The 40,598-nt window shown below is 52.3% G+C and carries 38 protein-coding genes, 1 tRNA gene and 1 rRNA gene (1 of these 40 only partly in view); 16 read left to right on the top strand and 24 right to left on the bottom strand.

Annotated features, from left to right (window positions below; all coding sequences use genetic code 11):
• The 11 genes from ACTUHY_RS05485 to maeA form a co-directional block, all read right to left on the bottom strand.
• Positions 1–109 (bottom strand): 16S ribosomal RNA (locus ACTUHY_RS05485); the annotation flags it as partial.
• 319 nt (positions 110–428) lie between these two features.
• Entirely contained in the window at positions 429–1,085 is a 657-nt protein-coding gene (locus ACTUHY_RS05480; RefSeq protein WP_442826900.1) for a DUF805 domain-containing protein, read from the bottom strand.
• An 11-nt stretch (positions 1,086–1,096) separates the two neighbouring features.
• Entirely contained in the window at positions 1,097–1,822 is a 726-nt protein-coding gene (locus tag ACTUHY_RS05475) for a surface-adhesin E family protein (protein WP_278675330.1), read from the bottom strand.
• Positions 1,823–1,954: 132 nt separating this feature from the next.
• Positions 1,955–2,155, bottom strand: a complete 201-nt coding sequence (locus tag ACTUHY_RS05470; protein WP_278675328.1) for a DUF951 domain-containing protein — start codon at positions 2,153–2,155, stop codon at positions 1,955–1,957.
• Positions 2,145–2,813 carry a CBS and ACT domain-containing protein gene (locus ACTUHY_RS05465; RefSeq protein ID WP_442826899.1) on the bottom strand — a complete coding sequence of 223 codons (669 nt, stop codon included), beginning with the start codon at positions 2,811–2,813 and terminating at the stop codon, positions 2,145–2,147. Before ACTUHY_RS05465 ends, ACTUHY_RS05470 begins: the two co-directional genes overlap by 11 nt.
• A gap of 15 nt (positions 2,814–2,828) precedes the next feature.
• Positions 2,829–3,533, bottom strand: coding sequence for an ABC transporter ATP-binding protein (locus tag ACTUHY_RS05460; protein ID WP_442826898.1), 705 nt, complete (start codon positions 3,531–3,533; stop codon positions 2,829–2,831).
• Entirely contained in the window at positions 3,533–4,270 is a 738-nt protein-coding gene (locus tag ACTUHY_RS05455) for an ABC transporter ATP-binding protein (protein ID WP_442826901.1), read from the bottom strand. The genes ACTUHY_RS05460 and ACTUHY_RS05455 overlap by 1 nt, the downstream gene beginning before the upstream one ends.
• A 7-nt stretch (positions 4,271–4,277) precedes the next feature.
• Positions 4,278–5,258, bottom strand: coding sequence for a branched-chain amino acid ABC transporter permease (locus ACTUHY_RS05450; RefSeq protein ID WP_442826897.1), 981 nt, complete (start codon positions 5,256–5,258; stop codon positions 4,278–4,280).
• Positions 5,259–5,267: 9 nt separating this feature from the next.
• Positions 5,268–6,164, bottom strand: a complete 897-nt coding sequence (locus tag ACTUHY_RS05445; protein ID WP_442826896.1) for a branched-chain amino acid ABC transporter permease — start codon at positions 6,162–6,164, stop codon at positions 5,268–5,270.
• Between the two features lie 71 nt (positions 6,165–6,235).
• Positions 6,236–7,414, bottom strand: coding sequence for an ABC transporter substrate-binding protein (locus ACTUHY_RS05440; RefSeq protein ID WP_442826895.1), 1,179 nt, complete (start codon positions 7,412–7,414; stop codon positions 6,236–6,238).
• Positions 7,415–7,772: 358 nt separating this feature from the next.
• On the bottom strand, positions 7,773–9,416 hold the full coding sequence (gene maeA / locus ACTUHY_RS05435; protein WP_442826894.1) for an oxaloacetate-decarboxylating malate dehydrogenase: 1,644 nt from the start codon (positions 9,414–9,416) through the stop codon (positions 7,773–7,775).
• Positions 9,417–9,627: 211 nt separating this feature from the next.
• On the opposite strand from maeA, the gene ACTUHY_RS05430 reads away from it, so the two are divergent.
• Positions 9,628–10,500, top strand: coding sequence for a LysR family transcriptional regulator (locus ACTUHY_RS05430; protein ID WP_442826893.1), 873 nt, complete (start codon positions 9,628–9,630; stop codon positions 10,498–10,500).
• A gap of 21 nt (positions 10,501–10,521) precedes the next feature.
• Here the strand turns inward: ACTUHY_RS05430 and ACTUHY_RS05425 are convergent, their stop codons facing one another.
• From ACTUHY_RS05425 to dnaA (ACTUHY_RS05370), 12 genes are all read right to left on the bottom strand, one after another.
• Positions 10,522–10,962 carry a type III secretion system chaperone family protein gene (locus ACTUHY_RS05425; RefSeq protein WP_442826892.1) on the bottom strand — a complete coding sequence of 147 codons (441 nt, stop codon included), beginning with the start codon at positions 10,960–10,962 and terminating at the stop codon, positions 10,522–10,524.
• A gap of 528 nt (positions 10,963–11,490) precedes the next feature.
• Positions 11,491–13,986, bottom strand: coding sequence for a DNA gyrase subunit A (gyrA, locus tag ACTUHY_RS05420; protein ID WP_442826891.1), 2,496 nt, complete (start codon positions 13,984–13,986; stop codon positions 11,491–11,493).
• A 35-nt stretch (positions 13,987–14,021) separates the two neighbouring features.
• Positions 14,022–14,786: a sulfite exporter TauE/SafE family protein gene (locus ACTUHY_RS05415; RefSeq protein ID WP_442826890.1), complete on the bottom strand. Its 765-nt coding sequence runs from the start codon at positions 14,784–14,786 to the stop codon at positions 14,022–14,024.
• 4 nt (positions 14,787–14,790) lie between these two features.
• On the bottom strand, positions 14,791–15,486 hold the full coding sequence (locus ACTUHY_RS05410; protein WP_442826889.1) for a thiamine diphosphokinase: 696 nt from the start codon (positions 15,484–15,486) through the stop codon (positions 14,791–14,793).
• Positions 15,487–15,497: 11 nt separating this feature from the next.
• Positions 15,498–17,438 carry a DNA topoisomerase (ATP-hydrolyzing) subunit B gene (gyrB, locus tag ACTUHY_RS05405; protein ID WP_442826888.1) on the bottom strand — a complete coding sequence of 647 codons (1,941 nt, stop codon included), beginning with the start codon at positions 17,436–17,438 and terminating at the stop codon, positions 15,498–15,500.
• Between the two features lie 15 nt (positions 17,439–17,453).
• Positions 17,454–17,681: an extracellular matrix regulator RemB gene (gene remB, locus ACTUHY_RS05400; RefSeq protein ID WP_278673666.1), complete on the bottom strand. Its 228-nt coding sequence runs from the start codon at positions 17,679–17,681 to the stop codon at positions 17,454–17,456.
• The gene (locus tag ACTUHY_RS05395) at positions 17,659–18,390 is read right to left on the bottom strand and encodes a DciA family protein (RefSeq protein ID WP_442826887.1); all 732 of its coding nucleotides are present in this window, start codon (positions 18,388–18,390) and stop codon (positions 17,659–17,661) included. The genes remB and ACTUHY_RS05395 overlap by 23 nt, the downstream gene beginning before the upstream one ends.
• Positions 18,387–19,523 (bottom strand): DNA replication/repair protein RecF, encoded by a 1,137-nt coding sequence (gene recF, locus ACTUHY_RS05390; RefSeq protein ID WP_442826886.1) that lies wholly within the window; start codon positions 19,521–19,523, stop codon positions 18,387–18,389. The genes ACTUHY_RS05395 and recF overlap by 4 nt, the downstream gene beginning before the upstream one ends.
• Complete coding sequence (dnaN, locus tag ACTUHY_RS05385; protein ID WP_442826885.1) at positions 19,523–20,650, bottom strand: DNA polymerase III subunit beta; 1,128 nt, start codon at positions 20,648–20,650, stop codon at positions 19,523–19,525. Before dnaN ends, recF begins: the two co-directional genes overlap by 1 nt.
• 264 nt (positions 20,651–20,914) lie before the next feature.
• A complete protein-coding gene (gene dnaA / locus ACTUHY_RS05380; RefSeq protein WP_442826884.1) occupies positions 20,915–22,303 on the bottom strand; it encodes a chromosomal replication initiator protein DnaA in 1,389 nt (462 codons plus the stop codon).
• A gap of 198 nt (positions 22,304–22,501) precedes the next feature.
• Positions 22,502–23,125, bottom strand: a complete 624-nt coding sequence (locus tag ACTUHY_RS05375) for a hypothetical protein (RefSeq protein WP_442826883.1) — start codon at positions 23,123–23,125, stop codon at positions 22,502–22,504.
• Between the two features lie 726 nt (positions 23,126–23,851).
• Positions 23,852–25,126 (bottom strand): chromosomal replication initiator protein DnaA, encoded by a 1,275-nt coding sequence (gene dnaA / locus ACTUHY_RS05370; RefSeq protein ID WP_442826882.1) that lies wholly within the window; start codon positions 25,124–25,126, stop codon positions 23,852–23,854.
• 196 nt (positions 25,127–25,322) lie between these two features.
• On the opposite strand from dnaA (ACTUHY_RS05370), the gene ACTUHY_RS05365 reads away from it, so the two are divergent.
• From ACTUHY_RS05365 to ACTUHY_RS05335, 7 genes are all read left to right on the top strand, one after another.
• Entirely contained in the window at positions 25,323–26,066 is a 744-nt protein-coding gene (locus ACTUHY_RS05365) for a gamma-glutamyl-gamma-aminobutyrate hydrolase family protein (protein ID WP_442826881.1), read from the top strand.
• 52 nt (positions 26,067–26,118) lie between these two features.
• Positions 26,119–26,192, top strand: a tRNA-Gly gene (locus ACTUHY_RS05360).
• A 121-nt stretch (positions 26,193–26,313) separates the two neighbouring features.
• Complete coding sequence (locus tag ACTUHY_RS05355) at positions 26,314–26,898, top strand: xanthine phosphoribosyltransferase (protein WP_442826880.1); 585 nt, start codon at positions 26,314–26,316, stop codon at positions 26,896–26,898.
• Between the two features lie 9 nt (positions 26,899–26,907).
• A complete protein-coding gene (locus ACTUHY_RS05350; RefSeq protein ID WP_442826879.1) occupies positions 26,908–28,236 on the top strand; it encodes a uracil-xanthine permease family protein in 1,329 nt (442 codons plus the stop codon).
• A gap of 51 nt (positions 28,237–28,287) precedes the next feature.
• A complete protein-coding gene (locus ACTUHY_RS05345; RefSeq protein WP_442826878.1) occupies positions 28,288–29,961 on the top strand; it encodes a sigma-54 interaction domain-containing protein in 1,674 nt (557 codons plus the stop codon).
• Positions 29,962–30,150: 189 nt separating this feature from the next.
• On the top strand, positions 30,151–31,713 hold the full coding sequence (locus ACTUHY_RS05340) for an HAL/PAL/TAL family ammonia-lyase (protein ID WP_442826877.1): 1,563 nt from the start codon (positions 30,151–30,153) through the stop codon (positions 31,711–31,713).
• A 54-nt stretch (positions 31,714–31,767) separates the two neighbouring features.
• The gene (locus tag ACTUHY_RS05335; protein ID WP_442826876.1) at positions 31,768–33,171 is read left to right on the top strand and encodes a sodium:solute symporter family protein; all 1,404 of its coding nucleotides are present in this window, start codon (positions 31,768–31,770) and stop codon (positions 33,169–33,171) included.
• 132 nt (positions 33,172–33,303) lie between these two features.
• On the opposite strand, the gene ACTUHY_RS05330 is transcribed toward ACTUHY_RS05335, so the two are convergent.
• Positions 33,304–34,512 (bottom strand): M48 family metallopeptidase, encoded by a 1,209-nt coding sequence (locus tag ACTUHY_RS05330; protein WP_442826875.1) that lies wholly within the window; start codon positions 34,510–34,512, stop codon positions 33,304–33,306.
• A 185-nt stretch (positions 34,513–34,697) separates the two neighbouring features.
• Between ACTUHY_RS05330 and ACTUHY_RS05325 the strand changes: the two genes are divergently transcribed.
• The 8 genes from ACTUHY_RS05325 to yidD form a co-directional block, all read left to right on the top strand.
• Entirely contained in the window at positions 34,698–35,636 is a 939-nt protein-coding gene (locus tag ACTUHY_RS05325) for an asparaginase (protein ID WP_442826874.1), read from the top strand.
• A complete protein-coding gene (locus ACTUHY_RS05320) occupies positions 35,620–36,708 on the top strand; it encodes a GTPase (protein WP_442826873.1) in 1,089 nt (362 codons plus the stop codon). Before ACTUHY_RS05325 ends, ACTUHY_RS05320 begins: the two co-directional genes overlap by 17 nt.
• The gene (locus ACTUHY_RS05315; RefSeq protein ID WP_442826872.1) at positions 36,705–37,751 is read left to right on the top strand and encodes a GTPase; all 1,047 of its coding nucleotides are present in this window, start codon (positions 36,705–36,707) and stop codon (positions 37,749–37,751) included. Before ACTUHY_RS05320 ends, ACTUHY_RS05315 begins: the two co-directional genes overlap by 4 nt.
• Positions 37,752–37,808: 57 nt before the next feature.
• Entirely contained in the window at positions 37,809–39,233 is a 1,425-nt protein-coding gene (locus ACTUHY_RS05310) for an amidohydrolase (protein ID WP_442826871.1), read from the top strand.
• 4 nt (positions 39,234–39,237) lie between these two features.
• Positions 39,238–39,714 (top strand): pyridoxamine 5'-phosphate oxidase family protein, encoded by a 477-nt coding sequence (locus tag ACTUHY_RS05305; protein ID WP_442826870.1) that lies wholly within the window; start codon positions 39,238–39,240, stop codon positions 39,712–39,714.
• Positions 39,715–39,854: 140 nt separating this feature from the next.
• Positions 39,855–39,989 carry a 50S ribosomal protein L34 gene (rpmH, locus tag ACTUHY_RS05300; protein ID WP_075579283.1) on the top strand — a complete coding sequence of 45 codons (135 nt, stop codon included), beginning with the start codon at positions 39,855–39,857 and terminating at the stop codon, positions 39,987–39,989.
• Positions 39,990–40,066: 77 nt separating this feature from the next.
• Positions 40,067–40,405 (top strand): ribonuclease P protein component, encoded by a 339-nt coding sequence (gene rnpA / locus ACTUHY_RS05295; RefSeq protein WP_442826869.1) that lies wholly within the window; start codon positions 40,067–40,069, stop codon positions 40,403–40,405.
• A 19-nt stretch (positions 40,406–40,424) separates the two neighbouring features.
• Positions 40,425–40,598: the 5' portion of a membrane protein insertion efficiency factor YidD gene (gene yidD, locus ACTUHY_RS05290; RefSeq protein WP_278673649.1), read on the top strand. Its footprint extends 36 nt past the window's final position; the window shows 174 of its 210 coding nt (coding positions 1–174); its start codon is at positions 40,425–40,427; its stop codon lies beyond the right edge, outside the window.

Here is a 40,598-nt window from a genome sequence, read left to right as displayed (position 1 = left end):
CTCACCCGTTCGCCACTAAGAACATTCCGAAGAAAGTTCTCCGTTCGACTTGCATGTGTTAAGCACGCCGCCAGCGTTCGTCCTGAGCCAGGATCAAACTCTCCAAAATAGAGTATTTTGAAGAGCCGCTTGGCTCTCGAAAAACTAGCTTTGATTTTTTAACCTGGTTATCATCCAGGTGACTCGATCTCATCACCGTAAAGGTGACTTGACCCGCACATCTGTCAACAATATTCAGTTCTCAAAGTTCGTCTCGCTGCCTCAGCGACAGCTATTACATATTAGCAGATTTCCATATCTTTGTCAATAACTTTTTTCTTTCTCTGTTTCAGTTGAAACAGTCCGTCATTGAAAAGAGAATTGTCTGCTGCTTCCTCAAAGAGAAAGCTTATATATATTACCAAATATAAGTATTCTTGTCAACTGTTTCATTCTTCCATGCCGTATTCATTCTGTCCAGGCTGTCCCTGGGCAAACAGAAGATAAATGAACATCAGTAAGTTCAAGGCCGGCACCACACAGACCAGGAGCCACAGGCCGGAATGTCCCCGATCATGGAGTCGACGGACAGCCAGAGAGATCTGTGAAACGGCCAAGGCAATCAGAGCCACCATCCCCAGCGGAGCCAGGAAGGAAATGATTCCGCTGATCAGGCCAATTACCACGGCGCTCAACAGCAGGATCAGCCAGCGGTAGACATAAGTTCCCCGGCTCAGTCTTCCCTCGAAAGAGAAATACATGGGCTTCCAGGTATTGGCATCTGGGATATTGGCCTGGAAGCGGGCACCAAAGCTGGCATTGTTCCCAGGTCCGTAGGGATTCTGCTGGGTCTGCTGGGATTGATACGGCTGTTGCTGCTGATACTGCTGCCAGTTGTTTCCTTGCTGACCGTTCCCCAGTTCCTGGGTGCCTTTTCCCCCGTTGTTTTCCTGAGTCGGAGCTGCCGTCTCTTCTGGCTTTTCTCCATCGTTTCCGTTCCCCCGCAGGGCCTGGCTGACCGGGGTCAGGACCAGCTGGGTCCCACATTCAGAACAGAAGTTCTGGGAATCTTCATAGATTTTATGACATTTTGGACAGGTTTTCATAGCTTTCTCCTTTATTTTTTCCGGGGATGTTTGGCATAGTAGGCTGCCAGCTGGTCCCCGATGAATTCTCCATAGGTGTCATTTTTCTTATTCCACACATCATTGACTGCGTAGTGGTCCGTCATATTGTTCTGCTCATCAAAGGTACACAGATACAGGGTCCTGGCTTTCTCCCCCTTCACATCATACCGGGTCTGGGAAAGGAGGATCTTGGTCCCATTCACCGGTTTTTTCATCACGGTCTTCTCCCATACCTGGTAGGAGTTGGGCCCTTTCTTTTCCAGAGAGTCCGGATTGAACCATTTCCGTCCCAAGCCAGGAAGTGTCTTGATGAACACCCAGGGTCCCCGCCACCGGGAATAATCCCATTCGTACCGGGCCCGGGTAAAGAGGCTGGTCATAGGCTGGAAATCCTGCCACTCTTGGACTTTCCGGCTGCCGGCCATCTTGTGTCCCCTGGCATCCAGAGGATAACTGCTCAACTGCCGCCATTTCTTGTTTTTCATATCATATTCCCGATGCCGCAGCTCGCCGGTCCTGTTGTGGCTATCCGGCTTGTTCCAGAAGACCTTTTCCCATACCGTCAAAGAGGTGTCTACCGGCCGTTTCAGGCTATCCCGGTCTACATAGATCTTTCCCTCTTCGCTTTCCCCTAAGGGCATCCAGTGCACTGCCAAGGCAGGCAGGGGAAGGACTAGCAGCAGCCCTGCCACACAGGCTCCAAGCCATTTTTTCATAACCGACACCTCCGGAATCTTTTTGCTTTGCCCCCCATTATAACATGAAAGAAAGAGGGTGTGAAAAAATGTTTCACACCCCCCAGCCGAGACTCGCGGCCCGCAGCAGGAACTGTTTTCCAGTCCCTGTCTTTACTCCTCTTTATGGACCAAGACTTCCCGCACCGCTTTTTCAAATTTGGCCCGGGGAAGCAGCACATAATGGCCGCAGCCCCGGCATTTGATTCCGAAGTCCATGCCTACTCGGAGTACATCCCATTCGTAGGATCCGCAGGGATGGGCTTTCTTCATCCGTACAATATCCCCTACTTTGTAATCCGTATCATTCTTCATGGGAATCATCTACTTTCAGAGTAGAGATATCGGTGATCAAGAACCCTGCATCCCGGATGGTCTGGATAATGTCCATGGCATTGGTCAAATCGGCCCGTACAGTAATGGCAGCCCGTTTCGGACCGATTTTCCGAGTCAAGACGGAAATGATATTGACACCCCGGTCTTTGAAGATCTGTGCCAGATCAGCCAGGACCCCCACCTTATCCTGGGTGTCCACTGTAATCTTGGTGGATGTCTTCGCATATCCCAGAAGATCTACAAAGGCTTTGAATACATCGGTATCGGAAATGATCCCTACGACCTTATTGGCGGTATCCACCACCGGCAGAGCACCGATCTTGAATTTATACATGAGATAAGCAGCCGTTTCTACCCCGTCTTCTGCCTTCACCGTGATCACGGCTTTGGTCATCAGATCCTTGGCTTTCAATTTGCCCAGGATGTAGTTGACTTCGTACCGGTCCAAAGTGCTGGCATCGGAAGGAGTGGCCCGGGAGACATCTCCATCGGTGACGATGCCCTTCAGATAGCCATCCCCATCCACTACCGGGATCCTCCGCAGATTATTATTCAGCATCAGTTCTCGGATTTCCAGCAGGGATTGGTTGGTCGTAACCACTTTCACGACTTTGGTCATCAAATCTTTGACTTGCATGGTTCTGCCTCCTTGTCAGCCGCCCAGATAGGCTTTCTGCACGGCTTCGCTGGCTGCCAGTTCTGCCGCTGTACCGGACAGGACCACCCGTCCGGTTTCCAGTACATACGCACGGTCGGCGATGGAAAGAGCCATATTGGCATTCTGTTCCACCAGCAGGACCGTGGTGCCTTCACTATTGATTTCTTTGATGATGGAGAAGATTTCCCGTACCAGGAGCGGTGCCAGCCCCATGGACGGTTCATCCAGGAGCAGCAGCTGGGGCCGGCTCATCAGCGCCCGTCCCATGGCTAGCATCTGCTGTTCCCCACCGGACAGGGTTCCGGCTGTCTGACTGATCCGTTCCTTCAGACGAGGGAATTTTTCAAAGACTTTTTCCTTATCCCGGGCGATCCCATCCTTATCCGTCCGGAGATAAGCACCCATATCCAAGTTCTCCATAACGGTCATTTCCGCAAAGACGTGACGGCCTTCCGGGACCTGGACCAGCCCCTGTCCCACCAATTTATGGGCTGGGATCCCTATCACATCCTTCCCCTTGTAAAGGATGCTGCCGGTCTTTGGTTTGATCAGCCCGGAAATGGTGTGGAGAGTCGTGGATTTACCGGCCCCGTTGGAACCGATCAAGGTCACGATTTCCCCATCTCCCACTTCCATGTTCAGGTCCTTCACGGCGTGGATGGCTCCATAATAGATATTCAGATTTTTAATGGTGAGCATCAGGATACCTCCTCGCCCAGATAGGCTTTGATGACCCGTTTGTTGTGCTTGATTTCATCAGGGGTCCCGTTGGCGATGCAGATGCCATATTCCAAGACGTAGATCCGCTGGCAGACATTCATGACCAGCCCCATATCGTGTTCGATCAAGAGGATGCTCAGGTTGAATTCCTTCTTGATCCAACGGATCATTTCCATCAATTCTTTGGTTTCCTGGGGATTCATCCCGGCTGCCGGTTCGTCCAGCAGCAACAATTTGGGAGAAGTAGCCAGGGCCCGGGCGATTTCCAACCTCCGCTGTTCCCCATAGGGCAGGTTCTTGGCCGTTTCGTCCCGGAGCTTCTCCAGGTGGAAGATCTTCAGCAAGGCCAAAGCTTTTTCTTCAATGGTTTCTTCTTCTTTGAAGTAGCGGCCGAAACGGCCGATGGCTTCCACCAATCCATACCGGACCTGGCTGTTGAAAGCGATTTTTACATTGTCCAATACGGACAGTTCAGAAAATAGCCGGATATTCTGGAAGGTCCGGGCGACCCCCATCTGGGTCACCTGATACGGTTTCTTCCCATTGATCCGCTGGCCGTTGAAAGTGATTTCTCCCTCAGAAGGTTCATATACCCCTGTGAGCATGTTGAAGGCCGTGGTCTTACCAGCACCGTTGGGGCCGATGAGGCCGATCAGTTCTCCTTCATCGATCTGCATGGTCAGGTTGGATACAGCCCGCAGACCCCCAAAGATCATAGAAGCATTATTCACTTTGAGCAGTTCCGCCACGAGACCCACCTCCCAGTTTGATAGATTGGAACATCTTCAGGCTCAGTTCCTTATTGCCAAAGATCCCCTGGGGCCGGTTCAGCATCAGGACGATCAGAACGATGGAATAGATCACCATCCGCCATTCCGGATAATCAGCCAGAGCCGCAGAAATGGCGGTCAGCAGCACGGCTCCGGAAATGGACCCGCTGATGGAACCCAGTCCGCCCAGCACCACCATGGTCAGCACGTCGAAAGACCGCATGAAAGTGAAGGAAGCCGGATGGGCAATGTAATAGTAGTGGGAGAACAGAGCACCGGCGGTACCGGCAAACCCTGCCCCGATGGTAAAGGCCATGACCTTGTACTTAGTGGTGTTGATGCCCATGGTTTCGGCGGCGATTTCATTTTCCCGGATGGCCAGACAGGCCCGTCCGTCTGCGGAATTCTTGAAATTCTTGATGAAATAGACCACAAATACCATAATCCAGAAAGCAATGGGGAAGGTGGTCAGACGGGGGATCCCCATGAAGCCGGAAGCCCCTCCCACATAATCGATGTTCAGGATGGCAATCCGGATGATTTCCCCCAGGCCCAAGGTAGCAATGGCCAGATAGTCCCCGTTCAGCCGCAGAGTGGGCATACCGATCAAAAAGCCCAGGAAGGCGGCAGACACAGTGGCCACGATCAGGGCAATGGGGAAATCCATCCCCAGCTTCACCGTAATGATGGCGGAAGTATAAGCCCCTACGGCCATGAATCCCGCATGGCCGATGGAGAACTGGCCGGTGAGACCGTTGATCAGATTCAGGCTCACGGCCATGATGATGTTGATCAGGATCAGGATCACGTTGGTTTCCCAGTAGTCATCCAGGATCTCTTCGTCAAAGAGGAAGTAGAACACAGCGAAGAGGATCATCATGAGGCCCAGGCCCAATAAGTCCTGTTTGTGGAGCGATTGACGTAAACTCTTCATGGCAGTCACCTACACTTTCTCTTTCACGTTCTTGCCCAGAAGGCCCGTCGGCTTATAGAGCAAGATCAGGATCAGGATGGCAAAAGCCGCTGCATCCCGGTAAGTGGAAGAAAAGAAACCGGATACCATGGCTTCCACCAGTCCCATGATGATCCCTCCCAGCATGGCGCCGGGCAGGATCCCGATACCGCCTACTACAGCAGCGATAAAGGCTTTGATCCCAGGCATCATCCCCATAAGCGGATCGATGGAGTTGTAATAGATTCCTACCAGGACCCCGGCAGCGGCTGCCAAGGCAGATCCCAGAGCAAAGGTGGTGGAAATCACCCGGTCGGTATCGATGCCCATGAGCTTGGCCGCATCTGCATCATAGCTGACGGCCCGCATAGCTTTCCCGGCCTTGGTCCGGTTGACGATATAGGTCAGGGCCAGCATCAGCAGAAGGGCACTGATCAGGATCAGGATCTGTTGGTTGTTCACCACGATGCCCCCGATGTTATAGACGGTCGGAGAAAATACCGGTGGAAACGTCCGTGGCTGGGGAGATACCAGCAGGATCATACCGTTTTCCAGGAAGAAAGAGACACCGATGGCCGTAATCAAGGCCGCGATCCGGGGCGCATTCCGCATCGGTCTGTAAGCGATCCGCTCGATGATGATCCCTGCCAGGGCAGCGCCGATCATGGAAACGATCAGAGCCGGCAGGAAAGGCAGTCCGGCTTTGGTAATGGCCACAAAACCGATATATGCTCCCAGCATGTAGATATCGCCGTGAGCAAAGTTGATGAGTTTGATGATCCCGTAAATCATGGTATACCCTAGAGCAATCAGCGCATAGATGCTGCCCAGGGATACACCATTGACAATTTGCTGGGCAAATTGATGGGCAAAGGATCCTGTATCCATAAGCACCCCTCCTTGTGAAAAAGTTTGGCGTCAGACCGGAGACCCGATCCGACGCCGCATTATGAATGAACTCACAGCGTAATCTTTTGTTTGAAGGTCTGTACGCCGTCTTTCATTTCGATGATGATACCGCCGGACACAGGGTTGTGATCCTTATCCAGGGTATATTTGCCGGTAGCTACCTGCAGGTCCTTGATCTTGCTCAGAGCATCTGCGATCTTGGCGCCGTCAGTGGTGCCAGCCTGTTTGATGGCTTCGGCCACCGCCAGGGTACCGTCATAGGCATGGATGGCGAAGGTATCCGGTTCTTCGTTGAATTTGGCTTTATAGTCTTTGATGAACTGTTGAACATGGGGATCCTTATCCTGTGCGGAATAAGCGCTGGTGAAGTAGGTACCATTCAGGGCTTCCCCACCAGCAATCTGGGCCAATTTCGGAGAATCCCAGCCGTCGCTGCCCAGGATCGGGCAGGTCAGACCAACTTCACGGGCCTGTTTGATGATCTTGGAGACTTCTTCATAGTAGCCGGGAACATACAGTGCTTCCGGATTGGAGGCTTTCAATTTAGTCAGAGCGGACTTGAAGTCCTGGTCCTTGGCCAGGAAGGCTTCCTTGCCCACCACTTTGCCGCCTTTTTCTTCCAAAGTCTTACCGAATACATCCATCAGCCCTTTGGAATAGTCACTGGAAGAATCATAGAAAATCGCAATATTCTTCAATTTCAGGGTCTCTACGGCGAATTTGGCCATCAATTTGCCCTGGAAAGGATCCGTGAAGCAGGCCCGGAAAATAAACGGACGGACCTTGCCTTTTTCGTCCACCGTAATGCCAGGAGCCGTAGCCACAGGAGCCATCAGAGGCACTTTGCTGTTGGTCACCACCGGCGTAGCTGCCGATACGCAGCCGCTGGTAGCCGGCCCGATGATGACAGAGACTTTATCTTTCGTAATCAGTTTGGTAGCTGCATTCCCAGATTCAGAAGGCTCAGACTTGTTGTCTGCTTCCACCAATTTGATTTTCTTGCCATTGATGCCGCCTTTGGCATTGATCTGTTCCACCGCCAATTGTACCCCTTTGTAGGTGGATTTGCCGTAGTTGGCAACATTCCCCGTCAGTTCAAACAAAGCACCGATCTTGATTTCATTGCCACTGTCTTTCTTTGCTGCATCTTTCTTGCCGCAGCCGGTAAACATAGACGCTACGAGCGTTGTCATCGCCAGCGCGCCGACCGCTTTTTTCCATGCTTTCATCAACAACACCTTTGCTTTCTTGAGATTTCTTGCCGGGGACCCGTGTAGCGACAGCAACCGGTCGGCCTTGCAAGCTACAGATATTATACGCACTTGTTCACATTTTTGCAACATTCTTTTTTACAAAATACATTACGATTTTTAAAAATATACAGTTGTTTTATGTATATTTTTAAGTTTGTATGTTTCTAATGGATTTTTGTCTGCATGTAAAAAACGTTTTCTGAAAACAATGGGATTCAGGGGCCTTTCATCCTCAGACTCTGATTTTTTATGGAACAAAGGCTGAATGCAAAAAAGGGCAGGTGGGTGCTGCACGTTCCATGCAGTACCCACCTGCCCTTCAGCTGATGACTGCTTATAATTCCTTGTACTCAGCCTTCCACTGAATGGCTTCGATGGCTTTTTTCGGATCCTCCACCGGGAGACCATTCAGCCCTTCCTTCACCGCCTGGCACACCACTTTTTCCGCCAGGATCCTGGTGAAATTCCCCATTTCCCGTACGGGAGGCAGGACAGAAGCTCCAGGTTTCTTCATGTCCACCAGATCGGTAAGAGCATGGGCAGCAGCTGCCAGCATCCCTGGAGAGACTTTCTTGGCCCGGCAAGCGGCCACCGCCAGCCCCATACCCGGGAACACCAGGGAATTATTCGCCTGGCCGATTTCATAGACCGTTCCATGATACGCCACTTTCTTGGAAGCCGTACCGGTAGCCACCAGGGCTTTCCCGTCCGTCCAACGGAGCAGCGCCTCTGCACTGGCTTCTGCCAGGTCCGCCGGATTGCTCAAAGGAAAGATGATGGGCCGAGGCGTATGGGCGGCCATTTCTTGGACCACTTCTTTCGTAAAGGCTCCCGCAGCCGTAGACGCCCCTACCAGGATAGTGGGATGGATAGCTTTGACTGCCTCTTCCAGGGTATCCAGTTTGGCGCCGGCGAGGAACTCACTCCGCTTCCGGGCATAAGGCTTCTGCTGGGGTGTCATCCCTTCCGTATCCTCAAACAGCAGACCCTGCTGATCCACCAGGTAGAACCGGTTCCTGGCTTCTGCTTCACTGAGTCCCTGGAGCTGCATCTCGGCAAAGACCTGCCGGACGATTCCCATACCGGAGGTCCCAGCCCCAAAACACAGGAAAGTCTGGTCTGTGAGCTTTTCCCCAGACGCCTTCAGCCCGCCCAGGATGGCCGCCAGAGTCACAGCCCCCGTGCCTTCGATATCATCGTTGTACACCGCATACCGGTCTTCATACCGTTCCAAGAGACGGGCGGCATTTTCCCGGCCAAAATCCTCGAAATGGATATAGAGATGGGGGAAAAGGCTTTCTGCAGTCTGGAGGAAGGCATCCACAAAAGCATCATACCGCTCATCGCTGATCCGTCTGTGATGGAGCCCCAGATACAGAGGGTCATCGATCAGGCTCTGACGGTTGGTGCCTGCATCCAGCACCACCGGCAGGACTTTGGCCGGATCGATGCCGGCTGCTGCCGTATAGACCAGGATTTTCCCTGTGGAAATGCTCACCCCGTTGGTTCCCCAATCCCCGATGCCCAGGATGCTTTCTCCATCGGTCACCACGATCAGCTGGATATCTCGTCCAGAAGCCCCGTTCTTCAAGGATTCTTCGATATCCTCCATATGATCGATGGACAGGTATACCGCATTCTGGGGCGTGGTAAAATATTCGCTGTACTGCTTGACGCTTTCCGCCACCCCCGGAGCATAGAGCACCGGCATGAGTTTTTCCAGATGGTGGGAAAACAAATGGAAAAACAGGGTCCGGTTCCGGCTGAACAACTTCATCAGATAATGGCGCTGGACCGCTTTATTGGGCCGTTCGCAGAAATTTTCAAAGGCCTGCTGATCCTGGAGCTCCAGGGTCTCTACCTGGGGAGGCAGGATACCGATCAAGCCATACTTTTTTCGTTCCTCCCAGGTAAAAGCCGTTCCTTTATTTAAAAATGGATCATTCAGCAAATCGTATCCGCGTTTGTTGGTCTTCATGATGGTTCCTCTCTTTCTCCCTGTACAGACTGGCCGATCTCGTCATTTCGTATGCTTATTGTATCCATGGGAAGAGTAAAAGTACAATATTTTATTTTCTCTGACCCAAACTTTAAATTATAATATGACTGTTGCATAAGCAACAGCTCGTCATAGGTCATACGTCATACGCCGATGGAAGCCAGCTTTGCTGGCTCTGAAAAGGAGAAAAATGAAACTCACCCAGATCGAATACTTCATCACCGTCTGCGAGTGCGGGAGCTTTTCCCGGGCAGCGGAAAAATGCCATATTTCCCAGCCGGGGATTTCCAAAGCCATCCGGGAGCTGGAGGAAGAATGCGGCGTTGCTTTATTCCAGCGGAACCGGAACAACATCCAGATCACCCGCCGGGGACGGATCCTGTTGGAACACGCCCGTCAGTTCGAAAACCACTACCGGAATCTATGCCAAGTGGTGCGCTCCTTGAGTACGGGCAAAGCCCTGATCCGGATCGGCATCGCTACCATGCGGGGCAATACCATTTTCCCTCAGCTCCACGGTTCTTTCCTGAAGACCCATCCCCAGATCACCATTGAAACAGTGGAAGAAACCACCAACGTGCTCTACGAGCTGCTGGACCGGCAGGAAATCGATTTTGCGCTCTGTGTCACCAATCGGCTGCCGGAAGAGCCCAACCACTGTCTGCTGCTCCGGAAAAGCTATCTGAAACTATTCGTCCGCCAGGACCACCCCCTGGCCCAGAAGGAAGCGGTGGATCTGACAGAACTGAAGGATACGCCTCTGGTCCTTTTTTCTGATCATTTCGACCAGACAGCCTATATCCGGCACATGTTCGCCCACAGCGGAGTCCATCCCTGGATCGTCCACCAGACAACCCAGGTATTCACCATCCTGGAATACATCCGTTCCGAGGGAGCGGCCGGCTTCCTGACAGAAGAAATCGCCCAGCAGGAACCGGACCTCCACGCTATCTCCATCCGTCAGTTCCGTCCGGCCTTCATTACCCTGGATTGGAACAAAGATCTCCATTTCAACCCGGCCATGGAGGAATTTGTGCTGTTCGTAAAAAAAATGGGGGCGTGAAGAAATCCACACCCCCTTTTTTCATTCCCAAATCGTTTTCATGATTTCCTTGTATTTTGCGTCCAGTTCCTTGCTGATCATCTGGAATAAGCCATACATCATATTTCCGTCCACCTGAGGTTCCCGGAAGATCACACAGGTATCCATGATCAGGGACTCTTCCTTGTCCAAATAGAATTTAAAGGCCTTATAGGTACGGTTATACTCATTCAGCAGGGAAAGCAGCGCTTCCTGATTCCCTTCTTTCAAGGCTTTAGGAGCCAGCAGCACCCGGATCACCCCAAAGGCGCTGTCGTCCAGGACTACGATCAGCTGGAGTGGTGTCCCGTCCACATCCATATGGGACCGGAATACCACAGTATGGAAAGGATCGTCTTTGATGGGATCTACGATAAAAGCCTTGGGATCTTTCTTTTCTACAAAATGCTTGAAGCTATCGGCTTTTTGATTCAATTCTGCCATTTGTATCCTCCTTCAGCGGGATGCTTTCCCCGTTCTTTTCTTACAGGATAGAACATCTCCTCATCCCCGTCAAGTTTCCCACTTATACACAGGCTTATCCACAAAAATCCAGAAGTTATACACAATTCCTGTGGATAACTCTGTGGGTAAGTCCTAGATATTGTGTAAAATCTTGTTCACCCCACTATATCCAGGAAGACTTATCCACTTGTGCACAGGTTATCCACAGAAGAAAAAGGGTGTGTTGCACGTTACATGCAACACACCCGGTCTCATAAGCCGCATAGCGGCTCGGTCTCGGGTCTCGGCTCTCGAGTCTCGAGACGAATGAGAAATTTGCAAGCAAATTTTTTGAATGTACAAAGCCTAATCTGCTAACGATAAGATATTCGTTTCTATATCCAGCACGATACTGGTTCTATACCTTCAAAAGAACCTGGCCATGGGGACAGGTTCTATCCAACGGCTCGAGACTCACGACTCGAGACCTCAAAAAGGGGCTGTTGCGCACGCAACGGCCCCTTTTTCTTACTCTTCCTCACTCACCGTATTCACTACAGCCAATGCAGCTACCTTGTCTCCTTCGTCCAGATCCATGAGCTTGACGCCCTGGGCATTCCGTCCGTAAGTAGAGATATCAGCCGCATTCATCCGGATGATGATGCCCGCTGCAGAAATCAGCATGATTTCCTGAGACTCATTGATGAATTTGGAACCGACGATCAATCCCGTCTTATTGGTCACCTTCAGGTTGATGATGCCTTTGCCGCCCCGGCTCTGGACCCGGTATTCGGAAATATCCGTGCGCTTGCCCTGTCCCTTATCCGTGACAGTCAGCACTTCTCCCGTATCATCCACACAGCTATCCATGGAAACCACACTGTCATGAGGCCGCAGGCTGATGCCCCGCACCCCATGGCTGGTCCTTCCCATAGGCCGTACATCCTCTTCCAGGAAGTGGATGGCATACCCATCCCGGGTGGCCAGCAGGATATCATTATGGCCGCTGGTCAGCTTCACATCGATGAGTTCTTCCCCTTCGTCCAGGTTGATGGCGATCAAGCCGCCCTTCCGGGCGGATTTGAACTCGCTGACGCTGGTCCGTTTCACCACCCCCAGATTGGTAGCCATGAACAGGAATTTCTTCTCATCTTCGCTGATGCCGCTCTTCACTGCGATCACTGCGTTGATTTTCTCATTCTCTTCCAGAGGCAGCAGATTGCGGATGAAAGTCCCCTTCGCCGTCCGGCTGGCTTCCGGGATCTCGAATCCCTTCTGCCGGTAGACACGGCCCCGGTTTGTGAAGAACAGGATATTGTCATGGGTGCTGGCCATGAGCAGGTGTTCCGAGAAATCTCCCTTGACCTTGTTGTCTTCCTTGACGATCTTGCCGCTGCCGGCTTTGATGCCCCGGCCGCCCCGGTTCTGGTTCCGGAAATTGGTCAAAGCCTGGCGCTTGATGTAACTCTGGTGGCTGATGGTGATCACCACGTCTTCTTCGGCGATCAGATCTTCTGTTTCCAGGTCCCCTGTATCCGGCACAATGGAAGTCCGGCGGGCATCCCCGAACCGTTTCTTCACATCCAGCAGGTCTTCCCGGGCGATCCCCATGATCTTGTGTTCATCACTGAGCACATCTTCCAGATAGGCGATGGTAGCCATGACTTCTTTGTATTCATCCTCGATTTTCTGCCGTTCCAGACCGGTGAGGCGTTGGAGGCGCATATCCAAGATGGCCTGGGCCTGGCGTTCGCTGAGGCCGAATTTCTCTATCAAAGCAGCTTTGGCTACATCTCCGTTGGCACTGGCCCGGATGGTGGCGATCACTTCATCCAGATGATCCAAGGCGATTTTCAGCCCTTCCAAGATATGGGCCCGTTCCCGAGCTTTATTCAATTCATACCGGCATTTCCGGGTGATGACGTTCTTCTGGTGCTCCAGATAATATTCCAGGATCTGCTTCAGATTCAGGATCCGAGGATGGCCGTTGACCAAGGCCAGCATGATGATACCGAAAGAATCCTGGAGCTGGGTATGCTTGTACAGCTTATTCAGCATGATTTCCGGGACCACATCGCTGCGCAGTTCGATGACGATGCGCATGCCCTTCCGATCCGATTCATCCCGCAGGTCAGTGATCCCTTCCAGGGTCTTGTCCTGGACCAGATGAGCGATGTTTTCGATGAGTTTCGCCTTGTTCACCTGGTAAGGGATCTCTGTGACCACGATCCGGTTCTTGTTCTTGGGCATAGGTTCCACATGGGCTTTGGCCCGGACCTTTACCACGCCTCGGCCGGTAGTGTAAGCCTGACGGATCCCGGAAAGTCCCAGGATCTTGGCCCCCGTAGGGAAATCAGGTCCCTTGACCGCCGTCATCAGCTGTTCGACGGTGGCTTCCGGATGGTCGATGAGCATCACACAGGCATCTACCACTTCCCCCAGATTATGAGGAGGGATATTGGTGGCCATCCCTACTGCGATCCCAGCGGATCCATTGATCAGGAGGGCCGGTACCTTAGCGGGCAGCACCGTAGGTTCCTTCAGGGATTCATCGTAGTTAGGGATGAAATCCACTGTATCTTTTTCGATATCCCGGAGCATCTCCACCGCGATTTTCCCCATGCGGACTTCCGTATACCGCATGGCAGCTGCCGGGTCGCCGTCCACAGAACCGAAGTTCCCGTGGCCGTCCACCATCAGATACCGGGTAGAGAAATCCTGGGCCAGACGCACGATGGCATCATATACCGAATAATCTCCATGGGGATGGTATTTCCCCAAAACATCACCCACGATACGGGCACTTTTTTTATACGCCTTGTTGGGCAGCGTCCCTGCCTCATTCATGGCATAAAGGATGCGGCGGTGGACCGGTTTCAAGCCGTCCCGCACATCCGGCAGAGCCCGCTGGACAATGACGCTCATGGCGTAGTCGATATAGCATTTCTGCATCTCGTCTTCGACATAAACGGGGATCACTTTGCCTGCAGTGATGGTCTGCTTGTCATTCTGCTGATCATCCACGTTCTCACGCTTCCTTCCTGCGTCTTATGACGCGGTCATTTCCAAAGGAGATCATAGACCTGTTTGCCGATCAGCACCACAGTCATGATCAGATAGAGGGTGCGGATATACCCCACCCCTTTTTTTATAGCAAACTTCGCGCCCAGCCGGGCTCCGGCGATTTCCACCAGTCCCATAGGCAGGGCATAGGCCAGATAGACCCGCCCCAGCAGCAGGAAAGCCACCATGCCTCCGATGTTGCTGGCCAGGTTCAGGGCTTTGGTATTCCCTGCTGCCGTCACGAAGTCATACCCGAAATACAAAAATCCGAAAATCAGGAACGAACCGGTACCCGGTCCGAAAAAGCCGTCATACATCCCCAGGAACCAGGCCATAGCAGACATCCCCAGAGCCATGGAACGGGTCACCGTCCCCATTTGGCCCACGCCGTCCCAGTTCTTGCGGCGGTAGGTATAAAAAGCCGTACCCACCAGGGCCAGGACCACGATGATCCGCAGCAGCTGTTCCGGGAGCAGATAAGCAATGCAGGCTCCGGCTCCGCTGCCCAGGAAAGACAGGGGCATCAGCTTCAGGATCTTCGGATCCACCTTGCCGGAACGGGCAAAGGTGAAAAAACTGGTGACCGCTCCGATGGAAGCGGCAAATTTGTTGGAGCCCAGGGCATAGGGCGTGGGGACGCTGGTGGCCATGAAAGCCGGCAGGGTGATCAGTCCGCCACCTCCTACTGCCGCATCGATGAAAGATCCCACAAAACCGGCTGCCATCAGGAAAAGCAGGTCCTGCCAATGGAATTCCAGCATGGATTTACTCCTTCCAAGTGAAATAGACGCCGACAATCCCCTTTTGGCAGGAAGCCTGCAGGACTGGCTCCGTCATCTTATTGCTCACCGCATAGGGATTGTCCAGTCGGAGTTCCGCCTGAACAAGGGGCCAGCGGACGCCGTCGATGCTGACCTGGCACACAGGAGACAAGGGCAGCAGGCTGACGGCCCGGGGCCGGGTCTTCCCTGCCGTAAAGGAAAGCCTCTCCCCAGGCAGCAGATAACAGAGAACTTCCTGTTCATCGGCCAGCAGCGCAGAACCTCCCCGCTGCACATAGGCCAAAAGGGTATAGAGATTGCCGAAAAGATGATCGGCTCGGCCACCCCAGATACCGGTGGCCAGGACGGTCCGGTCCTGGGGCAGATCCTGGAGGACCAGGGACAGATCTGTATCATCTTTGTTCACTGGATACGTTTTGGCCCGGGCTCCCTGCCGGACAAACCCATCCCAAACCCCTGGAGCCACACTGTCCCGATCCCCATAGAGAAAACCAGGCACCACACCAGCGGCTTTGCAATGATCGGCTCCCCGGTCTGCCACTGCCACTGGATAAGCCGCAGCCGTTTTCCGCAGCCATTGGGGATCTGGCCGGCGGCCGCCGGCCACCACTACAATCCTCTCTCCACCCGGACGGCTCAGCTGGATTCGTCCCTGGGGCAGCTGGATACCCTGATTCATACCTGCTCTCCTTAAAAGTCCAGATTGGTCACTTTTCCTGCATTTTCTTCGATGAACTGTCTACGAGGCTCTACTTTATCCCCCATGAGGACGGAAAAGACGGAATCCGCCGTAGCCGCATCTTCCAGCTGGACCTGGAGCACCGTACGCTTGCTGGGATCCATGGTGGTCTCCCACAGCTGTTCCGGGTTCATTTCCCCCAGCCCTTTATACCGCTGGACATAGGGATTGTTCTGCCGCCCTACTTCATCCAGTTTCTTCTGGAGTTCCTCATCGCTGTAGGCATAAGTATGCTTCTTGCCCGTCCGGACCAGATAGAGAGGCGGCTGGGCGATGAATACATTCCCATGGATGATCAAAGGTTTCATATACCGGTAGAAAAAGGTCAGCAGTAAAGTCCGGATATGGGCTCCGTCCACATCCGCATCGGTCATGATGATGATTTTTCCATAGCGTGCCTTGCTGATATCGAATTCATCACCGATGCCGCAGCCGAAAGCCGTGATCATGGCACGGATCTCCTGGCTGTTGAGCATCTTGTCCAACCGGGCCTTTTCCACATTCAGGATCTTCCCCCGGAGCGGCAGGATGGCCTGAAAGTTCCGGTCACGGCCCTGTTTGGCACTGCCCCCTGCAGAATCCCCTTCTACCAGATAGATCTCGGTTTCAGCTGCATTCTTGCTGGAACAGTCAGCCAGTTTTCCAGGCAGGCTGCTCACTTCCAAAGCAGACTTTCGCCGTGTTAAGTCCCTTGCTTTTCGGGCAGCAGACCGAGCACGGTTGGCCATGATGGCTTTTTCGATGATTTTTTTCGCAACGGGAGCATTTTCCTCGAAGTACTCCGTCAGGGCTTCGGTCACCATATTGTCCACGATGCCCCGGACTTCGCTGTTCCCCAGCTTGGTCTTGGTCTGTCCTTCGAACTGAGGTTCCCGGACCTTCAAGCTCATGACGCAGGTGAGCCCTTCCCGTACATCGTCCCCGGACAGATTTTCCTCATTATCCTTGAGCATCCCGTTCTTCCGGGCATAATCGTTGATGCAGCGGGTCATGGCCTGCTTCAGGCCAGCCAGATGGGTGCCCCCTTCTTCCGTATTGATATTGTTCACAAAGGTGTAGATATTCTCCGTGTAGGCGTCCGTATACTGCATGGCCACTTCCACGATGGTATCCTGGCGTTCCCCTTCCACATAGATGGGCTTGTCATGGAGAGGTTCCTTGCCCTTGTTGATGAATTCCACGAAGGAAACGATGCCTCCCTCGTAATGGAAGGTCTCGTCCTGTCCGCTCCGTTCATCGGTGAGCTGGATCTTGACGCCCTTGTTCAGGAAGGCCAGTTCCCGGATCCGGTGCTTCAGGGTATCATAGCTGTAGACCGTTTCGGTGAAGATGGTATCATCCGGCCAGAAGGTGACGCTGGTGCCGGTCTCCTTTTCCGGGCACTCCCCTTTCACATACAAAGGACGGGTGGTCTTTCCCTTGGCAAACTCGATGCCATAGACCTTCCCGTTCTTCTTGACTTCCACCACCATTTTTTTGCTCAAGGCATTGACGCAGGAAACCCCCACCCCGTGGAGCCCGCCGGAGACCTTGTACCCTCCATCTCCGAACTTGCCTCCCGCATGGAGGACGGTCATGACCACTTCAATGGCCGGTTTCCCCACTTTGTGCATTTCCACAGGGATGCCCCGCCCATTGTCCGTGACCGTGATGCTGTTGTCCGGATGGATCGTCACGTGGATATGGTCACAGTATCCGGCCAGGGCTTCATCGATGCTGTTGTCGATGACTTCATACACCAGATGGTGCAGTCCCCGTCCGCTGATGCTGCCGATATACATACTGGGACGTTTCCGCACGGCTTCCAGGCCTTCCAGGACCTGGATCTGTTCCGCCCCATAATCACCGTGGACGGCAATCTCTTCTTCAATCGTCTGTTTCTTTTTCGCCATACAAACCTCCCGATGTCAGCGTTTTTGCAGGGTCCTGCTGGAAATCCCTGAGAGGATGATCTTATCCCGGGTCACCACGCAGCTGGAAGGCGGAAAATCTTCTGTCAAGTCGATGACATTTGCTTTCCCCAGTTTGGGTCTCAGGAAAAACCGGTAGATATTCGTCCGTTTATTCCGGATATCGAAGATCCCGATGATTTCATCGCAGCGGACCACATAATTATTTCCTACGTGCAGGTACATAATAACGGCTCCTTTTGGCTTTGTCCAACGTGCGCTGGATGGTCTCCTCCTGGAGTTCTTCCGGATGGAGACCGGTTTCCAAGAGCACGGCAAAAGCCTTCTCCTGGGCAGTCGCCTGGGGAGCCAAGGCCTGGTTCAGCGCCCATTCTCCCAGTACTGCCTTCACGTCAGTAAATGTTATTCTATCACATTTCACCAGTTCCCGGCAATCTTCATAGCGGAGCCAAGGCCGGAGCACCAGCTGCTTCCGGATTTCCCGGCGCAGGGCCTGGGTCTGTTCCCGGCGGCAGGCTGAACAGATCTCTTCTTCCCCGATCAGAGGGACTCCACAGATCGGGCAGCGGCGGGAAGGATCCACCTTGGGCATGAAAGGTCCCGTTTCCTCCCTGGGCTGGGATTCCTCCTGGATGATGCCATGGTAAAATTTCAGTTCCCGCAGGATCCGCTTCCGGCCCTGCAGGGCCGGGAGCAGCTGCCGGTTCAATTGCCCCAGCAGTCTGCCCTGCATCATATGGAGCTGATTGGACCACATGGGATTGTCCGTATGGATATACAGCGTCCCCTGATCCAGCTTGTAGGGCTGAGAATGATTGGCTGCCGTATGACCGATGATTTCCGCCCAATGGCTCCGCAGCCAGTGGAGCAGGAACTGCTGCCGGGCCCAAGGGGTCCTCAGCACTTTCAGGACCAGGAGTTCTGAATCTTTCATCCTTCTGCCTCCAGTCTCCCTTCCCGTACCCGGTACGCCGCAACATCACCCTGGACAGGAGCCAGGGAACGGTCATTCACCGTAAGGAAGGTCTGCACCGTCCCATTGATGAAACCCAGCAGTTTTTCCCGGCGGTGTTCATCCAGTTCGCTGAGCACATCATCCAAGAGCAGGACCGGATATTCCTCCCGGACGGAACGGATGAATTCCAATTCGGACAATTTCAAGGCCAAGGCCGCCGTCCTTTGCTGTCCCTGGGACCCATAGATCCGCAGGGGACGCCCTGCATGGAAGATTTCCAGATCATCCCGATGAGGTCCCAGACTGGTATAGCCCCGGAGATAGTCCAGCTGATGCCTCTGCGCCAGCTGTTCCCGATAGAAGGCCTCCCAGGCTCCCGGCCCGGGATTTTCCTCCAGGGCGGCTTCTCCCCGGCCTTGTTTCTGGACATAAGAAAGCGCCAGTGCTCCCTGGGTGCCGGTAATACCGTCATAGACCTGCTGGGCCGCCGTCCGGATCCCTTCCAGCGCCCGGAGACGGAAATCCAGGATCCCTCCTGCCGGCCGGGCCAGAGCCTCATCCCAGACAGCCAACTGGGCTTCCTCCAATTTCTCCCGTTCCCGGCACTGTTTCAGGAAACGGTTCCTCTGCTGGAGTACCCGATTGTACTGGGTCAGGAGATCATAATAGAGGGGACTGATCTGGGCGATTTCCATATCCAGGAATTTCCGGCGCAGAGCCGGATCTCCTTTGACCAGCTGCAGATCGTCCGGGGTAAAGAGGACCAGGTTCACCCGGCCATACTGTTCCCGCGGGCTCACCGGATTCCCATTCAGGAGATTCTCTTTTTTCAGCCTTCCCCGTTCCTTGTACCGTTTCACCAAGAGACAGCTGGATCCATATCGGTCTCCATACTGCAGTTCTGCGGCCCATTCTTCCTCTCCGAAGCTGGGGATTTCTTCTTCATGCCGGGTCCGGAAGGAAAAGCCCCGGGCCGCCAGATAGATGCCTTCCAGCAGGTTGGTTTTCCCCTGGGCATTATCTCCATAAAAAATAGTTATATTATGTCCCAATGGGATGGACACTTGCTGGTAATTCCGGAAATGGAGGAGCCGGAGGTGTTCCAGGCGCATCAGAAAATGACCCGGACCGGCGTCAGGATATACGTATAACTGGCATCGCCTTCCGGCATCAGCCGAGCCGGAGACAGGGATGTATTGGTCTCCAGGCTGATCTGCTCACTGCCGCAGTTCTTGAAGAAGTCCATCATATAGCGAGAATTGAAGGCAATGTTCAGAGGCAGGGATTCCCCGATGGTCTGGCAGGCAATGATTTCCTTGCCCTGGCCCATATCACTGACGGCAGAAGAAAGGATGATCCCATCCGTATCGATGGCCAGCCGTACGATATTGTAATCGGACTGAGAGAACAAGGCCACCCGCTGGATGGCTTTTTCCATATCGACCCGGTTGAATACCGTACGATTACTGAAAGAAGGAGGAATTGGTCGTTTGTAATCAGGGAATTTTCCTTCAATCAGACTAGAAATAATGGTCAGATTTCCGACTTTGGCCATGATCTGCCGTCCCTGGAGGCTCAAGGTCACAGGTTCAGGCAGTTCTCCATTCAGATTGCTGCGGATTTCCTTTAGGAGACGGGCGGGGATCAGCATGGAAAATTCGCTGTCATCGGCCTCTTCCAGTTCGGATTCTTTGATGGCCAGACGATGGGTATTGGTCCCCACTGCCGTCAAGCTTTTCCCGGCTTTTTCCAGGTAAACCCCTGTATACAAAGGACGGCTGGCATCGGTGGAACAAGCATAGACCGTGGTATCGATCAGTTTTCCGATGACGTCTTCTGACAGCTGAAGGGTCCGTTCTCCCTGGAAATGAGGCATAGCAGGATATTCTTCCGGATCCATCAGAGGGATGTGATACTGCCCTCTGGCCTTAGCTGCTTTCAAGGTCATTTCCTTTTCACCGGGAAGCTGCTGGAGCGTCAAGACTTCATCCGGATCGAACCGTGCCAGGAGATCGCCGATTGCCTTCGCAGGAATCAGGATATCTCCGGGTTCCTCTCCATTTACCTCTAATTCTTTATTCATCATGTAGGTGTTATCCATCGCGATCAACTGCAGCTTATTTCCCTGGAGGATCACATGGATTCCAGAGAAAATCGGGGCATTGTTGCTGGATGAAATGGCTCTTTTGACGATATTGACGCTTTGCGCCAGTTCTTTGCTTTCACATGAAAACTGCATGACAGTACCTCCTTGTTTCTAAGTCGATAAAATATTAAAAATCCGTAGTCTTCGTAGTAGGGCCTGTGGGTATGTGGAAAAGTCTTCAAAACCTTGAAGCAAGCCCGGAAAACAACGAGGATAACTATGTGGATAACCTTTGTCTAATTATCCACATATCCACTTTTGCAAGGACTTTGACAGTTATCCACAATTTTACGAACAAGTTATACACAGTATTATCCACAAGTTGTGGATAACTGGGAAGGCAATCTGCTTCCTGGCTCATTTTTTCAGGTCTTCTATGAGTTTGGCCAGCTGCCGTTCCAGATTGGGATGATCTTTTTTATCATCGGCGATCTTGTCACAGGCATGGAGTACGGTGGTATGATCCCGTCCGCCAAAATATTCGCCGATCCGAGGCAAAGAAAGATCCGTCAGTTCCCGGGTCAGATACATAGCGATCTGTCGGGGATAGGCGATGGAACGGGTCCGTTTCTTAGCCTTCAGATCTTCTACCCGGATCTTGTACTGGGCTGCCACCAGTTCCTGGATGGCTTCTACGGTGATGACTTTTTCTGTGGTACTGCCCATATCCAGGTCTTTGAGAGCCTTCCGGGCCAGTTCCATAGTAACGGGCTGTTGGTTCAGGCTGGCAAAGGCACGGACTTTCGTATAGGCGCCTTCCAATTCACGGATATTGGTCTTTACATTGGTGGCAATGAGCTGGATGACTTCTAGAGGAAACTCCAAGTGGTCTTTTTCCGCCATGTTCCGTAAGATGGCACTGCGGGTCTCAAAATCAGGATGGTTGATCTCGATGATTAAACCCTGCATGAAGCGGCTGGTCAGCCGTTCTTCCAAGGTATCCAGTTCTTTGGGCGGACGGTCGCTGGAGATGATGATCTGTTTGTCTGCCTGTTTCAGCGCTTCAAAGGTATGGAAAAATTCTTCCTGGGTGGATTCTTTTTTCCGCAGGAACTGGATATCGTCGATGAGCAGCACGTCGATGTTCCGATATTTGTTCCGGAAGGCTTCGTTGGTGTTGTGCTGGATGGCTCCGATCAGTTCGTTGGTGAAGGTTTCGCTGGAAGTATATAGGATCTTCATCTGGGGAAATTTTTGATGGATGTAGTTGCCGATGGCATTCATCAGATGGGTCTTTCCCAGACCGGGATCACTGTACAGGAACAGGGGATTGTAGCTTTTGGCTGGTGCATTGGCCACTCCCATGGAGAAATTGAAGGCTTCTTCATTGGATTTGCCCCGGATGAAGTTGTCGAAAGTATATTTGGGAGAAAGATGGGAGTCGAATTCCTGGGAGGCTGGTCGGGGCTGGGAAGGCGCTTCCGGCGGAGCGGCTGGAACAGGAGCCGGAGCAGGGGAAGGATCCGGAAAAAGCGTCTGCTGGACCTTGGGAGTTTCTACGATGGCCATGGAGATCTTCATGGGCCGTCCGCAGATCTGGGAAAGGCTTTCTTCCAAGATGGGAAGGTAGCGTTCCTGAATCGTGAGCATGGTAAAGTTATTGGGGACATCCAGCAAAAGGCTGTCTTCTGTCAGGCTGCGTGGATGCGCCGGATCCAGCCAGATTTTCCAGTTGCCGGCTTCACCGCTGGCGGCTACGGCAGCAAGCATTTCGGCCCAGATCTGGGCCAGGTTTTTCGTCATCATATCCGATCCATCCTTTGTGATTTGATAGAGATTCCATTATACCATGAACCTGTGGAAAAATCTGTGGACAGTGTGGATAACTTCTCTTCAGGAAGAGCAGAAAACGCGCTGGGGAGCTTCTCTCCCTGTTATCCACAAAATCCAGGTTATACACAGGAAGTTATCCACAGCTGTGGATAACTGATTTCTACCTTGCTTTCAGCGATTGAAAAGCCGTTCCCAGAAACTGCGTTTCTTCAGCCGTTCGGCTTCTTCTTCTGCCGCTTTGGCACGGGCTTCCGCTTCGGCAATCCGGCTATGGGCTTCCTGCAGATTGACGGCTGCCGTTTCTTTGGCTGCGGTCAGAGCACCGATCTGCTGTTCCTTGAGACGCAGGACGGCTTCCTGCTGATCGGCTCTGGCTTGGGCCGCATCTCTGGCTTTGGCCAGGTCTTGGAGCTGGAGTTCTTTTTGTTCTGACTGGGCTTTGTATTCCAGATACTGGACTTTTTCCTGGGTCAGGAGTTTGGTAGTGCTCATTTCAGCAATGAGCTTCTGCTGGACTTTTCCCAATTGATCCTGGACGGTATTCATCTGGATCAAGAGCATCTTGTTTTCCTGGCGCAGCTGTTCCAGTTCTTCATCCTTATTCTGTTCATAGACGATGACGGGATTTTCCGAACGTTTTCCATCTAGGAATTGGACGGCATCATCGTCCAACATAAGGAACCGGTTCTGTTTGACCAAATGGCCTTCTAATTCTTCTTCATACCGTTTGATCTGTTTCCGGATGGCTTCATAGGAAACTCCTTTTTGTTTGGCATAGTCTTTGATGGTGATCATGACAGGCATCCCTCAGTATGGTGTAGATTTCTGGAACAGAAAAGAACTGCCGAATGGGCAGCAGTTCCTCAAACAACTGGCTTCCGGCAAACTTCATACAACGTTGTATTTCGAAGGAGCCAGGATGTTCCAAAGGTTGTATGGATATAGTATAGCATATTTGTCCGGGCTGTGGATAAAAGATTCCTGATAAAGGAGAGGGGAGGCATGGACAGGGGGTCTAGAGGTTTTCCACAGGAAGAAGAGTTTTCCACTGAAAGTTATCCACAGGTGTGGATAACTTTGGGGATAAGACCATTTCATGGGGGTGGAGAGGGTGAATGGGGGTGTGGATATCTTTTAAAGGCTCGCGACCCGTGACCCGTAGCCCGCGACCGTGGGTATGAACTTTTCACATCCCCAATTGCCCTGTCTCCAGTGGACATGTGGATAAGTTTGGGGATAAAAGCTGGAAACCGGCTTGAGTTGGGGAGTTATAGGTTTTCCACAGGGAAATAGCTTTTCCACTGGAAGTTATCCACAGATGTGGATAACTTTGTGGATAAGACCATTTCATGGGGATTTCAGCCTTTTTAAGGGCTTCAGGTCTTGTGGAAAACTGAATTGGGACAAAAAAAGAAATCCCTGTTCTTGTACAAAGAGCAGGGACAATGCTTACAGAGAAAGTGTCACAAAGAGAGATTTTAACGAAAACTGTAGGGAGTGTCATCCATCTGGCAGATCTTGCTATTTTTTCAGTTCCCGGATCAGTTCTTCGATTTCCCGGTTCAGTTCCGGATCTTGCTGCCGGTCTTTCTGGATCTTTTCACAGGCATGGATGATGGTACTGTGATCCCGTCCGCCGAAACATTCGCCTATTTTTTTCAGGGACAGTCCGGCCATCTCTTTGGTCAGATAGATAGCGATCATCCGGGGGACGGCGATCCGCTTCGTCCGTTTCTTTTCGATCAGTTCCGAACGATGGAGACGGAAATGGTCCGCCACCTGCTGCTGGATGGTATCCACTGTGACGAATTGCGGGGGAGTGAGGAGATTCAGTTCTTTCAAGGCGGCTCGGCTGAGTTCCAGGGTGATAGGTTGTCTAGTCATACTGGCATAGGCGCAGATCCGATTGTAAGCGCCTTCCAACTCCCGGACATTGCTGGTGACACTGCTGGCAATGAGCAGGATCACGTCGTTGGGGAAAAGGACACCTTCCTTATGGGCCAGGTTCTGGAGGATGGCCATACGGGTTTCCAGATCTGGATGTTGGATATCTGCTGTCAGGCCGGAATTGAAGCGGCTGATCATCCGCTCTTCCAGGGTATCCAGTTCGGCTGGCGGGCGGTCACTGGAAATGATGATCTGCTTGTTGGCTTTTTCCAAGGTGTTGAAGGTGTGGAAAAATTCCTCCTGGGTGGATTCCTTGTTCCGCAGGAACTGGATATCGTCGATGAGCAGCACGTCGATATTCCGATATTTCTCCCGAAAGGCTTCCAACCGATTATGTTCTACGCTTTCGATCAGTTCATTGGTGAAAGTTTCGCTGGAAATATACAGCACTTTCATTTCCGGATGGTTCTGCAGGATCTGGTTGCCGATGGCATTCATCAGATGGGTCTTGCCCAAGCCGGAATCGCTGAATAAGAAAAAAGGATTGTAGGCAAAGGCGGGATTGTTGGCCACGGCCATAGAGGCTGCCTTGGCAAAACGATTGGAATTGCCTACGACAAAATTATCGAAGGTATAGCGGGGAGAAAGGTTGGTGATAAAAGGGCGGGAAAGAGCCGTTTTTCTTTTCTTTTCTGGAATTTTGGAAGGAAGGGGAGGGTCTTGCTCCTGTTCTGCAAAGAGATCCAGCTCTATGGGCTTTTTTTTCGACATGGCAAACCTCCTTTCTCCTTTGAGGATTTTTTCCATTATAGCATATTCCTGCCATGTGGATAAGTAGGCAGCTGAAAGGGGAAAAGGAACGGGCCTGCCTTGTTTCAAAGGTTTTCCACAGGAAAAGGAGTTTTCCACAGTAAGTTATCCACAGGTGTGGATAACTTTGGGGACAAGTCAGGAAATAACGGGCTGGACAGGACTTTCCGAACGGATGTTCTGTGGAAAACTCCTTTCCTTGCATATTTTCAGGAAATTCCCTATAATGGAACAAATAAAAACGGAAACTGGGCTGGGCTCCAGCTGGGCCGGCCTGTAAAAAGGAGAAAACACAATGTCTGGGAAACTGCGCATTGCCATTACCGCTGATACCTATCCCTACGCCTCTGAAGTGACCAATTTGGTGGAAGCCCCTTTTGCTCCCCGTGGGCTGGTGGAAGTCCTCGCCAAATTAGGGGCTGTCCCCGTGATCCTTCCGGATGTGCCCGGTATCAAAGGAGAAGAGTATGTCGGTCTGTTTGACGGGTTGATCATTCCCGGGGGGCCGGATGTGGATCCCACTCTGTTCGGAGAGGAACCCAAATGGAAGATCGGACGGACCAATTATAAGCGGGATCGGTTCGAACTGGAAATATTCCAGGCTTTCTATCAGGCCGGCAAGCCGATTTTCGGCATTTGCCGGGGCTGTCAGCTGATCAATATCGCTTTGGGAGGCGATGTGTACCAGGATCTGCCCAGTGAAGATCCCCAGTGCACCATCCGCCATTCCCAGGGAGCACCGGGAGGATATCCTACCCATCATGTAGTCCTGCAGCCCGGCAGTAGCCTGTACGGGACCTTAGGGGAAAAGGCCTATGTGAATTCCAGGCACCATCAAGCTGTCCATCGGATCACGGAAGCCCTGGAAGTCACGGCAGTGGCTCCGGACGGGGTCCAGGAAAGTGTAGAATCCCATGATCACCGGCAGGTGGTAGCTGTCCAGTGGCATCCGGAAAACATGTGGCAGGACCATCCAGAGCAGCTGCAGCTGTTTGCGGATTTCCTGGAACGGGCAGCAGCGATGAAAAAAGAGGGATGAAAATCCCTCTTTACAAATGGGAAAAAATTTGCTAATATATATCTTATCTGATGCGGGCATAGTTCATTGGTAGAATGAAAGCTTCCCAAGCTTTAGAGGTGGGTTCGATTCCCATTGCCCGCTCCAAATGAAAACAAACCTGTCGCTGAGGCGGCAGGCTTTTTTATTTTCTGGAAGGGCTGGGTATGATATAATACTTTTTTATAGAAAATCTATTTATCTTGTCTGGAACAAATGGGAGGAAAACATGGCAGACTACAATTTACTGCAGAAAAAGATCCTGGCCGATGGGACCATTAAAAGCGGCGATGTGCTGAAGGTGGACAGTTTCCTGAACCATCAGATTGACGTCCCTTTCATCAGTAAGCTGGGGAAGGAATTCTACGAATTGTTCAAAGACCGGCCCATCAACAAGATCCTGACCATCGAAGCTTCCGGCATCGGGATTGCCTGTCTCACCGCCGTCCATTTCCGGGTCCCCGTGCTGTTTGCCAAAAAAAGTGCCGGCAGCAATATGGATAAGGAAGTCTACAGTACGGAAATCAAATCTTTCACCCATAATAAAGTCAACCATGTGGTCGTTTCCAAAAAGTATCTCAATGCGGGAGACCATGTACTGATCATCGATGATTTCCTGGCTAACGGCTGCGCCGTAGAAGGGCTTATCGATCTGGTCCATCAAGCCGGGGCAGAAGTAGAAGGCGTGGGCATTGCCATTGAAAAAGGGTTCCAGGGTGGGGGCGATGCCCTGCGGAAACAAGGGTACGATGTGAAGAGCCTGGCCATCATCGAAAAGATGGATGCTGCCACCGGGTCCATCCTGTTCCGGTAAGGAGGGCCTATGGAAAAAGAAAAACAGCAAGGCCGATCCCTGGATCTGTCCGACCCTATTTACCAGTTTGACGGAGCAATCAGCCTGCAGAAAGCCATTCCCTTTGGGCTCCAGCATGTGCTGGCCATGTTCGTGGCCAATATCGCACCCATCCTGATCGTCACAGGAGCGGTGAAGATGCCTACGGAGCAGGCAGCTGCCTTGATCCAGGCAGCTATGATCATGGCCGGGGTAGGTTCCCTGTTCCAGATGTTCCCAGTGGGGCCCCTGGGGAGCCGGCTGCCCATCATCATGGGGATTAGCTTCACGTTTGTGTCTACCTTCTGTGTCATCGGGGCCAAATACGGCTATGGAGCTATCTTAGGGGCAGCGTTGATAGGTGGCTGCCTGGAAGGCTGTCTGGGGCTCATTGCCCGCTGGTGGCGTCGGTTCATCCCACCTATCGTTTCTGCCAGTGTGGTGACGTCCATCGGGTTCTCCCTGCTGGGCATCGGTGCCAATTCTTTCGGAGGCGGTTTCGGCAATCCTCATTTTGGGGAAGCCCCTTATATGATCGTAGGGACCGTGACCCTGCTGTCCTGTCTGATTTTCAACATTAAGGCCAAGTCTTTCTACAAACAGCTTTCCGTGCTGTTCGGTCTCGTGGTGGGTTATGTGACGGCCTTTTTCTACGGCATGGTGGATCTGTCTAAGTTAGGTACAGCCGGACTGTTCTCTTTGCCCCAGCCCCTTCCCTATACTTTGGAATTCCATCCGGATGCCATCTTTTCCGTATTCTTGATTTTCCTGGTGTCCGCCACAGAAACTCTGGGAGATACTTCTGCTCTGACGGTGATGGGGTTTGGCCGGAACGCCACGGATAAGGAAATCGAAGGGTCCATCGGAGTGGATGGCTTCATCAGTGCGCTTTCCTCTCTGTTCGGCTGTCTGCCCATCACTTCTTTCAGCCAAAATGTTGGACTGATCGCTATGACCCATGTAGTGAACCGGAAAGCGGTAGCCAGCGGGGCGGCTATCATGATCCTGGCCGGACTGTTCCCGGTACTGGGTGTGATCCTGGCTTCCCTGCCGGAAGCGGTGCTGGGGGGCTGTACCTTGATGATGTTCGGTTCCATCGTAGTCAGCGGGGTCCGTATGCTGGGCAGCTGCGGCTACAGCCAGCGGAATATGATCATTGCCGCCCTGAGCCTGTCCATCGGCATCGGATTTACCCAGAACCCTGCTATTTTCAAGATCTTCCCAGATCTGATGAAAAGCGTCTTCGCCGAAAATTGTGTGGCTGTGGTATTTGTGGTGGCCGTAGTACTGAATTTCATCCTGCCGGAGGAGATGAAATAAAAGAGCTGCCTCTTGGCAGCGTGCTCTCTGTGAATCTGGAGGTGTGTGCAGATGCCTTTCTATGGGATGATGATCCGGCTGAATGGGAAAAATAAAGTGCAAAAGGTCCTTTTTTCTTCTGGTTTTGCAGAGGGGATGTTGAGAAAAACAGCAGGATCTCTGGTGGGAGTCCCCGTGGGGAAAATCCCTCATTTTCAATTGGATCTGGAAAAAGGGACCCTGGTGTGGGAAGGATGTCATTTTTCCTGCTGTCGGATAGAGGATCCCCCGGGAAGCCTGCTGCTGATCCAAGAAGAAAATGTCTGTGAACAGCTATTGGCTGAAATCGTGAATCGTATGACGGATGCACTGCAGCTGTATGACGCTGGGGGAAATATCCAGTTTTTCAATCGAGCTGCCCGGCGGATGATGGGCATTTCTTTGAAAGATGAAATCCGAGGACAGCGTCTTTTGGATGTTTTTGCTGTGGATCCCCAGTACAGCACTACGTTGACGGCCCTGGCTACCAGGAAGCCGGTTGCCCAGCGGTATGATCATTATAAATCCACTACGGGAAAGGACTTGATGACGGTCAATGACGGGTGGCCGGTATTCCGGCCGGACGGCTCTCTGTTGGGAGCTGTTGTACGGGAGCAGGATGTGGGTATGATCAAAAAAGAACTGGCACGGCTCCAAGAGAACCAACAGATCCTGACCCGGCATCTGACCCGGCAGTTATCCAATGCTTCTCAGACGCGGTACACTTTTGACGACATCATCGGCTCCAGCGCCCTCCTCCAGGCAGCGGTGCAGCTGGCCAAGCAAATGGCCTTGAAAGAAATGAATATCCTGATCCAGGGAGAAACAGGAAGCGGGAAAGAACTGTTTGCCCAGGGAATCCATGCATTCAGTTCTCGGAAAAAGGAGAAATTCCTGGCTGTGAATTGTGCGGCTTTCCCAGAATCTTTGATTGAATCCATGCTTTTTGGTACCAGTAAAGGGGCTTTTACGGGAAGCACGGAACAGACAGGACTCCTGGAAGCTGCCAACCATGGAACCCTGTTCCTGGATGAAATGAATTCCATGAGCCTGGGAATGCAGGCCAAACTCCTCCGGGTGCTGGAAGAAAAGAAGGTGCAGAGAATCGGCAGTACTCGGGAAATTCCTATAGATGTAAGAGTGATTTCTTCCTGCAATGAAGACCCTTTTCAGTTGATGGAACAAGGAAAGATCCGCAGAGATCTGTTCTATCGGCTGGCGTCTGTGATCATCGAGGTTCCTCCTTTACGGGAACGGATGGGGGATTTGGATGAGCTGGTCAGTTGGTATCTGCAAAAACACAAGGATGGGGGTAGCCAGCCCATCCATACCATCACTCCCCGGTTTTGGCAGCTGCTCCGGAACCATGACTGGTCGGGCAATGTCCGGGAATTGTTCCATATCCTCAATTATGCCGTGAGCATGTCCCAAAATGGAATCTTGGATACAGAGGATTTCCCCACTTATTTTTTGAGGCATCAGCAGCAGCGTCCTAAGGAGATCCTTCCTACGGCTTCAGAAAGGACAGTGGATTATGGGCAGGGTCTGAACAGCTTGGTCCAGGAGTATGAAAAGCAGCTCCTGGCAGATGCTTATCTGCACTGCGGCTGCAATGCCACAAAAACGGCGGAACTATTGAAGATCAGCAGACAGAATTTCCAATATTATGCCAGGAAATATCATCTCCAAATGAAAAAAGAAAAATAATTTGGCGCTAAATTATTTTTCAGACAAAAAATTGCTCTCCTGATGGAGGGCAATTTTTTTTGAAGGATGGCTTTGGGACAGGCTGGGTAGAGCTGCGGCGGCTGACGAAGTGTAGAATTGGCATTGGCACGGAATTTGCATGGAAAAAGGCAGGTGAGAAAATCCATAAATGGAAAAGGAGAGGATTCCATGATGATTTCAGTAAGAAATGCAAGAAAAATCCAAAAGGTTGTACTGACGGACTGCAAACCTTCTTTGGAAGAATTCATTGCTGTTGCCAAATTTGGTGCAATACTCGAATTTTCTCAGGAAATGAAGGACAAGGTCAATGAGAATCGGAAACTCCTGGAACGGTTCCTGCAGGAGGGAAGGATCATCTATGGCGTAACCACTGGATTTGGCGAAAATGTCCGCTACACCATTTCACCCAAGGATGCAGAAACCCTTCAGGAGAATATCGTCCGGACCCATTCTGTGGCTGTAGGAGAGCCCCTCAACCGGGAACAGGTACGGGCCATCATGCTGATGACCATCCTGAATGCAGGGAAAGGCCATTCTGGGATCCGGCTGGAAACACTGGAACTGATCCGCCAGATGCTGAACCAGGATTTGATCCCCTTTGCTCCGGGGGAAGGGTCCGTCGGTTATTTGGGCGTGGAGGGGCATCTGGCCATGGCGTATATTGGAGAAGGGAAGATTTATGAAAATGGAAGGACTTTTCCTGCCGGGATAATTTTGCAAAAATACGGGCTGAAGCCTGTCAAACTGTCTTACAAAGAAGGTCTTTCCATGCTCAATGGGACCATTACGGTAACGGCCCTGGGGCTTTTGGCATTGTATGAATCCATCCTCAGCGTGCAGACTGCAGAAATTGCCGGGGCACTCTGCTATGAGGCGCTGCGTGGGACGACCAAAGCCCTGGATCCGAGGATCTATGCCATGAAGCTCCATGAAGAAGAGCAGAATGCGGCGGCCAATCTCCGCAAGATCCTGGCAGGCAGCGCCATTATGGAAAAATACAGAGATCATAAAGTACAGGACTGTTATGTGCTTCGTTCCATGGCCCATATCCAGGGCGCTGCCAATAAGCTGATCAAAGAAGCGTATGAAGTCATCCTGGATGAAATGCATTCCATCAGCGACAATCCGGAAATCTTTGCTACAGGGGAACAGGACGGTGTTGCTCTCATGTGCGGCAATTTCGACGGGACCTATGTGGGAGAACATGCGGACATGATTGCTATGGCCTGTGCTATTCTGGGGAATCTGGTGGAAAGAGCCACCGACCGGATGCTCAACCGGAACCTGAATGACGGTCTGCCTGCTTTTTTGGTGAAAAATCCCGGATTGAACAGTGGTCTTATGATCACCCAGTATACTTCTGCCGGGCTGCAGAATGAACTGAAACATCTGGCCATCCCAGTGACCATTGACAGCATCTCTACCTGTGCCAATCAGGAAGATCCAGTTTCCATGGCCTACTATGCATCCAAAAAGGCCATGAAGGCCGTGGAAAAATTCCAGTATATGGTGGCCATTGAAATCTATGTGGCACTGCAGGCCCTGGATTTCCTCAAGCCACTGGAACCATCTCCTGTAGTCCAGACAGTCCGGGACTATGTGCGTCGGGAAGTACCTTTTGTAGAAAACGATCGTTTCTTGTATCCTGATATTGTTTGGATCCTTGCTGAGGTCCGGAATGGGTCCCTGATTGCTTTGGTTGAAAAGCAGATCGGAAAACTGCTGTTTTGATCCCTTTGGGAAATTCCCGGAGGAGTATGGAGTTTGACAGGGAGGTGTCTGTATATGGAACTGGCAATCATCATTTTTTATCTTATAGCTATTTTTGGAGTTGGAATTTATTGCAATAAATTCAATAACACAATTGATGACTACTTATTGGCAGGACGTCGATTGGGCCTTGGCCTGGCTACAGGGACCCTGGTGGCAACTTATTTTGGAGGAGGTTATGTCATCGGGGTGGGAAGCGAAGCCTACCAAATGGGGGCCAGTTCCTATTGGAGTCCTATTGCAGGGGCTGTGGGGATTTTGGCTGTCTGCCTCGTTTTGAAAAAAATGGAAGGGATGAGAGTCTATACGGTAACAGAAATCATGGAGAACCGCTATCAAAGTCCCCTGCTCCGGCTTCTGACTACGATTTTATCCCTATTGGCTTTGTTGGGGATTTTGGCAGGACAGATCAATTCCGCAGGAAGTATCCTGGCCTCTTTGGGAATTGGTAATACAACCGTTTGTGCAATCATTGTATCTGCATTTTTTGTTGGATTCACGGCTTTCGGCGGTTTGTGGGCAGTGACGGTTACGGATTTCATCCAAATCATTGTTGCAGCCCTGGGTCTGATTTCCGCGGTGTGTTTCATCATTTATAAGGGAGGAGGGTGGAGTTCTGTCATTGCCCAAATAGAAGCGGTGAACGTGCCTTCCAATTATTTCCATCTTTTGCAGGGGACCCAGCCTTCCTATGTCCTTTGGTTGATCCTTCCCATGTTTATCTACACTTTGATCGGACAGGATGTGTATCAGCGGCTTTTCGCGGCCAAAGATACCCGTACAGCCTATCGTTCTGCTGTACTTTCCTGTATCTGCCTGCTGATTATCTGTGCTTTTCCTGTGATTTTGGGCATGGCAGCCAGAGGTCTCTTTCCTCAGCTTTCCAATCCTTCTCTTGCGATTCCAACCATCATCAGGGCCATGCTGCCTCCTGTTTTTTCCGGATTTACATTGGCGGCTATCATTGCAGCAGTGGTTTCAACAGCGGATTCCATCCTTACAGCGGCAACTTCTCATGTTGTGAATGACATTTATGTGCGGTATCTTTGCAAAGATGATCTGAAAGACCAGCAAACCCAGCAGAAACTGCTGCGACTGTCCAAAATCATGACGGTTGCGGTGGGAATCGTTTCTACCGTCATCGCTTTAGCCATTCCTTCCGTCCTAGCTGTGCTGAATTCTTCTTATACCTTGTTCACTGCCGGAGTCTTTGCACCGGTAGTCTGTGGGCTGCTTTGGAAAAAAGCAACCCGGCAAGGTGCCTTTGCCGGGCTGCTGGGGGGATTGTTCTTTGTTGCATTGGGCTGGCATGGTGTCTCTTTTCTGGGTATTCCCGTAGATATCGCAAGTTCATTGCTCTCAGTTGTTCTTTTGATCATTGTTTCGCTTTTCACTTATCATGAAACAGCAGAAATTTAATCGATTCAATACCATAAAATCTGCGGAATAAGTTCGTAGGAATCGATTTTCTGCAACAGACTTCCAACTTCTGATTTTATGACTGAGGGGGTGTGATCAAACCTTTTTCACCCCCCTGTCATTGGTCAAACGTCAATGACCGATTGAGGAAGGAAGCAAATCGACAGCCCCTTTTCCCTTCGAAACAACTGGTTGTTCAGCCAGTTGTTTTTCTTTTTTCTTTCCAACTGCTGCGTTCAGCTTTTCCGCCCATTCTGCTCCGTTGTCCCCATATTGAAGGCTCATGATCCGCTGGCCGCCGAAGTAGAGATTGTTTCCGTCCTGTTCAGCAGAAGGTTGTATAGAAGGTTGGTCATGGTAAACTTTGGCTAAGCTGCCGGCTACCAGATAGGTCCGTTCCCGGCTGCTCATATCGCCTCCGGGCTGGACCAAGCCCAGGTCTTTCTTGTTCACCAGGATGGCCCCAGTCTTTTTATCCACGTTCACATGTTTTCCGCTGTATTCATACATCCGCTGGGTATACTTGTCCCGGCGGGATCCGTTGTTGGGATGGTCGCTGGGCATGAAGATGGTTCCCAGGAAGGTTTCCCGGTTGTTGCCCATCTTTTCCATCACCCGCTGCCAGAGGGCACTGCCGGCTCCTGGGTTGTATCCTGCTTCTGTAGCGTAGGTAAAGCCCAGCACATCGGCTTTCTTTTCCATGGGCAGGGTCACCAGTTTGGCACTGCCCAGGTTGGCCAAAAGATTGGTGCCCACCGCTTCCAGCATATTGCTTTGGCTGCCGGCCACTGCTGCCAGGAGCGCGATGGGGAAAGTCTGTTTGACGCCGTTGGCCGGGTCATGCTGTTCCCCATGGCCCAGTTCGTGGCCTAGGACGAAGGCCAATTCATCTTCGTTGTAGTTCAGGGTGGTGAACAGGCCGATATTGACGGATACATTGTGTCCCAAGGTACAGTAGGCATTGAATTTGGTGCTGTCGTTGACGAAATAATGATAGGGATTCTTTTCGATGGAGGGGTCCGTCTTGGCAATGGCTGTGGAAAGCCGTCCCATGACCCGGTCCAGCATGGCATTGGCTTCTGGATCCTCGTTGACGCCCTCCTGTCCCTTGATCTGTTCCAGGTATTCGCCTCGTCCCTTGCCGTCCAAGTAGGCCACTTGTTTGTTCAGCATGCTGTATTGGGCGGAAACCAGGATCACGGAGCCGATGGCATTGCTCCAGTCAAAGGCTTCCGCTGCCGGCAGGGCTGCCGGGGACAGGGTGACGGCGCTGGTGAGCAGCAGTCCTGACAGAACGGGGAAAAGTTTCTTTTTCAGTTTCTGGGTCAGCCGACATTCCATAAAAACATCCCTTTCGAAAGTAACAAAAAAGAAAGAAACAACTATAAAACAATCATTGTTTTATTACAAAACAACCTTATACAACCGTGAAATTTCTTGAAACCGTCCCACTTCCTCTGTCCGAACCGGACACATATGATATAATTGTTTTGATAAGATTATAGGACAAGGAGAACCAAAAATCCATGAAAAAAATACTTTTTCTGACCACCGGAGGAACCATTGCCTGTACGGTGACGGATGATGGACTGGAACCGACATTGAAGGGGGAGGACATCCTGAAACAGGTGCCTGAGCTCCGGACTTTGGGGGAAATCACAGTGCAGGACCTGACTCTTTTGGACAGCAGCAATTTGGAGCCTTCTCACTGGAGCGCCTGGGCAAGGCTGATCGGGGACAATTACAGCGATTATGATGCCTTTGTCCTGACCCATGGGACGGATACCCTGGCTTATACTTCCAGTGCTCTTTGCCGGATGCTGATCAATCTAGGGAAGCCGGTGGTTCTCACTGGGGCCCAGGTGCCTCTCAGCCTGACCAACAGCGATGCCCGGAGCAACCTGGAGTTGGCTTTTTCCGTGGCGGCCAGCGGTCTGCCGGGAGTCTTCGTAGCCTTTGGGAACAAGGTGATCAAAGGGGATTGTGCCAAGAAGATCTTTACCCGGAATCCCAATGCTTTCGAAAGTGTCAATGAAGCCCCGGTGCTCTATTTTGGAAAAGAGGGCGTAAAGAAGAATCTGCCCAGCCGGGAAAATGTAGGAGGCTTCCGGGTGGAAGAAAAAATGGAACCCAGGGTCATGGCGGTGACCATGACCCCTGGATTGAAGCCGGATATCATCGATTATGCGGTGGAACGGGGGTATAAGGGCCTGGTGCTGGAATGTTACGGAGCCGGAGGGGTGAATACGGAACACCAGAATTTCCTGCCGGCTATCCGCCGGGCCATCAAGAGAGGGGTCAAAGTGGTCTGCGTCAGCCAGTGCCTGTTCGATGGCGTGGATCTGTCCCTGTATCCCATGGGGATCCTGGCGGCCCAGGCCGGGGTGGAATCCGGCGGCCCCATGACCCTGGAAGCCGCTGTGACCCGGCTCATGTGGAGCCTGGCCAATGAACAGCCGGCATAAAGGAGGCGGTAAAATGGCAGGGGACACCAAAGCCATCGTAGCCCAGTTCCTGCAGGCCTGGCAGCGGGAGCGGGATCATAAAATCAAGATCTGCCTGTTCGGACAGCCAGGAGCCGGGAAAAGTTCCCTGATCAATGAACTGGCGGGCCAGAGGGTGGCCCGGGTCAGCCAGGCCACGGATACTACCCGGCAGGCCCAGATCGTGGAATGTCCTGATGTGATCTATGTGGACCTGCCCGGCTATGATACCAGTGCATTCCCGGAAAATGCCTATTTCAGTGCATTCAATCCCCTCCAGTACGATCTGTTCCTGTGTGTCTTTGCTGGAAAGCTCCATGGGGCGGATGTGGATTTCTTTGGGAAAATCGCCCGGACCGGCCGGGTATGTCTCTTTGTCCGGAATAAATGCGACGGGCTCTATGATCCGTCCTGCAGCCGGGAAGAGCTGGAACGCCGGATCCTGCAGGATGTCCGCAGCTTGGTGGGTCCCCGGGAAAAAGTGGTGTTCACCAGCTGCCGGCGGAATAAGCCTGCGGCAGAGCGGGGGCTCCCAGAATTGGAAACGGTCATGGGGATGCTCCTGCCGGAAGCCCGGAGGGATCGGTTTTTCCGCCATGCCAAAGCCTATACGGAAGAAGCGCTGCTGGTAAAACGGCACAGCGCAGAACGAACGTTGAAAAAATTCATGGTGCTGGCGGCAGCCAACGGCTTGAATCCGGTGATCGGAATGGATGCGGCACTGGACGCCCAGATCCTGAAGAACCTATACCGTTCCATCCGGGAAGCGTTCGGAGTTAGTGAGAAAGAGGTACAGCCGGAAGGACCCAGTTCCCAGATCGTGAAGAAACTGGCAGAAGGAGTCACTGGGGAACGGGTCACCAAGGGCCTGACCTGGCTGCTGCGAAAAAAAGCATCAGGGAAAGCAGCCAAGGCGATCCCGGTCGTGGGAGGTGCCGCTGTCATGGGCTTCAATGCCGGTAGCCTGTATTTCCTGGGCCAGAAATATATCGATGCCTGTTACCAATATGCTCGGGAACGGCTCCGGGCAGAGATCCAGATGGAGGAACCATGACAAATGACGGGAATGCCATCAGAGAAAAATTGAAGAATCTGGACGAAGAGAATGTGAGCATTGTCCTATTCGGCCAGCCTGGTTCCGGAAAATCCAGCCTGATCAATGCCATCTGCGGCTATCAGGCCGCTCCGGTGGGGGTGGAAACAGATACCACCCGGGAACCTCTCCTGGTGGAATATGGGGACGCCACGTTCATTGACTTGCCTGGGTATGGGACCAAGACCTTCCCCTGGGAAGAATTCCTGGAGCAGTTCCACCTCCTGCAGTACGATCTGTTCCTTTGCGTGTTTTCAGACAAACTCCATCAAGGAGATACGGAACTGTTCCGGCAGCTGACAGCCCAGGGAAAACCCTGTATCTTTGTCCGGAACAAGACGGATCTGATCTATGAAGAAGGCCTGAGCCTGGAAGAAAGTGAAGAGTCCATCCGGAAGGATGTGGCGGCGCAGCTGGGACAGGATGATTTTACGCTGGTATTTGTCTGTTCCCGTCAGGATGCTCCTTCCGGCCTGGCCGCTTTGAATGACGCCATCATGGCAAAGATGCCGGCGGCCCGGCGGGAGAAGTATATCCTGACAGCAGAAGCCAGGACCCGGGAGCAGCTGGATGCCAAACGGGAAGCGGCCCAGAGCTATGTGCGCCGGAGCTGTACCTATGCTGCCTACAACGGGGTCAATCCCATCGTCGGAGTGGATGCTGCCGTGGATCTGCTGATCCTTTATCAGATGTATGGATGTATCCGGGAGGCCTTTGGGATCACTCCGGAAAGCGTCCACAGCAGCCGAAAAGTCTCTCTGGGGAATAAGGCTATGATCCTGGGAGGGATGAGCAAAGAAGGGATCAAGGTGATCATCAAGAGCCTGGGCCGGAAATTTGCTGCTCGGAGTTTCCTGAAAGCTGTTCCCGTCGTCGGGCAGGCGGCGTCTGCCCTTTTGGGGTATCAGCTGGTACGGCAGGCGGGCCAGGCGTACATCGATGCCTGTTATGACTTGGCCCGGGAGCGGCTGCTGGAAGAGCTGGACGCCCGGCGGAAACAGTGAAACAACCTGCGTCCTGCAAACATCGTACAACGTTGTACAGTAAAAAAGGAGGCTTCTATGGCTGGACTGGAACCTTATGTAAGAGAATTGACAGCGCTGAACCAGCAGATCTGGGCAGCCGCAGAGCTGAAATTCCAGGAATTCCGTTCGGCGGAAGCCATGGCCGGTCTGCTGGAACGGCATGGTTTCCGGATCAAACGAGGCCTGGCCCATATGCCCACGGCTTTTTTGGCTGAATATGGGACGGGAAAGCCGGTCATTGCCATTCTGGGAGAATATGATGCTTTGTCCGGTCTCAGCCAGGAAGCCGGTCTGTGCCGCCCCGTACCTCGGCAGGGCTGTGCCAACGGCCATGGCTGCGGTCATTCCCTGCTGGGGACGGCAGCTGCAGGAGCCGGTCTGCTGTTGAAGGATTACCTGGAGAGCCATCCGGGAAAGGGAACGGTACGGGTATATGGCTGCCCGGCGGAAGAAGGGGGCAGCGGAAAGACGTATATGGCCCGGGAAGGTCTTTTCCAGGATGTGGATGCTGCCCTGACCTGGCATCCGGGAACCCAGAACGAAGTGATGGTAGGGTCCAACCAGGCCAATATCCAGGCAGCTTTTTCCTTCCGGGGGCGGGCAGCCCATGCGGCAGCAGCTCCTCAGAATGGAAGGAGTGCCTTGGATGCTGTAGAATTGATGGACGTAGGGGTCAACTACCTGCGGGAACACATGGCCGATTATGAACGGGTCCATTATGCCATCCTGGATGCGGGCGGAGTTTCTCCCAACGTTGTACAACCCAAAGCGGAAGTCCTGTACTTGATCCGTTCTCGGACCAATGAAGAAAGCAGAAGGTTGTATGAACGGGTTGTGAACGTTGCCCGGGGGGCTGCCTTGATGACAGAGACAGAAATGACCGTCCGTTTTGACAAAGCTGTTTCTAATATCATTCCCAACCGGGTCCTGGGGCAGGTCCTCCATGACGCCATGGAAGGAGTGGGGGTACCCCTACGGACGCCGGAAGAAAAGATCTTCCTGGCACAGTTCCAGGAACTGGCAGGGGAAGAACGGGTGCGAAAAGATCCGGGGATGGCGCCTTTTCCCGATCCGGAACTCCGGGAAGAACTGATCCGTAAGGATCCTGCTGGAGCATTCCTCCTGCCCTATCAGCCCACCAGTGCTTCGGCCATGGGCTCCTCGGATACAGGAGATGTGAGCTGGATCACTCCCTTGGGACAGTTCGCTGCAGCCTGTTTTGCTATCGGGACCAGCGCCCATTCCTGGCAGTGGGTGTCCCAGGGGACGGGCCCAGTGGCGCTGAAGGGGTGCTTCTTTGCGGCCCAGGTCCTGGCAGAAGGGGCCCGGACCTTGTACGAACAGCCGGAAGTACTGGCGGCGGCCAAAGCGGAACTACAGAAACGGATAGACGGCCGGACCTACGTATGTCCCATTCCCCCGGATGTAATGCCCAGAGGGTACGAAAAGGAAAGGAGCTGATACCATGTTCCGTCCTATGCGGCGTTTCAAACAGGCACTCTCTAAGGAGGAATGCCTGGAAGTATTGAAGGAAGGGAAGAGGGGGACCCTGGCCCTTGCCGGCGATGAGGGCTATCCTTACGCTCTTCCCATCAACTATTATTTCGATCCGGATTCCCGCCGAATCTATTTCCACGGAGCTGGAGAAGGGCATAAAATCGATGCCATCCGGCGCTGCGACAAGGTTTCTTTCTGTGTCCATGATGATGGCGTGAAACTGGAGGGAGACTGGGCCTATACGGTCCGTTCTGTGATCCTTTTCGGCCGTCTCCATATCCTGGAGGATCGGGAGCGGGGCATGGCTCTCCTGCGACAGATCGGACTGAAGTATTATCCTACGGAAGCAGCCGTGGATGATGTGATGGAACGAGCCGCCAGCCGGGTAACCATGCTGGAACTGATCCCGGAACATATGACAGGGAAACGGGTCCACGAAAAATAAGAAAAAAGCCAGGTTTTCCCGGATTTCTTTGTAAATATATTGACACTCTTCCTTTTTCCTCTTATAATGATATGAGCTGTCAAACGATTTACATATTATAGATCTTGACGTATCTTTGGAGGCAAGGGAGGGTTAGGAACATGAAGAGAACTTTTCAACCGAATAACAATCGGAGAAAAAAGACTCATGGCTTCAGAGAAAGAATGAAGACTTTGGGTGGTAAACAAGTCTTAAAGAGAAGACGTGCAAAAGGCAGAAAGAGATTGTCTGCATAAAGAATAAGATAGGCCGCTCTTCGCGGCCTATTTTACTACAAGGCAGGTGCAGGACTTTGGAACAGAATGTTCCCCGAATGAAATACACCCAGGCCCATCGGGTCAAAGCTCATGAGCGGTTCCAGGAAATCTATGAAAAAGGCAGGTCCTATGTGGACCGATACGGCGTTTTCTATGTGCTTCCTTCCACTACAGGGCAGAACCAGCTGGGGACGGCTGTGGGCAAACGGCTGGGACATGCTGTGCTGCGCAACCAGGTGAAGCGGCGGATGCGGGAGGTATTCCGGAAGGAACAGGCCCGCCTGAAAGGAAAGAATGCCATTGTCTGGGTTGCCCGCCATCGTCTGGCCCATGCTCCCTATGGAGTCTACGAAGAAGCTTTCCGGCGGCTGGCCAGAAAGGCCGGTCTGCTGTAAGTCGTACCCGGAGAGGCCTATGAAAACAATTGCGATTGCCCTGATCCGTTTCTATCAGGTGTGGATTTCTCCCTGTCTTCCACCCCGGTGCAGGTTTTATCCTACCTGCTCTCAATATGCGTTGGAGGCAGTACAGAAATACGGTTTTCTGAAAGGATCCTATCTGGCTGTGAAGAGAATACTCAAATGTCAT

It is taken from the genome of Acidaminococcus nyctereutis, assembly GCF_052216985.1.
Lineage (GTDB): Bacteria > Bacillota > Negativicutes > Acidaminococcales > Acidaminococcaceae > Acidaminococcus > Acidaminococcus fermentans_A.
This window is presented reverse-complemented; position numbering and strand designations above follow the sequence as displayed.

Bases quoted from the DNA above. Each gene is read 5' to 3' on its own strand.
- ACTUHY_RS05395 (WP_442826887.1), bottom strand. From the start codon at position 18,390: ATGAAAGATTCAGAACTCCTGGTCCTGAAAGTGCTGAGGACCCCTTGG.
- ACTUHY_RS05430 (WP_442826893.1), top strand. From the start codon at position 9,628: ATGAAACTCACCCAGATCGAATACTTCATCACCGTCTGCGAGTGCGGG.
- ACTUHY_RS05375 (WP_442826883.1), bottom strand. From the start codon at position 23,125: ATGATCACCATCAAAGACTATGCCAAACAAAAAGGAGTTTCCTATGAA.
- ACTUHY_RS05460 (WP_442826898.1), bottom strand. From the start codon at position 3,533: ATGCTCACCATTAAAAATCTGAATATCTATTATGGAGCCATCCACGCC.
- ACTUHY_RS05325 (WP_442826874.1), top strand. From the start codon at position 34,698: ATGAAAAAAATACTTTTTCTGACCACCGGAGGAACCATTGCCTGTACG.
- ACTUHY_RS05475 (WP_278675330.1), bottom strand. From the start codon at position 1,822: ATGAAAAAATGGCTTGGAGCCTGTGTGGCAGGGCTGCTGCTAGTCCTT.
- gyrB (WP_442826888.1), bottom strand. From the start codon at position 17,438: ATGGCGAAAAAGAAACAGACGATTGAAGAAGAGATTGCCGTCCACGGT.
- dnaA (WP_442826884.1), bottom strand. From the start codon at position 22,303: ATGATGACGAAAAACCTGGCCCAGATCTGGGCCGAAATGCTTGCTGCC.
- remB (WP_278673666.1), bottom strand. From the start codon at position 17,681: ATGTACCTGCACGTAGGAAATAATTATGTGGTCCGCTGCGATGAAATC.
- ACTUHY_RS05450 (WP_442826897.1), bottom strand. From the start codon at position 5,258: ATGAAGAGTTTACGTCAATCGCTCCACAAACAGGACTTATTGGGCCTG.
- ACTUHY_RS05425 (WP_442826892.1), bottom strand. From the start codon at position 10,962: ATGGCAGAATTGAATCAAAAAGCCGATAGCTTCAAGCATTTTGTAGAA.
- ACTUHY_RS05350 (WP_442826879.1), top strand. From the start codon at position 26,908: ATGGAAAAAGAAAAACAGCAAGGCCGATCCCTGGATCTGTCCGACCCT.
- ACTUHY_RS05415 (WP_442826890.1), bottom strand. From the start codon at position 14,786: ATGCTGGAATTCCATTGGCAGGACCTGCTTTTCCTGATGGCAGCCGGT.
- ACTUHY_RS05445 (WP_442826896.1), bottom strand. From the start codon at position 6,164: ATGGATACAGGATCCTTTGCCCATCAATTTGCCCAGCAAATTGTCAAT.
- ACTUHY_RS05305 (WP_442826870.1), top strand. From the start codon at position 39,238: ATGTTCCGTCCTATGCGGCGTTTCAAACAGGCACTCTCTAAGGAGGAA.
- maeA (WP_442826894.1), bottom strand. From the start codon at position 9,416: ATGAAGACCAACAAACGCGGATACGATTTGCTGAATGATCCATTTTTA.
- ACTUHY_RS05355 (WP_442826880.1), top strand. From the start codon at position 26,314: ATGGCAGACTACAATTTACTGCAGAAAAAGATCCTGGCCGATGGGACC.
- dnaN (WP_442826885.1), bottom strand. From the start codon at position 20,650: ATGCAGTTTTCATGTGAAAGCAAAGAACTGGCGCAAAGCGTCAATATC.
- ACTUHY_RS05480 (WP_442826900.1), bottom strand. From the start codon at position 1,085: ATGAAAACCTGTCCAAAATGTCATAAAATCTATGAAGATTCCCAGAAC.
- ACTUHY_RS05455 (WP_442826901.1), bottom strand. From the start codon at position 4,270: ATGATCTTTGGGGGTCTGCGGGCTGTATCCAACCTGACCATGCAGATC.
- rnpA (WP_442826869.1), top strand. From the start codon at position 40,067: ATGAAATACACCCAGGCCCATCGGGTCAAAGCTCATGAGCGGTTCCAG.
- ACTUHY_RS05335 (WP_442826876.1), top strand. From the start codon at position 31,768: ATGGAACTGGCAATCATCATTTTTTATCTTATAGCTATTTTTGGAGTT.
- ACTUHY_RS05330 (WP_442826875.1), bottom strand. From the start codon at position 34,512: ATGGAATGTCGGCTGACCCAGAAACTGAAAAAGAAACTTTTCCCCGTT.
- ACTUHY_RS05320 (WP_442826873.1), top strand. From the start codon at position 35,620: ATGAACAGCCGGCATAAAGGAGGCGGTAAAATGGCAGGGGACACCAAA.
- ACTUHY_RS05310 (WP_442826871.1), top strand. From the start codon at position 37,809: ATGGCTGGACTGGAACCTTATGTAAGAGAATTGACAGCGCTGAACCAG.
- ACTUHY_RS05365 (WP_442826881.1), top strand. From the start codon at position 25,323: ATGTCTGGGAAACTGCGCATTGCCATTACCGCTGATACCTATCCCTAC.
- rpmH (WP_075579283.1), top strand. From the start codon at position 39,855: ATGAAGAGAACTTTTCAACCGAATAACAATCGGAGAAAAAAGACTCAT.
- ACTUHY_RS05440 (WP_442826895.1), bottom strand. From the start codon at position 7,414: ATGAAAGCATGGAAAAAAGCGGTCGGCGCGCTGGCGATGACAACGCTC.
- ACTUHY_RS05465 (WP_442826899.1), bottom strand. From the start codon at position 2,813: ATGCAAGTCAAAGATTTGATGACCAAAGTCGTGAAAGTGGTTACGACC.
- ACTUHY_RS05340 (WP_442826877.1), top strand. From the start codon at position 30,151: ATGATGATTTCAGTAAGAAATGCAAGAAAAATCCAAAAGGTTGTACTG.
- ACTUHY_RS05345 (WP_442826878.1), top strand. From the start codon at position 28,288: ATGCCTTTCTATGGGATGATGATCCGGCTGAATGGGAAAAATAAAGTG.
- recF (WP_442826886.1), bottom strand. From the start codon at position 19,523: ATGCGCCTGGAACACCTCCGGCTCCTCCATTTCCGGAATTACCAGCAA.
- ACTUHY_RS05470 (WP_278675328.1), bottom strand. From the start codon at position 2,155: ATGAAGAATGATACGGATTACAAAGTAGGGGATATTGTACGGATGAAG.
- ACTUHY_RS05315 (WP_442826872.1), top strand. From the start codon at position 36,705: ATGACAAATGACGGGAATGCCATCAGAGAAAAATTGAAGAATCTGGAC.
- ACTUHY_RS05410 (WP_442826889.1), bottom strand. From the start codon at position 15,486: ATGAATCAGGGTATCCAGCTGCCCCAGGGACGAATCCAGCTGAGCCGT.